Annotated in this window: 42 protein-coding genes and 10 tRNA genes; 6 read left to right on the top strand and 46 right to left on the bottom strand. The window is 38.6% G+C overall.

Annotated features, from left to right (window positions below; translation table 11 throughout):
* Positions 1-142: 142 nt before the first annotated feature.
* The 11 genes from PQ474_RS20650 to PQ474_RS20600 form a co-directional block, all read right to left on the bottom strand.
* Positions 143-219, bottom strand: a tRNA-Ile gene (locus PQ474_RS20650).
* Between the two features lie 41 nt (positions 220-260).
* Positions 261-334, bottom strand: a tRNA-Gly gene (locus PQ474_RS20645).
* Between the two features lie 12 nt (positions 335-346).
* Positions 347-423 (bottom strand) — tRNA-Pro (locus PQ474_RS20640).
* Positions 424-448: 25 nt separating this feature from the next.
* A tRNA-Leu gene (locus tag PQ474_RS20635) sits at positions 449-535 on the bottom strand.
* A 32-nt stretch (positions 536-567) separates the two neighbouring features.
* Positions 568-649 (bottom strand) — tRNA-Leu (locus tag PQ474_RS20630).
* A 9-nt stretch (positions 650-658) separates the two neighbouring features.
* Positions 659-735 (bottom strand) — tRNA-Asp (locus tag PQ474_RS20625).
* Positions 736-742: 7 nt separating this feature from the next.
* Positions 743-818, bottom strand: a tRNA-Val gene (locus tag PQ474_RS20620).
* Between the two features lie 40 nt (positions 819-858).
* Positions 859-933: transfer RNA gene (locus PQ474_RS20615), tRNA-Glu, on the bottom strand.
* A gap of 16 nt (positions 934-949) precedes the next feature.
* Positions 950-1,040 (bottom strand) — tRNA-Ser (locus PQ474_RS20610).
* A 1-nt stretch (position 1,041) separates the two neighbouring features.
* Positions 1,042-1,116: transfer RNA gene (locus PQ474_RS20605), tRNA-Asn, on the bottom strand.
* 122 nt (positions 1,117-1,238) lie between these two features.
* Positions 1,239-1,688: a SprT family protein gene (locus tag PQ474_RS20600; protein ID WP_273847380.1), complete on the bottom strand. Its 450-nt coding sequence runs from the start codon at positions 1,686-1,688 to the stop codon at positions 1,239-1,241.
* 105 nt (positions 1,689-1,793) lie between these two features.
* Here PQ474_RS20600 and cmpA point away from each other — a divergent pair, with 105 nt between their 5' ends.
* Positions 1,794-1,919 (top strand): cortex morphogenetic protein CmpA, encoded by a 126-nt coding sequence (cmpA, locus tag PQ474_RS20595; RefSeq protein WP_273847379.1) that lies wholly within the window; start codon positions 1,794-1,796, stop codon positions 1,917-1,919.
* A gap of 48 nt (positions 1,920-1,967) precedes the next feature.
* Here the strand turns inward: cmpA and PQ474_RS20590 are convergent, their stop codons facing one another.
* The 14 genes from PQ474_RS20590 to acpS all read right to left on the bottom strand — a co-directional run bounded on the left by PQ474_RS20590 (position 1,968) and on the right by acpS (position 13,055).
* Entirely contained in the window at positions 1,968-4,151 is a 2,184-nt protein-coding gene (locus tag PQ474_RS20590; RefSeq protein ID WP_273847377.1) for a Tex family protein, read from the bottom strand.
* 231 nt (positions 4,152-4,382) lie between these two features.
* The gene (locus PQ474_RS20585) at positions 4,383-4,982 is read right to left on the bottom strand and encodes a SpoIIE family protein phosphatase (RefSeq protein ID WP_273847375.1); all 600 of its coding nucleotides are present in this window, start codon (positions 4,980-4,982) and stop codon (positions 4,383-4,385) included.
* Positions 4,982-5,767: an RNA polymerase sigma factor SigB gene (gene sigB, locus PQ474_RS20580; protein WP_273847373.1), complete on the bottom strand. Its 786-nt coding sequence runs from the start codon at positions 5,765-5,767 to the stop codon at positions 4,982-4,984. The genes PQ474_RS20585 and sigB overlap by 1 nt, the downstream gene beginning before the upstream one ends.
* Positions 5,730-6,215 (bottom strand): anti-sigma B factor RsbW, encoded by a 486-nt coding sequence (gene rsbW / locus PQ474_RS20575; RefSeq protein ID WP_273847370.1) that lies wholly within the window; start codon positions 6,213-6,215, stop codon positions 5,730-5,732. The genes sigB and rsbW overlap by 38 nt, the downstream gene beginning before the upstream one ends.
* Positions 6,212-6,535, bottom strand: coding sequence for an STAS domain-containing protein (locus PQ474_RS20570; protein WP_273847367.1), 324 nt, complete (start codon positions 6,533-6,535; stop codon positions 6,212-6,214). Before PQ474_RS20570 ends, rsbW begins: the two co-directional genes overlap by 4 nt.
* Before the next feature lie 53 nt (positions 6,536-6,588).
* Positions 6,589-7,599 (bottom strand): PP2C family protein-serine/threonine phosphatase, encoded by a 1,011-nt coding sequence (locus PQ474_RS20565; protein ID WP_273847365.1) that lies wholly within the window; start codon positions 7,597-7,599, stop codon positions 6,589-6,591.
* A 29-nt stretch (positions 7,600-7,628) separates the two neighbouring features.
* The gene (locus PQ474_RS20560; RefSeq protein WP_273847363.1) at positions 7,629-8,042 is read right to left on the bottom strand and encodes an anti-sigma regulatory factor; all 414 of its coding nucleotides are present in this window, start codon (positions 8,040-8,042) and stop codon (positions 7,629-7,631) included.
* Between the two features lie 3 nt (positions 8,043-8,045).
* Positions 8,046-8,402 carry an STAS domain-containing protein gene (locus PQ474_RS20555; RefSeq protein WP_273847360.1) on the bottom strand — a complete coding sequence of 119 codons (357 nt, stop codon included), beginning with the start codon at positions 8,400-8,402 and terminating at the stop codon, positions 8,046-8,048.
* A gap of 14 nt (positions 8,403-8,416) precedes the next feature.
* The gene (locus tag PQ474_RS20550) at positions 8,417-9,235 is read right to left on the bottom strand and encodes an STAS domain-containing protein (protein WP_273847359.1); all 819 of its coding nucleotides are present in this window, start codon (positions 9,233-9,235) and stop codon (positions 8,417-8,419) included.
* Positions 9,236-9,378: 143 nt separating this feature from the next.
* Positions 9,379-9,729, bottom strand: a complete 351-nt coding sequence (locus PQ474_RS20545; RefSeq protein WP_034631315.1) for a type II toxin-antitoxin system PemK/MazF family toxin — start codon at positions 9,727-9,729, stop codon at positions 9,379-9,381.
* Positions 9,730-9,732: 3 nt separating this feature from the next.
* Complete coding sequence (locus tag PQ474_RS20540) at positions 9,733-10,017, bottom strand: CopG family ribbon-helix-helix protein (protein WP_273847353.1); 285 nt, start codon at positions 10,015-10,017, stop codon at positions 9,733-9,735.
* Positions 10,018-10,201: 184 nt separating this feature from the next.
* On the bottom strand, positions 10,202-11,338 hold the full coding sequence (gene alr, locus PQ474_RS20535; RefSeq protein WP_273847351.1) for an alanine racemase: 1,137 nt from the start codon (positions 11,336-11,338) through the stop codon (positions 10,202-10,204).
* Between the two features lie 120 nt (positions 11,339-11,458).
* Complete coding sequence (locus tag PQ474_RS20530) at positions 11,459-12,469, bottom strand: LolA family protein (protein ID WP_273847349.1); 1,011 nt, start codon at positions 12,467-12,469, stop codon at positions 11,459-11,461.
* Between the two features lie 223 nt (positions 12,470-12,692).
* Positions 12,693-13,055: a holo-ACP synthase gene (gene acpS, locus PQ474_RS20525; protein WP_273847346.1), complete on the bottom strand. Its 363-nt coding sequence runs from the start codon at positions 13,053-13,055 to the stop codon at positions 12,693-12,695.
* Between the two features lie 135 nt (positions 13,056-13,190).
* On the opposite strand from acpS, the gene PQ474_RS20520 reads away from it, so the two are divergent.
* Positions 13,191-13,934, top strand: coding sequence for a rhomboid family intramembrane serine protease (locus PQ474_RS20520; protein ID WP_273847345.1), 744 nt, complete (start codon positions 13,191-13,193; stop codon positions 13,932-13,934).
* Positions 13,935-14,037: 103 nt separating this feature from the next.
* On the opposite strand, the gene PQ474_RS20515 is transcribed toward PQ474_RS20520, so the two are convergent.
* From PQ474_RS20515 to PQ474_RS20505, 3 genes are all read right to left on the bottom strand, one after another.
* On the bottom strand, positions 14,038-14,940 hold the full coding sequence (locus PQ474_RS20515; RefSeq protein WP_273847344.1) for a metal ABC transporter substrate-binding protein: 903 nt from the start codon (positions 14,938-14,940) through the stop codon (positions 14,038-14,040).
* A gap of 450 nt (positions 14,941-15,390) precedes the next feature.
* Positions 15,391-15,912, bottom strand: a complete 522-nt coding sequence (locus tag PQ474_RS20510) for a hypothetical protein (RefSeq protein WP_273847342.1) — start codon at positions 15,910-15,912, stop codon at positions 15,391-15,393.
* Between the two features lie 5 nt (positions 15,913-15,917).
* Complete coding sequence (locus PQ474_RS20505) at positions 15,918-16,244, bottom strand: DUF2325 domain-containing protein (RefSeq protein WP_273847340.1); 327 nt, start codon at positions 16,242-16,244, stop codon at positions 15,918-15,920.
* A gap of 405 nt (positions 16,245-16,649) precedes the next feature.
* Between PQ474_RS20505 and mgtE the strand changes: the two genes are divergently transcribed.
* Complete coding sequence (gene mgtE / locus PQ474_RS20500) at positions 16,650-18,014, top strand: magnesium transporter (RefSeq protein WP_273847339.1); 1,365 nt, start codon at positions 16,650-16,652, stop codon at positions 18,012-18,014.
* Between the two features lie 359 nt (positions 18,015-18,373).
* Here the strand turns inward: mgtE and PQ474_RS20495 are convergent, their stop codons facing one another.
* Positions 18,374-18,514, bottom strand: a complete 141-nt coding sequence (locus PQ474_RS20495) for a BH0509 family protein (RefSeq protein WP_273847337.1) — start codon at positions 18,512-18,514, stop codon at positions 18,374-18,376.
* A 185-nt stretch (positions 18,515-18,699) separates the two neighbouring features.
* Positions 18,700-19,116, bottom strand: a complete 417-nt coding sequence (locus PQ474_RS20490; protein WP_273847335.1) for a universal stress protein — start codon at positions 19,114-19,116, stop codon at positions 18,700-18,702.
* A gap of 162 nt (positions 19,117-19,278) precedes the next feature.
* On the opposite strand from PQ474_RS20490, the gene PQ474_RS20485 reads away from it, so the two are divergent.
* Positions 19,279-19,587, top strand: coding sequence for a winged helix-turn-helix transcriptional regulator (locus PQ474_RS20485; RefSeq protein ID WP_273847333.1), 309 nt, complete (start codon positions 19,279-19,281; stop codon positions 19,585-19,587).
* Between the two features lie 229 nt (positions 19,588-19,816).
* Here the strand turns inward: PQ474_RS20485 and PQ474_RS20480 are convergent, their stop codons facing one another.
* The 12 genes from PQ474_RS20480 to cobA all read right to left on the bottom strand — a co-directional run bounded on the left by PQ474_RS20480 (position 19,817) and on the right by cobA (position 35,442).
* The gene (locus PQ474_RS20480) at positions 19,817-20,314 is read right to left on the bottom strand and encodes an RDD family protein (protein WP_273847331.1); all 498 of its coding nucleotides are present in this window, start codon (positions 20,312-20,314) and stop codon (positions 19,817-19,819) included.
* Between the two features lie 277 nt (positions 20,315-20,591).
* Positions 20,592-22,001 (bottom strand): alanine/glycine:cation symporter family protein, encoded by a 1,410-nt coding sequence (locus tag PQ474_RS20475; RefSeq protein WP_273847330.1) that lies wholly within the window; start codon positions 21,999-22,001, stop codon positions 20,592-20,594.
* A gap of 255 nt (positions 22,002-22,256) precedes the next feature.
* Entirely contained in the window at positions 22,257-22,775 is a 519-nt protein-coding gene (locus tag PQ474_RS20470) for a GNAT family N-acetyltransferase (protein ID WP_273847328.1), read from the bottom strand.
* Positions 22,776-22,909: 134 nt separating this feature from the next.
* Positions 22,910-23,515: a YitT family protein gene (locus PQ474_RS20465; protein ID WP_273847326.1), complete on the bottom strand. Its 606-nt coding sequence runs from the start codon at positions 23,513-23,515 to the stop codon at positions 22,910-22,912.
* A gap of 665 nt (positions 23,516-24,180) precedes the next feature.
* Entirely contained in the window at positions 24,181-24,987 is an 807-nt protein-coding gene (locus PQ474_RS20460) for a uroporphyrinogen-III synthase (RefSeq protein WP_273847324.1), read from the bottom strand.
* Between the two features lie 128 nt (positions 24,988-25,115).
* Positions 25,116-26,264 (bottom strand): mannitol-1-phosphate 5-dehydrogenase, encoded by a 1,149-nt coding sequence (locus tag PQ474_RS20455; RefSeq protein WP_273847322.1) that lies wholly within the window; start codon positions 26,262-26,264, stop codon positions 25,116-25,118.
* A gap of 1 nt (position 26,265) precedes the next feature.
* The gene (locus PQ474_RS20450; protein WP_273847320.1) at positions 26,266-26,703 is read right to left on the bottom strand and encodes a PTS mannitol transporter subunit IIA; all 438 of its coding nucleotides are present in this window, start codon (positions 26,701-26,703) and stop codon (positions 26,266-26,268) included.
* A gap of 2 nt (positions 26,704-26,705) precedes the next feature.
* Positions 26,706-28,835, bottom strand: a complete 2,130-nt coding sequence (locus PQ474_RS20445; RefSeq protein WP_273847318.1) for a BglG family transcription antiterminator — start codon at positions 28,833-28,835, stop codon at positions 26,706-26,708.
* 177 nt (positions 28,836-29,012) lie between these two features.
* Positions 29,013-30,446, bottom strand: a complete 1,434-nt coding sequence (locus PQ474_RS20440) for a PTS mannitol transporter subunit IIBC (RefSeq protein WP_273847316.1) — start codon at positions 30,444-30,446, stop codon at positions 29,013-29,015.
* A 690-nt stretch (positions 30,447-31,136) separates the two neighbouring features.
* Positions 31,137-31,463, bottom strand: a complete 327-nt coding sequence (nirD, locus tag PQ474_RS20435) for a nitrite reductase small subunit NirD (protein WP_273847314.1) — start codon at positions 31,461-31,463, stop codon at positions 31,137-31,139.
* Positions 31,464-31,481: 18 nt separating this feature from the next.
* Entirely contained in the window at positions 31,482-33,929 is a 2,448-nt protein-coding gene (gene nirB / locus PQ474_RS20430; protein ID WP_390186805.1) for a nitrite reductase large subunit NirB, read from the bottom strand.
* A gap of 31 nt (positions 33,930-33,960) precedes the next feature.
* Complete coding sequence (gene cobA / locus PQ474_RS20425; protein WP_273847308.1) at positions 33,961-35,442, bottom strand: uroporphyrinogen-III C-methyltransferase; 1,482 nt, start codon at positions 35,440-35,442, stop codon at positions 33,961-33,963.
* A 701-nt stretch (positions 35,443-36,143) separates the two neighbouring features.
* Between cobA and PQ474_RS20420 the strand changes: the two genes are divergently transcribed.
* Entirely contained in the window at positions 36,144-37,661 is a 1,518-nt protein-coding gene (locus PQ474_RS20420; protein ID WP_273847305.1) for a NarK family nitrate/nitrite MFS transporter, read from the top strand.
* 334 nt (positions 37,662-37,995) lie between these two features.
* Here PQ474_RS20420 and PQ474_RS26660 read toward each other — a convergent pair whose 3' ends face one another.
* The 4 genes from PQ474_RS26660 to PQ474_RS20405 form a co-directional block, all read right to left on the bottom strand.
* Positions 37,996-38,196 (bottom strand): beta-galactosidase small subunit-related protein, encoded by a 201-nt coding sequence (locus PQ474_RS26660; protein ID WP_390186803.1) that lies wholly within the window; start codon positions 38,194-38,196, stop codon positions 37,996-37,998.
* Between the two features lie 122 nt (positions 38,197-38,318).
* Positions 38,319-40,457, bottom strand: a complete 2,139-nt coding sequence (nasC, locus tag PQ474_RS20415; protein WP_273847303.1) for an assimilatory nitrate reductase catalytic subunit NasC — start codon at positions 40,455-40,457, stop codon at positions 38,319-38,321.
* 48 nt (positions 40,458-40,505) lie between these two features.
* Entirely contained in the window at positions 40,506-42,863 is a 2,358-nt protein-coding gene (gene nirB / locus PQ474_RS20410; protein ID WP_273847301.1) for a nitrite reductase large subunit NirB, read from the bottom strand.
* Between the two features lie 266 nt (positions 42,864-43,129).
* On the bottom strand, positions 43,130-43,981 hold the full coding sequence (locus tag PQ474_RS20405; protein WP_273847298.1) for an alpha/beta fold hydrolase: 852 nt from the start codon (positions 43,979-43,981) through the stop codon (positions 43,130-43,132).
* Between the two features lie 76 nt (positions 43,982-44,057).
* Between PQ474_RS20405 and PQ474_RS20400 the strand changes: the two genes are divergently transcribed.
* Positions 44,058-45,443, top strand: coding sequence for a tetratricopeptide repeat protein (locus PQ474_RS20400; protein WP_273847296.1), 1,386 nt, complete (start codon positions 44,058-44,060; stop codon positions 45,441-45,443).
* Positions 45,444-45,520 lie beyond the last annotated feature (77 nt).

Raw genomic sequence — 45,520 nt, 5'->3', positions numbered from 1 at the left:
TTACTAAATTGCTAAAAATTGACGAGAAAATCATGTTTTCTCTTTTCGCTTGGCTTTTGTTCAGTTTTCAAAGAACTCGTTGTCGCTTGTGGCGACCTTTTAAATATTACTATCAGTTGTTTCAAATGTCAACAACTTTTTTTGGTGGGCCTGAGTGGACTCGAACCACCGACCTCACGCTTATCAGGCGTGCGCTCTAACCAGCTGAGCTACAGGCCCAAAAAAGGCATAAAAAAAGAACCAAATCTCTTTTTTGAAATTGGAGCGGGTGATGAGAATCGAACTCACATCATCAGCTTGGAAGGCTGAGGTTTTACCACTAAACTACACCCGCATATAAAAACGATGGTCGGGAAGACAGGATTTGAACCTGCGACCCCCTGGTCCCAAACCAGGTGCTCTACCAAGCTGAGCCACTTCCCGTTCTAAAATAACACCTTATAAAAAATGGTGCGGTTGAGAGGACTCGAACCTCCACGGGGTTATCCCCCACTAGGCCCTCAACCTAGCGCGTCTGCCATTCCGCCACAACCGCGTTAACACCCTAAAATTAAAAGTAAAGATAAGTGCGGGTGAAGGGAGTCGAACCCCCACGTCATAAGACACTAGATCCTAAGTCTAGCGCGTCTGCCAATTCCGCCACACCCGCAAAGGTAAATGGCGGTCCGGACGGGACTCGAACCCGCGACCTCCTGCGTGACAGGCAGGCATTCTAACCAACTGAACTACCGGACCAATATAATGGTGGAGGATGACGGGATCGAACCGCCGACCCCCTGCTTGTAAGGCAGGTGCTCTCCCAGCTGAGCTAATCCTCCATATAATCTTACTTATTACTAGTTTCATAAAATAATAATTTGGTGACCCGTACGGGATTCGAACCCGTGTTACCGCCGTGAAAGGGCGGTGTCTTAACCGCTTGACCAACGGGCCACTTAAAAGAAAACAATGGCGGAGAAGGAGGGATTTGAACCCTCGCGCCGCGTAAACGACCTACACCCTTAGCAGGGGCGCCCCTTCAGCCACTTGGGTACTTCTCCATGGCTCCACAGGTAGGACTCGAACCTACGACCGATCGGTTAACAGCCGATTGCTCTACCACTGAGCTACTGTGGAATGTGATGCCGACTTGAACATTCTATAACAGAACAATTAAGTTGTCAACACTTTATTTGGTCGACTCGTTCAGCGACTCCTATAATATAGCATAGGATAACTTTAAAATGCAAGAGTGATTTTTATATTTTTTTAAGTTTTCCTTTACACGTTCCACAAACAAACTTTCGTACATCTATTCTACGCTTTCTTCTATATTCAAGAGCACACACTACACACTTATAAACATGAAGTGCCTGAATCGTTTTTTGTGTTCCCGGAATCATCTCACAAAATCTAGGAGCACCTACCTTCTTCATAAGTGCTTTAAAGTCATCATCTCGATGCTGGTAACCTCTCCGTTGCAAATGAAGATGATAATGGCAAAGTTCATGTTTAATAATACCAATCAAGGCTTCTTCTCCAAAGAAAGCGAGCTGCTTAGGATTAATTTCAATATTATGACTCCTAAGTAAATAGCGTCCACCTGTTGTTCGAAGTCGCTTATTAAACATCGCCCTGTGCTTAAACGGCCATTGAAAATAGTCTATAGAGACTTGTTCAACTAACTGTTGTAGCTGATCATCTGTCATTAACTTATTTTTTTCATCCATAAATTACACCAATCCTTCAACTATGACAAACCCTCTTACATATAATAATCTAAATCGATTAAGTTGTTAAGGAGATGGTTGCCTATGCCTATGTGGCTAAGACAACAATTAAAGCAGGCCTATTTGGAAAAAGACAGATATCAAATAAAAGTTTTAAACCAATGTTGGTTCTATTACAAGGAGAGAGAGACAGAAGAGGTTCAATCATAACAAAAAAAGGTGACTAACCCAAGAGGTTAAGTCACCTTTTTCATTAGTTTATGAATGAATTTGCGTTTCCGGCTTTTTCATCGTTAGAGAAACTCGCCCTTTTTGGGTATCAACTTGCTCTACCCAAACCGTAACAATATCACCGACCGTTACCACTTCTAGCGGATGTTTGATAAAACGATTTGTTAACTTGGAGATGTGAACCAAGCCGTCTTGTTTAACACCTATATCCACAAAGGCACCGAAATCGACAACATTTCGAACGGTCCCCTGTAATTCCATTCCAACTTGCAAATCTTCCATTTTCAAGACATCTTGCTTTAACAAAGGTTTCGCTATTTCATCACGTGGGTCTCTGGAAGGACGAATCAAATTGTCTACCATATCCTTCAATGTTGGAGTCCCCACTTCAAGCTCCGCTGCTAATTCTGAAAAGTTGATAGCTTGTAACTCCTCTCTCACTTTCTCCGTCCCAATATCCTTGACTGTCGCTCCTATATATTTCAGCAATTTTTCAGTTTCTTTATAACTCTCAGGGTGGATAGCCGTCGCATCAAGTGGCTGTTCCCCTTCCTGAATACGAAGAAATCCAATCGCTTGTTCATACGTCTTCGCCCCAAGACGAGGGATTTTCTTTAATTGCTTACGGTTTGTAAAACGCCCTTCTTCCTCACGGCGCTTTACAATATTTGTTGCCACTGCCTTGGATAGACCTGATACATATTGCAATAAGGAAATCGATGCGGTGTTCACATTAACTCCTACTTGGTTAACCCCCGTCTCAACTACAAACGTTAAAGATTCGTTCAAGCGTTTTTGCGATACATCATGCTGATATTGTCCAACCCCTACTGATTTAGGATCAATTTTTACAAGTTCCGCTAAAGGATCCTGAAGACGTCTAGCGATAGAGACTGCACTTCTTTCCTCAACCTTTAAATCAGGAAATTCCTCCCTCGCTAATTCCGATGCGGAATAAACACTTGCTCCTGCCTCATTGACAATTAAATAATAGACGGACTGATCTAATTGCTTGATCACATCTGCAATAAATTGCTCCGTCTCCCTAGAAGCTGTACCATTTCCAACCGCAATCATTTCAACCGAATGTTTTTTAATAAGCGCTTTTACCGTTTCCGTTGCTTTCTCGATCTCATTACGTGGTGGCGTTGGATAAATAACAGCAATATCAAGCACTTTACCAGTTGCATCAATTACAGCAAGTTTACAACCTGTCCGATAAGCAGGGTCGACACCTAATACAATCTTGTCCTTCATTGGTGGTTGTAAAAGCAATTGTCGTAAGTTCTCTGAGAAGATATGAATCGCCTGTTCTTCTGCTTTTTCTGTTAACTCATTTCGGATATCTCGTTCAATAGAAGGTTCGATTAAACGCTTATAACCATCTTCAATCGCTTCTGCGACAACAGCTGCAGTCGGGGCATGAGGATAACTGATTACTTTACGTTTAATATTTTCAATAATTCGATCTCCCGGAAACACTAATGAAACCCGGAGAATTCCCTCCTTTTCTCCACGATTCATCGCGAGAATTCGGTGAGGTACAATCGCTTTAATCGCCTCTTCGTATTCATAGTACATTTCAAAGATCGCTTTCTCATCCGCTTCTTGATCTTTTACCGCTGTTTTCATTTTCCCATCTTTAAAGCCTGCTAATCGGATCGCTTTCCGTAACTCAGCATCATCTGAAATCCATTCCGCAATGATATCTTGCGCTCCTTGGGTGACGTCTTCATTCGTTAATAACTCAAATTCTTCATTAATGTATTTAGCCGCTTCTTCTTCCACATTTCCCGTTTTTGGTAGAGAAAATAGCCACGTTGCAAATGGTTCAAGACCTTTCTCTTTGGCAACAGTCGCTCTCGTTCTGCGTTTTTGTTTGTACGGACGGTATAAATCTTCAATTTCTTGAAGCTTTTTTGCATTTTGGATTTTAACGCTTAATTCAACTGTTAATTTACCTTGTTCATCAATTAAACGGATAACTTCCTCTTGGCGATTGGCTAATTGATTCGCATACTCCCATTTTTCAACGATCGTTCGAATTTGAACTTCGTCAAGACCACCTGTCATTTCTTTGCGATACCTAGCTATAAAAGGGACCGTATTCCCTTCTTCTACTAGTTTAATTAGTTGCTCTATGTAGGTTTGCTTTACATTCAATTCTTTAGCGATCGTTAAAATCGTCTCGCCTTGTTTTGCCTCGTTCATTCCAACACCTCATTATCAGTTGATTATAGTCATCATAGCATAAGTTATCATTGAAAGAAGGACACACTAAAAAAAGGCAACTCTAAATAAATGAAATCCATTGTCTAAGGATCTATTTTAGAGCCACCTCTATAAGCATGTATAGAAAAAGGGTGAGATAGATGCTCAAGCAGCTATCCCTTCCCTTAAAACAAATTTAACAAGTGCCGACTCTTCAACAGTCGGCACTTGTTAAATTAATTTCCCTACAAGAATGGTTACATCGTCTGCAGCGTAGTTCCCACTTAAAAAGATAGATTCCCATTCGCTTTTAGGAGACTTCATCCGAAGCATCCTATTTTTATCAGGACGCTTTTTCAATCCGTCTGAGTACATGACAAAGGTGCTACCACTTACATACGGCAAAGAAGAGCTTTTAATTTGTTGTTTTTTCCCAGATAAGTACCCTCTTGTAGGTATCGGTTCTAAAGTTGTCCCATCCGTTAAATACATCACAAAACCAATATTTCCGTGATTACAATAGCTAATCTTCTTGGTATCGTACTCAATTTTTATAACCGTTAACACGGCGCCTCTTTTATTAAATAGAGCCTCATTGCACGCTTTAACAATCTGATGGACACTTAGCTCCTGGCGCGCCTTGATCATATCGACAGCTGCTTGAGAGGATTGAGATGCACCTCCACCACTCCCCAAACCATCAACTACTGCGCATATGGTGTACCTATCAGTTTGAATCACAACGTGGGCATCGCCTGAACAACTATTCCCCGGCTTTGCCCGTTCAAAGGCAGCTACTTCTAAATTCTCATCTTGATAATAAGTAACCACTATAAAATCTCCGAGGGCTCTATTTTGATTGAATCTCTTAATTTTTCGAGTGCCTTACGTTGTAAACGTGAAACGTGCATTTGGGAGATCCCGAGCTTGTCCCCTGTTTCTTTCTGGCTACAGTTGTTAAAATACGTATAGATCATGATTTGCTTTTCTCGTTCAGTTAATACATCGAATGCTTTCTCAAGCATAATTCTTTGATCGGTCTCTTCAAATCCTGAGTCTTCATTTCCAACTAGATCTAGCAAGGTCACCTCTCCACCTTCCTGATCCGCTTCAAGTGATCGATCAACTGAAAGAGCTTGATAGCTTTTGCTCATTTCCATCGTCTCCAACACTTCTTCTTCAGAAACCTGTAGGTAGTCAGCTAATTCATGGACTAAAGGAGAACGCTGCAATTCAATCGTTAATGCTTCTACGGCATGTTTAATCTTTGGCCCTAACTCTTTAATTCGCCTAGGTACATGAACGCTCCATGTCTTATCTCGGATGAACCTTTTAATTTCTCCCACAATGGTCGGAACAGCGAAAGACTCGAAGCTCCTCCCGAAACTAGCATCATACCTTTTGAGAGCCGCAAGGAGTCCTACCATACCCACTTGAAACATATCTTCTTCATAGTCTCGACCTTTAGAAAACTTCCTTGATAAAGAGCGAACTAACGCCTCATAATACCTAACCAGATTTAATTGCGCGTCGGAGTCATCAAACTTTTGATACTGCTCAATCCATACATACACTTCTTCATTGTTCTGGTTGTGTCTGTGAGATTCGTTCGACATCTCGTTCCACCTCATCTCCATGAAGGAACTTCGTCATAATAAGAACAATACCTGATTCATCGTTAATTTCCACTTTATCCATTAAGGTATTAATTAGGAACAAACCTAATCCACCTTCTTTTAAATCCACTACTGGTCGGTTTGGATCTACAGGTCCAAGTTTTTCACGAACACTTCCAATATCAAAGCTCTGTCCTCGATCCGCTACAACGATCTCCAACCGATCATCATATAAGAAATAGGAGACATTCATCACTCCCCCTTCCTCATAAGCGTGGTTTACGACGTTGGTACATGCTTCTGCAACCGCAATCTTCATATCTTCTATATCATCGTAAGAAAAGCCAACTCGATTGGCAATTCCAGAAACAGTCAAACGGACAACCCCAACATATTCCGGCTTTGCTGGAACACTCATTTGAATGTGGTCTGCCTCATGTTGTTTCATTTTGTCGCCTCCTCCTCTTCAATTGTAATAACTTCATTTAGACCTGTAATTGTAAAGAGACGGCGAATTCGCTCAGACATCCCCGCAAGGACTAAATCACCTTTATGAATATGAGTGGCCTTTAAGGCGCCAATAAAAATCCCTAAGCCTGTACTATCAATGTAATGGACGTCGGTTAAATCAACTTTTATGCTTTTTCCCAGTTCAGTAAGAGGCATTAATTCCTCACGCAGTTTCGGTGCTGTGTAGGCATCAATTTCCCCTGACAAGAATAGAATCGTCATATTAACCATGTTCTCTTGACGTATAGTTAAATTCAATGTATTTCCTCCTCACCTTTATCTATATACTCTATACCACAAAAAATAGATCGTTAAACTCTCTTTATGATAATTAAAGTAAAATCATCTCTTAATGTGAATTTTTGAAGGCTAGCAAGCTCTCGATATACGTTGTCAGCTAGCTCTTGAGCAGATAAATGCATATATTTCCGAATAAAAGTCACGATTTCCTCACGTTCAATAAACCGGTCTCCTACTTGACATTCCGTTACTCCGTCGGAAAGAAATACAATAAAATCTCCTACCTCAATCTTTTTTGAGTATTCTCGATACTGAGGTTTTTTAGAAACACCAAGGACTATCCCTTTTGCACAAAGCTCTTTAAACTGGTCTTCTGCAGCTCGGTACAAAAAGCCAGGTTCATGACCAGCACCAGAATAATGAAACTCATGGTTGATTGTGTTATATGATCCATACATCATCGTGATAAACATACTATCATGAACATTTTGTTCTACCACACGATTCACATTCTCTAGTAATGCTGCAGGTTGCAAAGGTTGTTCAGGCAAGCTATCCATTGCGTATTTAATCATCGACATACATAGAGCCGCTGGTACGCCCTTTCCAATAATATCTGCAATCGCAATCCCTACACAGCCCTGTTCATCTTTAATATAGTGATAATAATCCCCACTCATTTTATAAGCTGGTACGCTAATGACCCCGATATCAAGACAGTCTGTCTCGGGAATAGCCTTTGGCAGAAGTGTCTGCTGCATATCAGCTGCTACATCTATTTCAGATTCTAATTTAAGTTGTCGATCTCTTAAACTCTGATGCTCACGATAAGCTAGACCATATCCCATCATGACTTCGAGTAGCAAATCGAATGAATCTATTACTTCTTCAGGTACTGCAGGAAATAACTCTTCCAAAACAGCTCGGTGTACACTCACTAGTTCCTCAGGAGAAATCTGGTGTTCAAGCAAAACTTTACTGAACTGCTGAGCTTCATATAAACCTAGTTCACTTTTTCGATGTAAAAATGTTTTTACTATTTCCTTATAAGTGATTTCTAAATGTTGAACAGCCTGTTCCATAGAAGCCCTCCTTTACCTAAAAGTTACAATCACCGAAGCCATTTAGTTGCCGTAACAGTGGTACCTTCACTCTTTTGAGAATCAATTGCAAAATCATCCATTAATCGTTCAACCCCTGGTAATCCAGCCCCCATACCTCCAGATGTTGTAAAACCATCCACCATCACTTGTCTAATATCAGGGATTCCCGGACCATGATCTTTAGCAATAATCTTAATACCTTTTCGTAATCCTAGTTTGATAGGCTTCTCTACTAGTTCTAGACATATTTCTCCTCGTTTTGCATAGAGGTAGATATTTCGTGCGAGTTCAGAAATAGCTGTCGTGATTCGCGCTTGATCAACACTGCCAAATCCAATCTCCTTTGATAATGAACGGCCCGCTTGTCTAGCAGCGACAATCCCCCATTCATTTTTCACTTCCACACAGGATTGGGTTTCCATTGATTACCCCTCCAATTCCTGTTGCAACTTATCAAGACCTTGCTCTAAATCAAGAGCAGTTTGAACATCATTGAGTGTAATACCCATGTCAATAAGCGTTATCGCAACAGCTGGTTGTATACCAGTCAATACCACTTTTGCTCCCATTAAGTTGGACATATCGACTACATCACCAAGTACCTTGGCTATGAAAGAATCAATCATATCTACAGAAGTTAAATCAATGACAACTCCAAGTGAACCTTCTTGATGAATTTTATTAAGAAGATCTTCTTGAAATTGCAAAGCCGTTTGGTCATCTAGATCGACCTGAACACTAATTAATAAATAGTGGCGTAACTTTAATATTGGAATTCTCATTGCTATCCTCCAACTTACAAATCAATCAATTTTTTATTCGTTAATTCTAATGCCGTTTCAATCCCTTTTCTTAGCGTGCTTCTCGTCGGGAATTTACTTAAGTCTATTCCTAAATTCACAATGGTCTGAGCAATTTCTGGTCGTATTCCAACTAGAATACAACGAGCTCCCACTAAACGCACAGCTTCCGACGCTTGGATAATATGATGAGCGACCATTGTATCTACAACTGGCACCCCTGTAATATCAATCAAAACGACTTGCGACCGATGTTCAATGACCCCTTCAAGTAAATTCTCCATGACTAACTTAGCTCGAGCTGTATCAATCGTCCCAATTAAAGGCATGACCGTTACACCTTCTAATACAGGAATTAAAGGAGCCGATAATTCAAGTAAGGAAAGCTTTTGCATTTCAAAAATATCTTCCCAAGTCCCGGTGTAATCATTTACTAGATGATTAATGATTCCATCAATCCAGCTTTCTAGTTCACTAAAACTAGAAAGGACATCTGCAATGTTCGATTCAGTTTCTGATAACAAAGCTAAATTCACACGACGGAACGCTTGAAGTCCTTGTGTAAAGTAAGAAAGTGGCCAACCACTTTGAATGTATTCTTCCGCAAATGAACTTAACTTCATCTTCGCTTCTTTTTCATCCACATCTACCATTTCAATGATAAAATGCATAAATTGCTGATTTGTATTTTCATAAACCGTATCCGAAATGGAATGCAAATAATTTTCCTGTCTAATGATTCCTAGCTCTTTCTTCCATAGATCCATTAACATTTCTCTTTGATTACTAATTAACGAAACAATATAAGGTTGCATAGCTTGTCCTCCTGTAAATACTTATATTCTATTATTTCACGGTTGAAAAAGAGTTGCAAAGATAAAACTGTATAAATTTTTTCACATTTTTTCTAAATCCACGCAAAAAAACCCCATTTCACAATGAGGTTTTTATTTTTAAACTAGAAATCAATAAGTCCTAAACTTATGAAGAGAGCATCATTCACACGATTCATCATATCATCATCTAAGTGTGTAATCTTATCAGTTAGCCTTTGCTTATCAATCGTTCTAACTTGTTCAAGTAAGATAACGGAGTCACGATCAAATCCATACCGCTTGGCATTGATTTCAACGTGTGTGGGCAGCTTCGCCTTTTGGATTTGTGCTGTAATAGCAGCTACAATTACCGTTGGACTAAAACGATTCCCAATATCATTTTGTATGACGAGTACAGGACGAACTCCGCCTTGCTCTGAACCAACAACAGGTGAGAGATCTGCAAAGTATACGTCGCCTCTTTTAACAATCAAAAGCTACACCCCACTCACTAAGCGATCGAGGGTAATCTCTGCTTCCTCCTCGGCAAGAAAAGATTCTGATGCAATGTTTAGGTTGATTTTCGCCATTTCCATGTAGCCTTGCTGCATAGTCTCCCGAATTTGACGTTTCTTACGTTCGCGAAGATACATCTTTGTTGCTTGTGAAATAAATTCACTACGATTGACGTTTTCTTTTTTGATCACACCGTCCACCTCGTTCAACAAATGTTGTGGCAAATTGATTACAATGCGCTTTGTGCTTTGCTCTGACACAAACATCCACCCCCAGCATCCACCATTAACTTTATGCTAATTTATTTTTTCATTTTTAAACAGATGCTTCCTTTTTAATATCCATGTTTAATAATAGCACTAGCTATATTGAAATGCAAAGGCCGAATGGTCTATCTTTTTATTTTCTTATTTAGACCAACAAGAAATATATATTCATCCCTCGCTCGCTTTAGTCCAAATAAATTCTCGGCACTCTTTGACCAATCACACATGGAATTTCGTAATTGATGGTTCCTAGCCTGCTAGCAACTTCATCCATTGTTATTTTATCATTTCCATCTTCACCAATCAATGTTACAACCGCTCCCACTTCCATTTTTTCAGGTAAGCGAACCATACATTGATCCATACAAATACGTCCGACAAAAGGCGCTCGCTTCCCATTGATTAAAACTTCTCCACCATTCGTACTATGATACCTAAGCCAACCATCTGCATACCCAATTGGAATCGTCCCAATCCATTCCTTCTTTTCTGTTCGATATGTTGCACCGTAGCTTATCGCTTCACCTACCGGTAATTCTTTCACTTGTACCAAGCGACTTTTGAGAGAGAAGGCTTGTTTTAATTGAACAGGAAGCTCCTCGGTAATATCTGGTGACGGAGTCAGTCCGTACATGGAAATGCCTAGTCGAAATAAGTTGAAGTTTTTCTCTGGATAACGCATGCCCGCTGCGCTATTCCCACTATGAATCAATGGCACATCAAGCTGCCATTCCTTTAACCAACTTAACATACTAACGAATCGTTCATATTGCTTCGTAACATAAGAAGGATCTCGTTCATCGGCTGTTGCAAAATGGGTATACACTCCATTAACTTCAAATTGTTCTTTATTTTCAACTAGAAAATCGACCAAAGCAGCAGCCTCTTCTTTCGTTCTCAACCCGACCCTTCCCATGCCCGTATCGAACTTCAAATGAATTTGAATAGAATCCTCATGAGAAAGTTGCTTCTTTGCTTCTTCTAACCACTCAATTTGAAACACTGTAACCAAAACGTGATTTTTAACAGCTATCAGTACATCCTCTGGCCTGATTCGACCAAGAACGAGAATGGGTGCTTCGATATTAGCTTCACGCAAACGAATCGCTTCGTCTAAAAGCGCAACTGCTAAGTAACTCGCTCCAGATTTTAAAGCTGTTTTAGCTACCTCGACCGCACCATGGCCATATCCATTTGCCTTAACAACCGCCATCACACTTACGTCTTTATGTTCGTAAAGGTGACTGATTGCTGTCACATTTTTAGCAATTGCTGTTAAATCAATTTCCGCCCATGTATCCCGATAAAATACTTCACTCATTTTTCCCTCTCCTACCAACAACGGTTTCATTATTCTCTGTATTTTACCATAAGGCTCATCTAAATAGAAAAAGGAGGATAAGCAAAACGGGAACCCCCTTTCGCTCATCCTCTTTACTCCTTATTTTTCCTCTGTCCCATAAACAGAACTTGCAATAGACATCATCTCTTCTGCACTTAAATTCTCAGATGCAAGGAAGAAGTCAACGCCGTTGTACGACCACATTAAAGATTCCTCTGTCATAACCCCAATTGTAAAGCCAAGGTCAACAGGCTCTCCTGAACTCATATTCATTGGTGTTGAGGCTGGAACCACTTGACTTTGCTCCTGAATTAACGTAAATGGTTGTTCACCCATGTACTGAAGAACAACACGCTCTCCATTTTCTGATTCAATGTTTCTTGAAGAGTCAAACTGAGTACCATCCGGTGTGTACATTGGATAGTAAACCGTCATCGCCTCTAACGGTTCTGCCATAGCTGGCTCTTCCGTCATTTGCGCACCCGTCATGTTACGCTCCATATCGAAGTCACCCTCATTAAAGCTTGCATTCCACTCAAAGTTTGTAAAATCAAGCTGTACAAGCACTTCAAGATCTGCATTCATGATCTTCACTTGTGCAGGTGATAAGTCTTTTTTATTTAATTTAATTTCCTGTGTGCTTAAGTTTTTATTTTGGTAGTTTGTGTTCGTTTGGAAGATGTAATAATCTTCATCAGCTTGGAAAGAACGCTCTGGATCCATTAAAATATCTTGGATAAGAGATTCATACAAGTATACTTGACTGCTGTTTGTTGGCCAGTCACTTTGGAAACGGAAACTCTTGTTTAAAGCAGGTGTCAACACGAAAACTCCGTCATCATTACGAAGAATGATTTGACTTTGATCCTTGTTTTCATTTTGTAAAGCTACACGATAATAGCTTTTTACTTGATGCCAAACATCAACTTCATACGTTTGTTGATCCTTTCCTGTTTCTAACGTCATCGTAGACTTCGCTTTGTACCCAGTCATTTCCGAAAGCTTGTTGTCTAGATCAGTCATAATATCTTCCTGTGTTTTTTCGCCGCAACCTACGAGAATCATAGATAGTAGTAATCCTAGAGTAGCGAACCAGATTGCTTTTTTCATGCTTTCACCCCTTTGTCTCATTTGAATGAAGAGAGCGAACACATTCAAGAGACGGCTTCTCATGGTTGTGTGTTCCGCTTTAGCTATCAGTAAGAATGACTGGAATGCTTACTGGTATAAAACCGAAACGTCTTTGTAGAAATTAGACCTGACTCTGCCTGAATGACTTGATCTCTTCTATTCGCTCTACAACTATATGAGACAACCTTGAGCAATATGCAGACTAGCTTGACAAGCTTTCAATTAAAACTTGGGCAACGGCATATGTTTTACTATGGGAAATCGATAAATGCACCTTATTGCTAAGTCCCGTCACAACTAGGATTGGGCGTCCTGTCGGTTCTTTTTGAACCTCAATATCTTGCCAGCTATAACTAGCAGAAATTCCTGTACCAATCGCTTTAACAAAAGCTTCCTTTGCCGCAAATCTTCCTGCTAAAAACTCAATTTGTCTAGATTCGCTTAATTCTACGAAAAAATTTTTTTCAGATGTCGTTAAAATGCGATCTACAAATCGTGGTTGGCGCTCCATCACTTTTGAGATACGTTCTAGTTCAACAATGTCAATTCCAATCCCACTAATCATGTATGTAATCCCTCTTTCTTTATCACGCTTCCATTTCCATCCGTCAGAATCTTCTTTATCGTTATTTCATACCTTCATAATAAGGGTATTATTGTATTTTCTGTTATAATAGCAGATAGAAAAGGAGGCCGTATCATGTTTATTCGAAACGAAAGCTTCTACTCGTTTAGACGATCTTATCCCATTATTACGATTTTGGTAGCCATTCATCTCATATTATTTATTTGGATGAACTTCTTACCTGGAGGACGCTCCATCCTTGCCATCGGGATTGGTAACAATTTAGCCGTTGCATACGGTGAATATTGGCGCTTAATTACTCCAATCTTTATGCATATTGGCATTGGACACGTTATTTTTAATTCATTCTCACTAGTTATATTCGGTCCTGCTCTTGAGAGAATGCTTGGTAAGTTTAAATTTCTTCTCGTTTACTTGTTAACTGGCATTATAGCAAATATCGCCACTTTTTATCTAGGCAACCCTTACATGCAACATCTAGGTGCCTCTGGTGCCATTTTTGGTTTATTTGGCCTTTACGTGTATTTCGTTATTTACCGGAAAGACCTTATTGATTCTGCGAATTCTCAACTTGTTATCACGATTCTTTTAATTGGTTTAGTTATGACGTTCGTTAATTCTAATATTAATGTTTTAGCTCATTTATTCGGCTTAATTGCCGGTGCTGCGCTAGCTCCATTAATCCTAATTGGAGTAAAGCCCTATTACGCAAGTCGAGTTGTCGCTGATGATGGACCACCAACGTTTGACCCGGACCGTTGGCAAAAAAAACGAGTAACCAACAAACGAATCAAGAAAGGCTTATGGATTGGTTTTGCAATACTCGTAGCGGCTGGCATTCTAGCCCGACTCTTCTAAATCATATAAAAAGCTTCAGTGAACTTATACGACAAAACGCAATGGACCAAGTGAAGTCCATTGCGTTTTCGTTACTTATTTAATTGAAGTTGAGCCTTTTGCTTTATTGTTTTAGTCCTTCAACAAACGTACTTACATTATGTTCCATCATCTTAATATACGTTTCTGCCCCACTGCCGTCTAGACCTACTGCATCCGTGTATACCTCACCTGCAATATCAACACCCGCATCACGTGCTACAGTTTCCATATAGCGTTTATCGACCGTTGTTTCAACGAAAACAGCTGGGATTCCTTCATCCTTAATGGTATCAACAACACTGGCGATTTGACTATGAGTTCCTTCTTCATGAGAATTTAACTCCCAAATTCCCACCGTATGAAACCCATATTGTTCACCAAAATATTTAAATGCATTTTCACTTACGACAATCGTCCGTTTTGATTCGTCAACTTCATCAACTTTAGCTTGAATCCAAGCATGAAGATTTTCTAATTCAGCTATATAAGATTGCGCGTTTTCTTCATAAATTTGTGCACCTTCAGGGTCACGCTCCATTAAGTCATCCCTAATGTACTCTACATAAGTAATCACATTTACGACATCTAACCAAGCATGTGGATCCTCTTCATCTTTACCGGATATTGGTAAAGGTGTTACTCCCTCTGAAACAGTCACTATCGGAACATCACCTACATTTTGAACAAGGCGCTCTAACCATCCTTCAAGTCCAAATCCATTAACAAAGAACACATCCGCATCACTTACTTTTTGAAAATCACTTGGAATTGTTTCGTACTCATGTGGCTCCTCACCAATTGGAACTAAGTATTCTACTTGTGCACGATCACCGGCAACTTCCTGTGCTATGTCACCTAATATTGAGAAACTTGTTACGATCTTTAATCCTTCATCTGCAGTAGAAGGGTCATCAGTTCCTCCACACGCCGCTAATACTAGCGCACTCATCAATGTCATCCAAAAAAACATAAATCTCCTTCTCATTTTATTTCCTCCTCCTCATTAGTTCCTTACCAAAGAAATGCACACACGCAACTTTTCGTGATAATAAATGTTGCGTATAGGCAAAAAACACTTTAAAAAAAGCAGACTCTTGTTAAAGGACAACCTTTTTTGATAGAACTAACTAATTTTACCTTATGCAACTTATTTTTTCATATTCCAAATCTTTTGTCTAGTATTTTCAAAAAAATAAATGAAAAAGGTAGTAAATCAGAATTTACTACCTTTTTCATTTATTTCTTGTTGACGGACGCCTTTCGATATACTAACCTTCTCTTTTGGTGTTCAAGGGCTCCTTACTCTATCTTTTCTTGAGCTGAAGATGACACCCACAACACAAAAAACAAGTGTAAGTACTTTATGACTTAACACTTGTTCTACTATTGACATACATATATTTCATTATTTTCAAACTTACAAATACATTCTAACTTACGGAAAATGAACATATCTTTTGGCATTAAGAAGATCAACCACCTCTATTTGCTTTGGAGGCACATCGCAATTGCTTGAGCAATAGAGTTTAAAGATATCCCAATATGTACTTAGTTCCTTTTCATCTACCTCAATTAAAATTTTTTCAAAGATGAATCCTTCTTCTTCTATAAAACCACTATCACTAGGTATGCTCATTAATGAAGAGATCTCCATCTCGAAAATTGGTTCCTGCTCATTTTTAACTGACATTAAAACTTGAAGTAAATGATCCGTTACTTTAGCAGATGTAAGAATAAAATGTTGATAAGAATCAAATAAACTGCGATCTACTTGACTCCAATGGTCACTGATTAATTTAAGTGTTCCAAAGTGTGTTCTTACTGCATAAGGAGTCTTTAAAAAAGCTTTCACAATATCGTTTATCGTATTTTGCACAGCTTCCTTCCAGCAGCTGAACGATCGATCCGCATACTGATAAGGGCATTTAAGAAAAGAAGCATAAGAAACCATCGACATCTCTTTTAGCCTTCCTTTGACATTAGACAATTTTTAAGATTAGAGCAACCGTAATCACATTTCCCGATCGCTTGATAAATCGAACACCACGAGCGCTTTGCATAACAGACAGGGATAGATTGTTCCATCGCTTTCTTTTTTAAGACAGCTGTTAGATTATGATTAATAAAATCGGTTAACACAAGAATGAGATCAATATGAGAAGGTATTTCCTTCTTTACCATTTGAACTTTACGACCACTCATATGGATAATCTCATTAAAACCAAGTTCTTCTAATTTTTTTGGAATTGATCCAAGACGATCTGCGCCTACTATTAATAAAGAAGACATTTCTCCACCCCTAGCATTGATAATTGTTATCACTATAATAATTGAAATTGATTCTCATTGTCAATGATCAATTAGTGAATGATAAAAAGAAGTTCATTACATCACTCCTTTCCCCTCAAAAAACAGCGACAACTCCTGTGAATTTTATCTACTCTCTTTTCAATAAATAATACCTTTAATAATAAACGCAAATAAAAAACCTGTTATTAAATAAGACAAAATAAAATTTTTCTGCTATTTTTTAAATATCCACTACCCTTTTTCTTATAAAAGGGTTCATTACTTTATAAAGAGGGAATAACACAAATAGCTACTTTAGCGTAATTTTCTATTTTAATGTAAGAACCGTTTTACTTAAGCATTTTTTTTTTGTAAAGTAAGGAAATGAGGATTGGAGGGAACAAAATGGTAGCCAATATGACAGAAGATCAATTATTAGTACTGATTATTAAGTATATGAGAGAGGCTAAGCGCGGAGCTCTGCAAGAAATTCTTGATGAATTACACCCTTATGATTTTGCACAACTTTATAAAAGTTTGCCTGAGAAACACCATCATAAATTTCTTACGTTTTTGACTCCTTCACAAATAGCTGATTTAATTCAAGAATTAGAATATGAAATGCAAATTGAAATTTTACATAAGCTTGGAATTGAGCGCTCATCTAAAGTAATGGACTTGATGGACAATGATGATCTCGCCGATCTTTTAAATGAGCTATCCGTTGACAAGATCCAAGAATTTCTAGATGTCATGAAGAAAGAAGACTCTCAAAACATCCAATCTCTAATGAGTTACCCTGCTGATACAGCTGGGGGGATTATGACGAATCAATTCATTTGGATTCATGCAAATCAAACGGTAAGACAAGCTGTTGATAAACTGAAAGAGTATGCCAGTTTCTCTGAGAATATTTACTATTTGTATGTTATTAATGCAGAGAAAAAGTTGGTTGGTGTTGTTTCCTACCGTGACTTATTAATTGCCGATTTGAAAGATGTTATTGAGGACTTAATGTTTACAAGAGTAGTCGCTGTCCATGTCAATGATGATCAAGAAGAAGTTGCTCAAACGATTGAACGCTATGACTTCATAGCTGTACCTGTAGTTGATGACCAAAATGTATTAAAAGGGATCATCACCGTTGATGATGCCATTGATGTCATGATTCAAGAAGCAAACGAAGATATTGAAAAACTATCAGCGACTGGTAAAGCCATTGATTTTAATACGAAAGCTATAACAGCTTCCATGCGCCGCCTACCATGGCTCGTGCTCTTATTATTTATTGGTCTTGTATCAGGAAGTATTATTAGTGGATTTGAAGAGACGTTAGAACAAGCAGTTGCCCTTATTTTCTTCATGCCCATGATCGCTGGGATGACAGGGAATACAGGAACTCAATCACTAGCAGTCGTAGTGCGAGGGATTATTACGAGTGACACAGACCGCAAAACTGTAGTAAAACTAATATTCAGGGAATTAAGAGTTGGGATCATCATCGGAATTATTTGTAGTATCCTTATTTTCCTAATCGCTTACGTATGGTTAGGTAGTTTAATTTTAGGGTTTGTTGTCGGTAGTTCTTTATTGATTACGCTGATTGTGGGTACATTAGCTGGAACGATTATTCCACTAACATTGAACCGCTTTGGTGTCGATCCAGCTGTAGCTTCTGGCCCCCTAATTACAACATTAAATGATATCTTTTCCCTCATCATCTATTTCGGGATCGCCTCCGCATTTTTATCTCAATTACAGGGGTTATAATTGATTTGCAGGCTTAACCACTTCTACAAATATAAGATTCAACAAATTTCCTCGGAAATAGACAAATAGATACAAATATTCTAAAGCAATTCGTTTTAGATGTACAAAAAGCAACCCTGTGACAGAGTTGCTTTCCTTTTTCATCTTGTTAAAATGTCTCCTATTACCCAATAAGAAATGCCATAAATGGCGACGATAATAGAGATAATAATAAATAATTTCTTGTTCGACATTCTCATTTGCTACCACCTTTAATCAAATTCATATGGTTAGTATACTATATTTTGTCCTAGAACAAGATAAAAAGACTTACTCAAAGGTTCCATTTGAGTAAGTCTCTTTATCATTCCACCGTTCTATTAATTTTTTTCGTGTAAGCTATAGGCACGTGTATATAAGTGTTCAACATCTTCATCTGTCATCAACATTAACTTCCCTTCCGTTAATCCCTGTACCTTTGTTAGAAACTGAATCATATTCTCTCGTTCTTGTCTGCTCATCTTGAATCGCTCCTCCTCTGTTTTAATACAATATATTTTATTTGTTGTTATTATATAACAGTTAAAAAAGATTCGTCAACGAAATTTTCGAAATTGTAAGCCTAATTTTATTTTTGCGTTAAAAAGACCACTGACAAAGGACAAGTAGTCTCTTTGTCAGCGGCCTCAACCCCTTGTAAACTAGGTTATTTTACGATTAATACTGGACATGTAGCCTTCTTCACTACTTTATGACTCACGCTTCCTAATACTAGCTGTTGAAATTGACTCAAGCCTCTACTTCCAATCACAATTAAGTCAGCATCCATCTCTTCCGCGAAATTTATGATAGCGACAGCAGGCTCCCCCCTAATGAATTTCACCTCATAGCTTATCCTTCCGTTTTCAGCTGCTTTTTCTACGCGTTTGAACATTTTTCGTTTTTTTTCAGTGATTCCTAAAAAGTCCCATGTTTGCATAACTTCAGTTTTAGATATGCTACGATCAATTACATACACCACATACACATGTGCATCGCTCTTTTCGGCTAAAACAATCGCGTTTTCAGCGGCTCTCAACGATTGTTCTGACCCATCAATCGCAACTATCATTTTATTAAACATCAGACTCCTCCTATAATCGTTTTCCTCTTATTCTACTTTACACAGCATATGCAAGTTGCATTACAGGAGAAATAGAATTCCGCTCGTATTTTAAAGTTTATCGCCTAAATACTTATTTATCACAAGTCCATGTGGTAAACTAAATATAATCGAGGTGATTATATGGATTACAGTCAAATGTGTCCTAAGTACGAAACAGCAATTGATTTGTTAGGGAAAAAATGGACTGGACTAATTATACGTGTCCTATTAGACGGACCTAAACGATTCAAAGACATTAAAGCACAAATACCCGATATGAGTGATCGCATATTAACCGAACGGATGAAAGAGCTAGAACAGCAAAATATCATTGTTCGAAATGTTTTTCCAGAAAAACCAGTGCGAATTGAATATGTTTTATCGGAAAAAGGTCTTGCCCTTCGACCTGTTATTGAATCGATTCAATCATGGGGAGAACGATGGACTTAAAAAGACACGTGGTTATGATACCAACGTGTCTTTTTATGGCTTTGCTGAGCAGTAAGCAAATATTGCCCCTATTATGGGGGAAACCATCATTAAGATGATGATACTTGTATAGCCTCCTGGCAACCATAACCATTATCTAACCATAGAAAAAAGGAGGCTTGATCCATGTCGTTTCCGTTTTCATACTGAACCACCTCACATAAAAAAACACCTGTTTTTCAGGTGTTTTTTATTTCACTAAATACGTATTTGTTATTTTATCATATAGTGTCCGCCTTGATGAGGCGAAAGACGTAAGAAAAAAAGGGAATAGAAGATATTTTAACATCTCTCGAATAAAAAACTGAGCTGCACTTGGTTTCTCTGCTCTTTCATTATAAACATATAAATCCACGATAATCATACCTATCGTTCGCTTCTCCCGGACTGAATAAATAAGATGAACGGTAAAAAAAACAACGAGCAGGACAATCCAATTAATGATATATAAGTGAAATTCATTCTCCCATATGTAATGGCGAATATACTCAATATTATCAGACGGCGACTCTGATTGGACAAACATCCAAGACGTTGTGATCGCTGCTGTTATGATCATAATCAGCGCTAAAAAGATAAAATCAAAGAGCCCTGCCCATAAACGCATCCATCCACCTGCACGTTGATGTTTATCTAATAACCGTTTGACCCACTTCTCCTCCGTTTGTTCGTTTACTTCTTCATACATCCATTTATCAACCCCTAATTGATTCGTTCGCCTAACTAAATTTTACCATTTTTTAGTTCGAGTTTTCAAAATATTTTTAGTAAGTAAAACAAAGTAATCTAAGATACCTTGTTCAATGTGTCACTTTTTCAAGATGCTTCATAGAAGTTCTTTTGAGTAGTAAAATTTAGTTAGAGCTTACTTCTTGCGAAAAATCTAAATCAAACAACTACTCATTCTTTTTTAAACGAAAGAAAGCTCACTACATTTCCGTAGTAAGCTTTCTTTCGAACCATCCTTATCCGACCATTTTATCTGATTCTTCATCATCCCAAGCTTCTGTGTTTTCAATCCCTAATTTCTTAGGACTAAACACGGGATCAAGACCTTGAGCTCGTTGATCTTCATAATCTTTAAGTACTTTAAAAGCAATTTTACCTAATAGTAGGATACCAATGATATTAATGACTGTCATTAGTGCCATAAATACATCTGCTAAATCCCATACAAGACCTAAACTTGCTACTGAGCCAAAAAGCACAAATCCCATGGTAAGAAGTCGATAAACGTTAACAGCTGTTTTGCTTTTCTTGATAAACTCAATATTTGTCTCACCATAGTAGTAGCTACCAATAATAGAGCTAAATGCAAACATAAAAATTGCAGCTGCGATAAAGTAACTTGCCCAACCACCGATTTGTAAGCTGAGAGAATTTTGCAACAATTGAATTCCTTCTGCTTCACTTAGGTGATAGTCTGTATTCAACAAAATGATAAATGCCGTTGCAGAACAAACAACTAATGTATCTACATATACTCCTAAAGTTTGGACAAACCCTTGTTTAGCAGGGTGAGAAACACTCGCTGTTGCAGCAGCATTTGGGGCACTACCCATACCTGCTTCATTCGAAAAGAGACCACGGCGTACACCCATCATGATCGCTGCACCAATCCCCCCACCAAGTGCTTGTTCAAAACCAAATGCACTACGTACAATTAGTCCGAAAACAGCAGGAATTTCAGAAACATTCATCACAACAACTACTAAAGCAATAATGATATATAAAACTGCCATGACCGGAACAATGATACTAGAGAAGTTCGCGATACGATGAACTCCACCAAAAATGATTACACCAGCTAACACTGTCATAATAACGCCCATTACCCATGGGCTTACACCAAATGCATTATCAAAAGCTCCTGCAATCGTATTACTTTGAACAGAATTGAAAATGAGTCCAAATGTAATGGCAATTAAAACAGCAAAAATGACCCCTAACCATCTTTGTCCTAATCCTTTTTCAATGTAATAAGCAGGACCCCCGCGAAACGCTTCTTTATCTCGGATCTTATAAACTTGTGCAAGTGTAGACTCAATAAAGCTAGTTGCACCACCAAGTAAGGCTACAACCCACATCCAAAAAACTGCTCCAGGTCCACCTAGTACAATCGCAACTGTAACCCCTGCAAGGTTCCCTGTACCAATTCGTGTTGCAGCACCGATCGCGAACGATTTAAATGGACTAATACTTTTCATTCCTTTTACATCTTTTGATTTTTCCGTAACCACACGGAACATCTCTCCAATGGAACGAAACTGCATAAACTTTATTTTAAACGTAAAATACAAACCCGCACCAAGCAAACCACCAATAACTACATAAGTCCATAAAAAATTGTTAAGAAAATCAATAATTGCCTGCAAAAATGAACACCTCTCTTTAAAAGAAATTATCAGAATACTTTTTCAATATACACTTGTCACCTTCAGTTGTAAACTAAATTGTCAGAAGATTTAACAAGCCATTTATTTCTTTTCTATTGGCTGTGTCACTTTCTCTCAATATCCAGTCTAAAGACCCCGTTAAGTGCCGTCATTCCGCCTTACTTAGGTATAGTTAACTACTTATCTCGAAAATGAATGATAGATAAGGTTATCGGTCTCAGTTTTAAAATTGTCTTAATAATTCTTCCAATAATATTCTAAAAAATCAAAGAGGTGCCCATTCAGTTCAACTCCCTTTTCTTTAACTACTCGCCTAACAAATTGATGTTTTTCAAGAATTTTTTGAGAGCCGATATTATGACTGGTCGTTTTAGCTCGAATCTCAGCCTTTTTATGTTCAACTATCACTTTTCCAAGTAATAATTCAAGACTTATAGAAGCGATCCCTCTCCTTAGATATTTTTTTCCTACCCTGTAGCCTAAGTCTGCGGAAAAACTCGGATGTTTCCTAACATTAAATAAGTTAATACGACCAACGATCACTCCTACTTCATTAACAATTAAAAAATAATTCCCTTCCCCTCGTTCTTGTTCTACCAATAACTCATTTAAACTTTGTAAAAATCGATCATATTGATAGTAGTCTTCCCCCCTACTCGGCACCATCGTTTCAAAGAAAGTTCTATTTTCTTTTTCGAAAATAAACAGCTTCTTTGTACACTCAACCGATAAGGGCTCTAATTTAATATTCATCCCTCTACCACCACTTTCTATTTCAATATTTCTTTATTAATATTCACCCTAAGCGCTTGATACCCTCTATGCTGTGAAGGTTCCTCACAAACAAATAAAAAAACCTTGCGATAGCAAGGCTTTCAACATATATTCTAAGAGGCACTCGGTTGCGCTGATCCTCTAACCACTTTTGGTTTAACCACATTTTGAGCGGCAATCTTCCCTTTAAAGTAACTAATAATATAAGAGATCATAACGATTGATAAAACCGAGTAAAACCCATTTAATAGCCCAATTGAAAATAGGCCAATGACAATAACCATAAAATCAAACACGAAAATCGTTTTGCCTGGATCTAATTTAAACTTTTGCTGAAGATACAGACTTAGGATATTAGCTCCACCTAAAGATGAACCATTTAAGAATAAAATAGACAACCCAAATCCACAAACAATTCCTCCAACAATCGCTCCAATCCATGGTGAGATTGAAAAATCAGGCAGCAATTGAACCATTTCCGTTAATAACGATAACACCGTGACAGCGAAAAGCGTCGATAACGTAAATTTCCAACCCATCTTAAAAACGGCTAAAATATAAAACGGAATGTTAATTAAAAAGAACATGACGGAGAACGGCAAATGGATGGCATACGTTAAACTCAAAGCCAACCCAGCTGTCCCGCCCGTTGTTACTTGTGCGTTTTGTAGAATAAATATACCAAAACTCACAACTAAACAACCTAGAATTACATTCAATCATTTCATAGTAGCCACTCCCTCCCCTTCACAAAAAATTATTTTACAATCTTTTATACACATCTGCACACTTTCCATAAATAACAACTAAGGTTTTATATATTCCTTTTATTATAAGCAATGCCACCGCTACTCGCAAATGCATACGTAAACGCGATTAGCCTTTAAAGCGTTGTTCGACTAAAATAAAAACAGTTACTTCCTCTACTTATTATTATACTTACCTTTCACCTATTATTATTTCAAAAAAATAAATAGTGACTCTTACAAGTTACCTTGTAGAGTCACTTTCGCTAATAACTTACAATCGGTATAATATTACCTGTTCACTTTCTAATACTTTACCAAGTCAACAATGAAGGAATCCCCACCACCATGTACGCAAATGGTATCTGCTTGAATAGGAATAACCCGTTCCATCAATTGCTGTCACTCTATAGTTTTTGATATATCTATGACCTAGCTAACAGCATCATTGACATCGTAGATAAGTGTCTGTTCATGCCTTTTATAAAATATACATGTCATCATCCACTTAAAATGATTATCATAAACTTTACTAACACAACTCTCCCAAGCTTTGCTCTTTCCAAGTGACGTCTTAGCCGCTCTGTTCTAGCACCTAAAAAAAGCAAAAGAGGAATGCAATCCTCTTTTGCTTACTCCTATTCCTTCTCCTCATAATAACGGCTCAACTCAATGATCATAGCACCCATTCTCTCTAATTCAGGCGAAATGACACGTTCAATTCCTTCCTCATGTAAAGCTTCTGCGGTTACCTTCCCAACCGCGACCGCTAGAGTATTGGTTTTAAATGCCTCTTTGACCTCATTGACGATCCTACGCTCCTCTACATATTTAAAGAGCGAACGTACTTGAATGGCTGCTGTAAAGCAGACAGCATCGATTTTTGCTTGCAACAATTCATCACAAAATAGCTGAACTGTCTCAAGGTCAGGATCAACATGCTTGTAAGGGAGCACTTGCATCACTTTTGCGCCAGCTTCTTCTAAGAATCGAATAAGCGAAGGCGCATTTTCACCATGAAGTTGAACCATTACACGTTTCCCTTTAAAATCGAATGATTTCAGTGACTCAACCAGCCCATTAATCGTTCCATCCTCATCTTTAGCTAGTGGGTTAACTTCAATTTTTTTCAAAGAGGCAAACGTCTTATACCCCCTTGAACCAATTTTTGCTCCATGAATTTTAGTTAAAAATGAATCCTTTATGTTCATTTCTTCCGCTAAGTCTATTAGCCTATTTGTCCCAATCCCTGTCGTAAAAATCATCCAATCGAATTCTTCTTCCATGATCCTTTTAAGATCACCTCTCACTTGTTCATCATTTAAAAAGACAGTACCCTGCAAAGAGCGAACGAGAGGCGTCCCTTTTTGTTTTTCAATTAGTGTACTCATTTCATCCGTTTTCCTTGATGCTGCGAGAACAACACGTTTATTATGTAAGCTCATCAAATCATTCCCTTTCTTCTTTATCTACATTACATTATACCGTATCTTGTACGAATTCTCAGAAATTTACACGTTTTGCCACCAAAAACTAAAAGACCATCTCTATTATAGAGATAGCCTTAGATTTCTTAGCCTAAAGAATGGTATTGTTCAACAATTAGTTTAAATAAATCATGATCTTGACGCAACTCAGTTATTTCTGTAATAGCTTCATGTAAACCCTTATCTGATATCAGTTGTTGAATTTGAACAGCCTCTTCATCTGTTTTCACGTCATATTTTAATGCTGCAGCAATCGCCTTTGCCAAGTAAACTGGCTGTTGGCCAACGACTTCAATAAACTGCTTCGCTGGTCCAACGAGTCGGTCATTAGGACCCAGTTTCCGAAGGGGCCCTCTACCTACACGCGTCACATCATCAGCCAGATACGTATTTTCAAATCGTTTAATGATTTTTCTAATATAATGTCTGTGTTCTTCTTGCTTAAAGGAATGTTTTTGCGATAATAATAGGCCTGTTTCATTTAATGTTTTTTCTAAAAGCCCTTTGACTTCTTTATTTTCTAACGCTTGGTCAATCGATGGTATGCCATAGTGATAACCGAGATAAGCCGCTACGGCATGACCGGTATTGACGGTGAATAATTTCCTTTCAATATACGGATTCAACGCCTCAACAAACGTGATCCCCTTAATGATCGGCTGCTTTCCAACCAGCATCGACTGATCCACGACCCATTCATAATAAGGCTCCACCATCACTAATAATTTGTCGTCATTAACCTGATTCGGAACAATGCGATCAACCGCTGCATCTGGGAAGCCAATCACTTGATCCATAATTGACTTTTCCGTTTCATCGAGTTGATTATAGACATGTTTCTTCAAGAGTGTACTCCCACCAATTAAGTTCTCGCACGCAATCACATTAAGGGGCGTCTGGTTCGTTTTCACTCTCTCTTGCAGTCCTTCAGTTAACAACTTTGCAATAATCGGTAGAATATTAGGTCCGACAGCCGTTGTAATCAGATCCGCTTTACCGATCGCCTCAATGACCTTCTCTGCCTCAGTCATACTGTTAAGAGCAGAGACATGATTAACTGTGACTTCATCCTTAGATTCGGCCGCTAAGACAACGTTGTATTCATTTCTTTCGTTGAGCAAATCTACGATTTCTTTGTTCACATCTACAAATGTCGTATGATAACCCGCTTCGTTTAATAGCAAACCGATAAAGCCTCTGCCTATGTTTCCGGCACCAAAATGGACAGCTAACATATTAGTTCACTCCTTCGAATAACTCCAAAATCTCCTCAGCAGATGTTGCAGCAACAATTTTCTCTACGTTTTCTTCTTCCGAACAAACAATGGCAATCTGAGAAAGGATATCTAGATGCTCATCTTCTTTTCCTGCTATTCCAATAAGCAATTTCACAACATTACCTGTACCAAACTCGACCCCTTCAGGAACTTGGATAATCGCGATCCCTGATTCATTTACTGATTGTTTTCCTTCTTCTGTACCATGTGGGATGGCAACAAAATTGCCCATATACGTTGACGTTAATTCTTCTCTTTCTAACATTTTATCAATGTAAGATGGTTGAACGTATCCTCGAGCGACTAATAGTTCTCCTGTCATTTTAATGGCATTTTCTTTTGTTTCTACCTTTTGATTTAATTGAATGTTTTCTTTTGATAATACGGGTAATGTCATGATTACACACTCCTAAGTTCGATAGTTTTTTCTTCTATGAATTTCTCTAGTTTGGTTGCAAGATAGGAAGAAATTCTTCCTTCATCCTTTGATTCAAATCGTAATAGGCTAAATTCATCTTCAATGATTAACGCACTAATTTGACTTAGGATTTCTAGGGTGGCCGTAGATACCTCGTTCGGTGAGAGCATAAGTAAAATCGTTTCAACCAATAGATTCGATTGATCCATCGCCTTTATCGAAATTGGCTCGCTTAAGGCGATCACGGTAAACGATGGTTTTAAGACGGCCTGGCTACGTGCATGGTATAACGCCAGTTTCGTATCTGGAATTCCTAAACCACCTACTTGCTCTCTAGCCCTCAAATCAGCTATTACTGTCTTAACGTCCGCAATAATTTTCTGCTCATATAAACGAGCACAAGCTTGTGTCAAAATGGCATTCAAGCTCTTTTCTTCCTTAGATTGAACCACTGTAAAACCCTCTAAAAGAGTGACTACTGTATCAACATAGTCTTTATTTAGTTTTAAGCGATTGAGCGTGTGCTCCTTTTTTGAAAAGGATTCAACGATGAAATCTTCTTCGGTTGAGTCGGCATTGTTTTCTTCATCCTGTTTAGGGTGCTGGGTTAGATATCGTTTAATTTTGTCAACCTCTTCATCCGTTAAAATCGGATTGACGAGGATATACTCGTGCTCCAATTCCGGTATCCGAATGGTCGATAAAATGAGATCATAGTCCGCTTTGTTCATACGATACAACTCAAATAAGGAAACATTACGCACTTCTTTGATCGAAGGCAACTCTCGTTGTAACCTTGTGGCTAGCATTTTCGACGTTCCAATTCCACTGGAACAAACGACTAAGGCTTTAAGAGTGTTTTGCCGGCTCTTACCTAGAAGAACAGATCCAAAATGTAGAACTAAATATCCTATCTCTTCATCCGGCACTTCTAAATCCGTTAATATGACTTGCACCCCATCTTTGACAATGGAAAAAAGCTCTTCATAATCATTTTTAATTTTAGCTAATAAAGGATTCGTAATCCCCATATTTTGCTTGATGCGAAAAATCGCCGGACTTAAGTGTGCCACTAAGCCTTGGAGTAAAGATTGGTTTTCCCTGAGCGACTGACCTGTTCGTTTCTCTACATACTGGATAAGACTTTTAGCTTTTAGTGCAATTTGAAGACTTGTATCCTCTATTAAATATTCTTTGTCGTACCTTAATTTTGCTCCACGCAAATGCATGGTAATATATCCAATTTCAGCTTTAGGGATCTCCGTATGAAAAACCTTTTCTAACTTTCCAATGATCTTTTCTGCTATCTTAAATTCAGGTGTCACTTGAAGTTTTTCTAAATAGGCTTGATCAATAGCGATATTTTCTCCTTGTAATATCCGTTCCATCGCTAAGGCTAAATGCACAACTAAGCCCATATAGGCACTATCGGCAATGGAATAAGGGAGTTCTCTATTGATTTCTTCAATCACTTTTTCAACAATGTGTAAATTACGCTTTTCGACCAACCCTAGTAATCGTTCGGAAATGGAATCCATTTGCGTAGTCGATTTCTTTTGAATGTTTTCTCTAATCAGAGACAAGAGGTCAAATTCATCTACATTTTCAGAGATAATCGTACTCATCGCTTTGCGTTTTGCTGTTTCTTCTCCAGCGATCTCAACGCCATAGCCTCGTTTTCTAATCAAAGAGAGACTTTTATACTTCTGTAATTGCTCTTCTACTTTGTTCAAATCATTGCTGATCGTTGCAATTGTCACATTTAAGTCTTGAGCTAATGCGATCAATTTAACTGGTTCTCTTGCTTCAAGTAGTGTACAAGCAATAATCGTTTGTCTCTCTTCTGGAGAGTATTCATGATGGATTAGATTAAAAAGGAATAACTTTAAATGTTCAACCTGCTCTTTTCCTCCTACGATCTGAATACCTACACCAGACTTCTTAACTAAACTAAGTTGATAGCCTTTTAATATGTCTTCTACACCTTTTAAATCCCGATGAATCGTTCTGACACTTACGTCAATAAAGTCAGCCAGATCTTTCACGGTTATCTCTTCATTTGATGCCAGTAACTTATCGAGTATTTGTCTTTCACGCGCTGTAATATACATTTTTCACCTCAATCCAGTAAAGGATGATGACAAAATTAAACTAACACAGCTCTATTTTTATCATAATCCAAAATTTTTATTGATTCAATCAAACAAAAATGCCTTTTCGTCTATTTCATTGTTGCCATAATTAAATTACAAATGAGGATGACATCGGTTGTGCCATCCTCATTTGTATTATTTTAACTTTTCAATTAACTCATCGTACTTCGGACTATTCAAGAAATTCTCCACTGAGATATGCACGGCTGTTGGTACCTTCGCCATTGCACGATCCGTTAAGTCCTTATGGGTAATGACCACATCTACATCATTTGGAAGGTTATTAATCGATGTATTGGATACATCAATCGTTAAACCTGCTTTTTTTACTTTATTTTTTAGAATGGATGCACCCATTGCGCTTGATCCCATTCCTGCATCACAAGCAAAGATGATTTTGTTGACATTTTCTTTTTTGATTTCATTGTTAACTGCTTTCACTTCTTGATCTTTATTCACTAAAACAGAAGCCCTGCTTTCTTTCCCTTTTAAGGCAGAAGTTTGCTCCGTTGCTTTTGTTAAATCTTCATCACCTGTTAGCTTTGAACCTTTAAGAATAACAGAAGCAATTAAGAATGACACGACCGTTGCTACTACAACACCAGCAATCACTGCGAAGTATCCCCCTCTTGGAGTCATCGCTAGAATAGCAATGATACTTCCTGGTGATGGTGCTGCTACTAAACCACCGTTGAATAATAATAGAGTAAATACACCTGATGCTCCACCTGCAATGGCTGCAATGATAAGTGCAGGCTTCATTAAAATATACGGGAAGTAAATCTCATGAATCCCACCGAAGAAATGAATGATTGTCGCCCCAGGCGCTGTTTGTTTCGCCATTCCTTTACCGAATAACATAAAGGCTAATAGAATCCCTAGGCCTGGTCCTGGGTTTGATTCTAATAAAAATAAGATGGACATTCCTTCTCTAGCTGCTTGTTCAATTCCAATCGGACCTAGAATTCCGTGGTTGATCGCGTTATTTAAGAAAAGTACTTTTGCTGGTTCAATTAAAATACTAGCTAATGGCAATAAGTTGTTTTGAACAAGGAAATTAACTCCAGTAGCCAGTGTTTGGTTTAATGTGTAAACGATCGGCCCAACTCCAACATAAGCAATAAGGGTTAAAGCTCCCCCGATAATCCCTGCTGAAAAGTTGTTAATAAGCATCTCAAAACCAGATTTAACTTTGTTTTCAATCGCTTTATCAAACTTTTTGATAAGGTAACCACCAAGTGGACCCATGATCATAGCACCTAAGAACATTGGAATATCTGCTCCAACAATGACACCCATTGTCGCCGTTGCCCCAACAACCCCACCTCGTACATCGTAGACCATTTTACCACCTGTATAACCGATTAATAATGGTAAAAGGAAGGTAATCATTGGACCTACCAGTTCCGCTAGATTTTCATTTGGTATCCATCCAGTCGGAATAAATAATGCAGTAATAAGCCCCCATGCAATAAAAGCTCCGATATTGGGCATAATCATGCCACTTAAGAAACTACCAAAGCGTTGAATTTTCACTTTGATATTAGAATTAGATTGTTTTGTTTCCATCTTTCTATCTCCCTTCTTATGAGAAGTTCTTTTTGTATTTACTTCTTACATTTATAATAAAGCGGTTTCACCTCAGAATCTATTTATAGAAAAGGTCCTTTTGTCAATCTCATTGTTGCCACTTTTAAAGACTTACATTAAATTGTCCTTTTTTTGTCAAAAGTGGTGGGTAATAGGGGTCTACTGAAGCAATGAGCGGAACCATTGCTTAGTCTTAAGCCTTCTATGAGGGATTTCCTCATAGAAAGCACGCATCGTGTGGAGCCATTGCTACTTCCTCGAATCTGCTAAAAGAAACTTTTTCAGTGGCCTCGGTTACTAGATTTGTCCGTTTCATTAGATTGAATGACCTTCTGGCTGAGGCCCTTGGTTACGCGGACAGAGGATCCGCTATTTATTGAAAATCCTGCTATTTAGGTAATTATACGGACATCAGGTTCGTTATTTGCTAGTTTTCTGCAAAATAGACGGCCAAAAAGACGAAATAGCGGAACGTATGTCCGCCCATCTGCTCCGGGAAGGTTTTTTCAAGTAAATAGCGGAAGCATTGTCCGGCAAATTTTCTAATTCCTCGTTTAACAACTCGTATTTGCTATCACAACCAACTGATTTGACACTGCGTACTCAACATCAACAAAAAGACCAAATCACCTGATTTGGTCTTAAGTAAACGTTTAGTTCTTCCTTTTATCAATTCACTACAATATAAACCGTATCCTCCACCACTTCAACTTCATACTTTTTCACGCAACCAACGTCTGGCGCTTGCACTTGCCCATCCGTCGTACAAATCTTCCAATCGTGAAGGGGACAGAATACATGATCTCCACTTACAATCCCTTCTGAGAGCGGTCCTGCTTTATGTGGGCAACTATTCTCGATCGCAGTTACCTTTCCACTTTTCAATTTAAATAAAGCAATTTCCTCACCTGCTACACTCACTCTTTTTCCAATTCCGACTGTTAAACCTGATAAAGTGGCAACTTCAACTTTGTTTTTTTGATCTACTTTACTCATAATTTCTCTCCCCTCCTATTAAGACAACACTTCAACTTGCTTCTTTTTGAACTCTTGTTGTTTCTCTTCATTCTCAACAATTTCTTTCCAAGGATCTTTACCCGTTGAAAGTGCAAGGTCCATTCTTTCAATTAGCTCTTTTCGGCCAACTTCATCCCGAAGAACGACTTTCTTCATATGTTCTAACCCTACACGCTCTAAGAAGTGAGAAGTACGCTCTAGGTATCTAGCGTTTTCTCTGTAATATTGCATGAAGGCGCTGATTGTATCGATGATTTCTTCTTTTGTTTTCACTTTACAGAACAAGTCTCCACCACGTAGGTCGACCCCTCCGTTTCCACCAACGTAAAGCTCCCAACCTCCGTCTACACCGACAACCCCAAAGTCTTTAATTCCCGATTCTGCGCAGTTACGCGGACAAGCTGATACCGCCATTTTTACTTTATGCGGAGTATTAATGTACTCAAACTTTTTCTCAAGCTCAACCCCAAGTCCAATTGAATCTTGAGTCCCGAAACGGCAGAATTGCTCTCCCACACACGTTTTAACGGTACGTAATGCTTTGGCATAAGCTGAACCTGATCTCATGCCGAGATCACTCCAGACTTTTGGTAGATCTTCCTTTTCGACCCCGAACAAGTCAATCCGTTGTCCTCCTGTTACTTTTAAAAGAGGGACATTGTATTTATCAGCGACATCGGCAATTTTTCGTAATTGGTCGGCATTTGTTACACCACCATACATTCTTGGGACAACCGTGAAGGTGCCGTTATGGTTAATATTTGCGTGAACACGCTCATTAATAAAGCGAGATGTTGGATCATCTGCATTTTTAATCGGGTCAACCATTTTTAAATAATAGTTAATCGCCGGACGACACTTTGAACAGCCTTCGTCTGATTCCCAGCCAAGAACATTCATCACTTCACGCGGATGTGTAAGACCTAACTCACGAATTTCAGCGACAACTTCTTCGTGGGTATGTTCGGTACAGCCACACATTGGTTCTGGTGCATTTCCTACGTCTTCTCCTGTTGTTAACGTTAAGAGATCTGCAATAAGTGGTTTACATCCTCCGCATGAACGTCCAGCTGTCGTACATTGCTTCACTTGTTCAACAGTTGTCAGTCCATTCTCCGTTATCGCTGAGCAAATTGCTCCTTTGGAAATACCGTTACAGTCACAAATGTTATCACTGTCTGCCATTGCTACCACTGGGCTCACTTGCGCTTCTCCACTTTCTGAGGGAAGAAGGGCGACTTTACTCATTCCTGAAATGTCATCACCATTTCTCATCATGCTAAGAAGACGAGTTGAATCAGATGTATCACCAAACAAGACAGCTCCGATGACTTTATTGTCTTGAACGACTACTTTTTTATAAATACCTTCGAACTCATCATGAACGCGAATTGCTTTTGTTTGTTCGCCATCTGTGAACTGGCCCGCTGAAAATACGTTCACACCAGATACCTTTAATTGTGTATAGACAAGTGACCCCTCGTAGCCGTGCTCAAGTGCTTGATTTTCAGAACAGATATGTGCAGCCAATACTTTCCCTTGCTCATAAAGAGGAGCAACGAGTCCATAAGCAATTCCTCTATGCTGGGCACATTCTCCAACTGCGTAGACATTTGGCGCACTTGTTTGCATGAAATCATCTACAACAATCGCTCGTTCGGTTGTTAAACCTGTTTCTTGGGCAAGAGCGACATTAGGCTTAATTCCTACAGCCATCACGACAAGATCCGTTTCAAAACTTGTTCCATCCGTAAACTGGATGCCCTCCACTCGTTTTTTCCCTACAATTTCCTTCGTATTCTTCTGCAGATGGAACGTCATTCCTTGTGCTTCAAGCTCTTCTTTGAGCATCTTTCCTGCTTGCTCATCTAATTGTCTTTCCATGAGGAAATCAGCAATATGAATGACATCGACATGCATATTTAAATTTAATAGACCTCTTGCCGCCTCTAAGCCAAGCAAACCTCCACCTATAACAACAGCCTTTTTGTACTTCTTAGACGTTTCAATCATCGTCTCACAGTCTTTAATGTTACGGAATGCGATGACGCCCTCTTTATCAGCACCTGGAAGAGGCAGCATGAAAGGATTGGATCCTGTTGCAAAAATCAATTTATCATAAGATCGTTCGATCCCTTTTTGGCTATAAACAACTTGCTTATTTGTATCGACTTTAACGATTGGGTCCCCTGTTAGCAATTCAATATGGTTTTCTTCGTACCATTCATAGCTATTTAACACAATGTCATCCACCGTAGAGTCCCCTTGTAAAACAGACGATAACATGATGCGGTTGTAATTGGGATGAGGCTCTTCACCAAATACGGTTACATCAAAGCGCGTCGGATCTTTCTTCAAAATCTCCTCTATTGTACGAATACCAGCCATTCCATTTCCAATCAATACGAGTTTCTCTGCCACAAAAAATCTCTCCTTTTTATCCATCTTTGTATTTATGCTCAAACATCGCACGAGATTAACTTTCTTTTGCCAACACCGCGACTTCTTGATAATCTTCTATCAACTCTGTTACATTCGCTGTTTCTATATATCTATCAACCGGAATGTTATTTTCCTCTAATAAGAGACTTGCTTCTTTTCCTATACAAAATATAGTTACCTGTTCAACCACTTTCTCTTTTGAACTATTCGTTAATTCAAGAAATTTTAAAAACTGGCTAACGTCTTTTCGAGTTGTAAATAAGAGCGTGTTCACATGCTGTTCATCTAACAATCGATTAAAAGCTTCACTGTCTTTTTGCGCTACTTTCGAAAAGCTCAATATTAGCTCTTTAGCCGTTTGAGCACCATCAACTCTTACATTCTCAATTTCTAAATCCCCACCTACTAGCATTGGTTGATGCAACAAAACATCATCGACAAGACGAGATTGGATTCCTACCATCTGTAAAACGGATTGAACGGCTTCGTCTTTTGAAAGAATAGAAGAATGTATTTTGCGAAGATCCAAACCTTGTTCACCAAGGGCCTTTAAAAAGGTAAATACACTCCTTGGAGAAAGCAAGATAAGCTGCTGCCGTTTGCTAGAAACTAGTTTTAGTTGTTCAAATATCTCTTCTGGCAGAGGATCACGCTCTGTTAATAAGTTGTGTTCAAATACATCTGCACCATGCTTCTTTAAGCTTGTAACCAATTCTTTATTCGTGTCTTCTTTCGACGGAATTAAAAAACTCTTTCCTGATAATACTCGGTTATCAAACCAAGCTAACTTCTCTCGTAGTTTTACAACATCCCCAACTATGATGATCGCTGGGTTTGTTATGTTTGCCTGCTCAACTTTGTTAGCTATCGTTGCAAGAGACCCATCAACCGTCCTCTGTTTGCTGTATGTCCCCCATTGAACAACCAATACTGCGGTTTCTTTTGCTTTACCATTTTTCATTAACTCTGTCGTAATCGTCTTTAGGTGTTTGATCCCCATATAAAATACGATCGTTTCTACTCCCTTTGCTAAGTGGTTCCAGTTGATATTCGGTGTGCCATCATCTCGGCTCCCATGTCCCGTCACAACCGCAAATGACTTCGAATGTTTTCTGTGGGTAATCGGTACACCTGAGTACATGGTCGCCGCAATCCCTGCTGTAATTCCAGGGATGATTTCATAATCAATTTGGTGCTCTGCTAGTAACTCAGCTTCTTCTCCGACTCTGCCGAATACAGCTGGATCCCCACCTTTTAACCTTACAACTGTCTTTCCTTTTCTAGCATGAATGAGTATCTCTCTCTGTATATCCTCTTGTCTTAGCGTGTGCTTACATGGCTGTTTCCCACAATAGATTAACTTCGCGTCATCTTTTATATCTGTTAACAAAAAAGGATTAATTAATCGATCAAAAATGACTACATCGGCCTGCTGCAAAGCCCGTTTTCCCTTTATCGTAATTAAATCGACATCCCCCGGACCAGCCCCTACAAAGTAGACCATTCCACTACTCATTAATCACTCCCCCTTTGTTACTCAAATCTTAAAGAATTATTTGAATTATATGTTTTATCCTAAACCAACATATGAGATACATGTTATAAACTGTTAAGTTATCTAACATGGTTTTTCATTTAAGCTTCTGTAAATCCTTAAGTATCAGCATTTATCCTTTACGGTTATTCTTTCTAAGAAGTTCTAAATCTCTAGAAACATCAGGTATCATTATGAAGCGAAAGCGTGTATAGGGGGATAATCGTTTAAATTTGTATTCCTTTAATGAGAGTGGCAAATCTTTGTTCACTTATAGGATAGGAGACTAATGTTTCTTCAACTGAAATATTCCCTCTTATATGAAGTCACACTCTCATCTCCTATTCAAAATAAAAACACTGTTAAGTTTCCTTCCCTGTTTCATGACAATACGAGAAACTAGTGCAAATATATAAGGTGTATTAGAAATACCCTTTTGAGAACTCAGAAATGTTTTAGACTTTGTTCTTATTCCTCGTTGAGCTTGATGAATTTTACATTTTAAAAAAGCATGTCATATTTCTTATCATGAAGACAGACAATGATGAATCAATCATGTAAAAATGAAAACTGTATCTTAAATACCTGTTTTGAAGATCGCTAAGAAAGATCTACCTATCTACCCGAATATCAGAAAAATCAAATATTTAAAAATAGTCTCATATTAAAAAGGAGTGTTATTTATGACAGTGTCAGACATTTTCAAATTTAAAAATGAACGTATTAAGGTTTTGCATTTTACTTGGTTTGCCTTTTTTGTTTCTTTCTTTGCTTGGTATAGTATGGCTCCTCTAGCGACAACCATGATGGATGATATGGGTTGGTTAACACCTCAGCACATTGCTGCTCTTGGAATCTGTAACGTAGTTCTAACTATTCCTGCTCGAATTATCATCGGTTCGTTATTAGATAAATACGGTCCAAGAATTGTTTACTCTGGATTGTTAATCACGATGTCGATTCCCGCTATTACCTTTGCTTTCGGTGATACTTGGGCACAATTAATGGTTTCGCGTTTGATCCTGGGTAGTATTGGTGCTAGTTTTGTTATTGGGATTCGTATGGTTGCGGAATGGTTCCCTCCTAAAAATGTTGGGTTTGCAGAAGGAATTTATGGTGGTTGGGGAAATTTCGGTTCTGCTGCGGCTGCCATGTTATTACCTTGGTTTGCTCTTACTCTACTTGGTGGAGATAACGGATGGAGATATGCTCTTGCCTTTACAGGGGTAATCTGCTTTGTATACGGGATTATTTATTACATTTTTGTTAGAGATACTCCAGAAGGAAAGGCACTAGTGAAGCCGAAAAAAGCGTCAGCTCTTGAAGTTAGTAGCTGGGGTGACCTAGCTCAACTGATTGCTTGGACGATTCCTCTTGGCGGTGCGCTAGCTGTTAGTGCATGGAGGTTGGAAGGACTTGGGTTTATTTCAAATGAAATCTTGTACGTCGTCTATGCCACTATCATTCTAGTTGTTATTTATCAGATTTATAACATCTTAAAGGTTAATGTACCAAGGCTTAAAGACGGTGTTCCTGAAGAAGACAAATATAAGTTTAAGAATGTTGGAGCTTTAAATAGTACGTATTTTGCAAACTTTGGGGCTGAACTAGCCATCATCTCTATGTTGCCGATGTTCTTTCAGCTAACCTTTTCACTCTCAGCTGCTCAAGCTGGGCTGATTGCCTCTTCCTTCGCTTTTGTTAACTTAGTCGCTCGTCCATTAGGTGGCGTTCTATCAGACCGAATGGGCAGTCGTCGTAATGTGATGCTTGTGTATATGTTTGGTATTTCCATTGGTCTCGTTTTAATGGGCTTAATGAACTCTAGTTGGCCTTTAGTATTAGCTATTGCTATTACCGTTTTAACATCCATGTTTATCCAAGGTGCAGAAGGAGCCACTTTTGCTGTCATTCCTATGATCAAGAAACGGGTAACAGGCCAAATTGCTGGTATGTCTGGCGCTTACGGGAATGTGGGTGCAACGATTTATTTAACACTTTATACATTTGTTACACCACAGCAATTCTTCTTTATCTTAGCCGCAGGAGCATTCGCGAGCTTTGTTATCTGTTACTTTACTCTAGAAGAACCGAAAAACTCATTCGAAGATGAATACTATTTAACAGATGCTGAGCTAAAGCAACAAGCTGATGCCGATTTAGAGCTTGCGAGGCAAACACTTGAAAGAAAAGCTCAATAATAATTTTAAGAAACCTAGCTTAGATGAGCCTAAGCTAGGTTTCTAATATTAAGATATAAGTTGATCTCTATACATCTTTATTCGATTATTTTGCTAGTTGCTTCAATTAGAAAAATAAGCAACTTTGTTGAAGAAACCCAGTTAGCCAACCCGTTTATAATCTGTTCGAGCAGAAGGAAGGATTTCAGATACTGCGTACATTTTCATCTACTCTAAACGAAGTTGAATGCTCAATTCAACGATCTATCTACAAAATCGTTTTAGCCAATTGGATTGGTACTATTTCATTTTTTTACATATAGCGTTAACCTGACTTTAAAATTGAAATGTTCACTTAGCAGCTTATACTGAGCAAATACATCTGGTCCACAACTAGCGAACAAAGCCCAGGTTGTTTATACTCAATGGTTAACGTGATCTGATCTTCCTCATTAAAATCATAAGAATGTTTCGCCTGATCGAACTGTTTTGTAGAATAATAGTGAGCACTAAAATCAAAACTAAGACATTCCAGGCGCCAGTCCCCCTTCCCCATTTGCATTCGTAAACGATGCCCATCTCACTTTCGAAAATTCGATTTTCACCTTCAATCTATGAAGATTAAAAATCTAAATAGATGTAAAAAAGCCAACCCTAATGGTTGGCTTTATACATTATTCACTTAGCAACTGGACTAATCTTAACCGCACTTACCTTAAACCCTGGCATCCTACAGGTAGGATCTAGCTTCTTAGAAACGAGTCGATTAACATTTTGCGAATCCGCCCAGTGAAAAGGCACAAATACTGTGTCCTTTCGAATCGTTTGAGAACACTTGCTTCGAACGATGATACTGCCTCTTCGCGATTCAATTTTTACAAGGGTATGATCCTTAATCTGATATTTTTCTGCTGTTGAAGGGTGAATCTCCATATAAGATTCAAAATCCCTCGCTGCAAGAGTGGAGCTCTTTCTTGTTTGTACTCCCGTTAAATAATGAGACATGACTCGTCCTGTCGTTAAATACAGTGGAAAGTCCTGAGTTGGTTTTTCTTTAGGGATTTCTGGTGTGTTCGTAACGACAACCATCGCTGCTTTTTTATCAGCATGGGCAAATTCAGCCTCAAACAATCGCTTCGTTCCTGGATGATTCTCATCCGGACAAGGCCACAAGATTCCCTTTTCTTTTCTCAACCGATCATACGTAATTCCTGAATAGTCGGCTAATCCTCCTTTGGTTGCAACTCGCAACTCATTGAAAACCTCTTCTGGAGAAGAAAACGAAAAATACTCTCCTTTTCCTAGCACATTTGCAATCTCACAAATAATTTGCCAGTCATGCTTAGCTTCCCCCCGAACTGGAAAACTCGCTTCACGTAATGTTACACGCCCTTCCACATTCGTCATCGTCCCAGGAGTCTCGAGATAAGAAGTTGTTGGTAAAATGAGGTCTGCTAATCTCGCAGTCTCTGAAACAAACATATCGACAGCAACAAAAAAATCTAGTTTTTCAATCGCTTGTTTAACAAACTCCGCACTTGGATTGGAAACGACCGGGTTTGAACACATGAGAAATAACCCCTTAATTTCTCCTTCATCCATTTTTTCAATCATCTCAAAAGCAGAGACTCCCTTTCTCGGGAGGTCCGCTTCGTTGATTCCCCACACATCCGCAATATAGTTTCGGTGTCCCTCATTTTCAATTGAACGGTACCCCGGCAGTTGGTCTGCTTTTTGTCCGTGTTCCCTTGCCCCTTGACCATTTCCTTGCCCTGTCACTGCTCCAAAACCTGAATATTTCTTTCCTATTTTTCCAGTTACCAAAAGGATATTTAAGAAATTACGAACAGAAGTTGATCCATCTGTTTGTTGTTCGACTCCCCTTGCCGTGAAGATCATTCCTGATTCTTCTTTTCCAAATACCGTCGCTGCTTTAATGATGTGCTCGGCTGGAACCCCTGTTAACTCAGCGATCTCCTCTAAGTCTAGTGTTGATACATAGTCTCTGACTTCCTCAAATCCATTTACGCGCTCTTCAATAAAGGATAGGTCCGTTAACTCTTCTTCTATGATGACTTTTAATAACCCATTTGCTAATGCAGCATCCATACCTGGTTTTACTTTCAAGTGTAAATCAGCCATTTTAGTCGTTGCCGTTTCGCGCGGGTCAATCGCAATGATAAACGATCCGTTTTCTTTGGCCCTTTCAAAATAAGGCATAATGGTCGGCTGGCATTCGGCCACATTTGTTCCTGCTAATACAATGCACCTTGAGTGAGGAATCTCTTGAATCGTATTCGTAAATCCTCGGTCCATCCCAAAGGTCTGAGCAGCCGCTGAAGCCGCAGCAGACATACACAAGCGTCCGTTGTAATCAATGTATTTCGTTTCAAGAGCTACCCGAGCAAACTTGCCAAGTAAATAGGCTTCTTCATTCGTAATGGTCGCACTGCCGTAGACAGATAAGGCATGTTTTCCATGCTTCTCTTGAATGTCCGTAAATTTCTCTTTAATAAGTTGGTATGCTTCTTCCCACGAGATTTGCTTAAACTCACCATCCACTTTGAGTAACGGGTGCTTGATTCGCTCATTATGAACGGCATGCTGATGGGCATTTAACCCTTTTATACATAAGCGTCCTTCTGAAGTTGGATTGTCTTTACCAACAGTTAGGTACTTTTTTCTCGTTACAGTTGATTGTTCAATGAGCTGCATTTTGCACTGCATGCTACAAAAAGGGCACTGTGTCTCATAGATTTTCTCTGTTTGCGCTTCTTGTTGCTTCGTTCGGAAATATCTTAATAACATCTCTGTCATGAGGACCATCCTTTACTTGCTTATTTGGTTAGAATCCAAAGGGACTATTTACATATGATTAGCCAAGACTTTTTTATAAGAATGAGTATCAAGTTCTAATCGATTAATTAATTGCTGTCTCAATTCAAAATCAAATAAAACTTCTCTAATATGCAGTAAGTTGACGCGATCGATCCACTCCCAAGAACGTTCCGAGAATTTCGCAGTCTCACGGTAATATTGGATAAAGCCGATAATCATATCAAATACTTCTTGCTCTGAATCTGCCACTGAGAGCAACTGAGCTGGTCGTACATTTCGTCCACTGCTGCCGCCGACGTAGATTTCCCATCCACGATCAAATTGAATCACACCAATATCCTTGGTCGTAGAACCTGCTCCGTTATGCATACAAGCAGATACACCCATTTTAATTCGGTAAGGAGTTGTTAAATAATCCGTTTTCTTCTCTAGATCTATCGCTAGCTTAAGTGCTTGGTGTTTATCACATGTACATACGGTTTCTCCAATACATGTTTTAATATTCTGAACGGTGTTTCCATACGTACTGCTTAGAGGAAGATCAAGTTCTTTCCATATGGATTCAAGATCTTCTTTTTGAATGCCCATTAATGTGACTCTTTGTTCACTCGTTATGGCAACCTGTGGAAGTTGATATTGATCGACTATATTCGCAATCTTGCGAAGTTCTTCCGCATTTGTTAAGCCACCATACATTTGTGGGGTTAACGAGTACGTTCCATCACTTTGAAGAGTTGCGTTCATTCGTTCATTGATAAATAACGATGTTTGTTTCACTTCGTATTCTGGGTAAATCATTCCTAGATAATATTGCAGGGCCGGTTTACAGGTAGAGCATCCTTCTGCTTTAAGCCAACCGAGTTCTGTCATGACTTCTTGTACAGATCTTAAATTTCTTATTTGCATTTCAGCGACAATTTCTTCATCCGTTAATGTTGTACAGGAACAAAGGGTTTCCTTTTCAATGACCTCATCAAAATCCTCACTCTGAATATAAGCTAATAAATCGGTTACTAATGGCTTACACCCACCACAGGCACTTGAGGCCTTAGTACATTTTTTTACGTCCTCTACTGTTGATAGTCCTTGCATTTGGCAAGCTTCTATAATCGTTCCTTTCGTCACTCCATTACAGTTACAAATTAAGTCTGTGTGTTCCATCACCGCAACTTGAGAGCCATTCGGATCCGTTGGTTGCAAAATCAGTGCTTTTTCTTCATCTGTGATGACTTTTTGTTTACTAATGATATCTAGGAGCCTATTGCCTGACTTCGTGTCACCAAATAAAACCGATCCGATCACCTTTTCATCTTTTAGGACGATTTTTTTATAAATTCCAGCTAACTCGTCATAATGAGTAATCGTTTTCGTTGTTTCATCCCCTAAGAAATCTCCTACAGAAAAGACATCCACACCTGATATTTTTAATTGAGTGGAAAGAGTCGAACCGCTATATCTTTCTGACTCCATCTTACAAATATGTTTAGCTAGTACTCTTCCTTGTTCATATAATGGCTTAACAAGCCCATAAACGGTTCCACGATGTTCCACGCATTCCCCAACAGCATAAATATCTGGGACACTCGTTTGTAAAAAGTCATCGACTAAAATGGCCCGGTTTGTATCAATTCCACTGTCCTTGGCTACTTGAACATTCGGCCTTACACCAACGGCCATGATAACAGCATCTGCTTTGACGACCGTACCGTCTTTAAAACGTAAACCTTCTACCTGAGTTCCACCGATGATCTCATCCGTCGCTTTTTCTAATAAAAAGTTCATCCCTTGTTTTTCCAGTTCGAGTTGGAGCATTTTCGATGCCGTTGGGTCCAGTTGCCTTTCCATCAAATGTTCAGCAATATGAACAACATCTACTTCCATGCCGAGGTTAAGTAAACCCCTTGCAGCTTCCAACCCCAATAAACCTCCACCAATGACAACCGCTTTTTTATGATTTTGTGAAATTTCAATAATTTTCTGACAATCTTCTATCGTCCGAAAGTTAATAACCCCTTTTTTATCTGCTCCAGGTACTGGAAGAACGAACGGAACTGATCCTGTTGCAAAAATTAATTTGTCATAAGTGACCTTTCTATCTTGATCTGTCAAAATCACTTTGTTCATTGTATCTACTTTTATCACAGTTTCGCCCGTATACAACTGAATGTTATTTTCTTCATACCACGATCTGTCATTTATTGTGATATCTTCTACCTTTGTAGCTCCTTGTAAAACCGTAGACAGTAAAATACGATTATAGTTATAGTGCCGTTCACTTCCAAACACGGTGATATCAAAGGCGTTAGGCTGATTCTTTAAGATTTCTTCAATACAATTGATTCCTGCCATCCCGTTTCCAATTAAGACTAGTTTTTGCTTTTCCATTTTAGAACCCCCCCAGACCATCTTTAACAAACCATTTATATGACTGCGAATTCCGCACAGTTTTAAAAGCTATATACTATTTACCGCTTTTCAATAATTACATCAGTTTCATTCTATCGAACATTAGTTAAAAAAAACATTTCTATGTCAGATGTGATGACATAGAAATGTTTTTTTGTGACCCAGATTAGTGATTTTGTACAATACAAAAAGGCTAACCGTTCTTTTCTGGTTAACCGACTTTTTGTATTAATTAGAAAGATTTATTAAAGAAAGTCCGTTATTAACTGATTGATCAATTGTGGTCGTTCGATGTGAACCCAGTGAGTGGCATCTATCATAATCAATTGTACATTCCTACAAAGCTTGGAACTCTCTTCTGCGAGGTCAAGAGATAAAAAGGAATCACGATTTCCCCAAATAATTAACACCGGTGCTTCGATATTTGAATGAACCACTTGACCTAAAGTCCCTTTGCGCATAGCTCTATACCAATTAAGCATCGAACATAAGCCACCTGGTTGCTCCCATGAAGTTTGATAATGGTTTAACTCTTCTTTTGTAAATGCTCCAGTTTTACTCGTCAGTACTAACAGCTTTTTTACGAGTGTAAAATCATTTGCGCCAAACAAACGTTCCGGTAGGATTGGGATCTGAAAAAAAAGCATATATAAACTTTTAATCCACTGTAACGGTAAATAGTTGGCCCAGTTTTTCATGACAGCAGGATGTGGACAACTCATCACAACTAATTTCTCGACATATTGCGGCTGACTTGAAGCCAGATGCCATGCAACGATCCCGCCCCAGTCATGCCCAATAAGGACCGCTTTATCCCGCTCAAAGTATCTAATCAACCCAATTACATCATCTCTTAATAAGTCAAGTTGATAATTGGCTGCTCCCCTCGGCTTCTGGCTTAAATTGTAACCACGTTGATCAGGGATAACTACCCGGTATCCCGCTTCTACTAATGGTTCAACTTGATGCCTCCAACCATACCAAAACTCCGGAAAACCGTGCAGCAAAATAACAAGACGACCAGACTTTGGACCTACTACTGCTGTATGTAAAATAACGCCATTCGTTTGTATAAAAGTAAATTCAAAATTGCTCATTACGCTTCCTCCTACATATAGATAGGTTTCATCCGAAATTAAATTATGGTATAGTTTTAAAAAAGGAGGTCTTTCTATGAATCCGACCGAATGGAAATTAAGTACGAACAAGGGACAGGTTACCATACAAGGACAAAAACTTACTCTTTTTCAACAATGTAAAATCATTGAGTGCTGTGGATCAGACGATCAACAATACTTGCTTTTCTTTTATAAAAATCAATTTTTAGCTGTACAGCCTCTAGTTAAATATGCTCCTAAATCCTTTTTAGGACTTGTTGAAAAAAAGGGTTATCATTTGTCTGCATCCCATCTTCTCTTTTCTCAATTACTTCCCACTTCGTCCACATTAAAACTGACACCTATTCATCAAATACTAGCTAAAATTAAAAAATGCCGTTCACCTGAAGAGACCACTCTTATTTTCTCCTATTTCGATTCTTACATTCCCTCTGATCAACTTGAGGAGCTCCTTAAAGACGTTTTTTTTACTTATCGTCGTAACGGGAAATTACTAGCCGCTTTCCGACTTGCCAAGATTTTAATATCTAGAGGATACAAACAAAATTGGTTGATCTCGACGATCAAACACCCAGACTATGCAAATGTTTCTAAAACCTATCAAACCTCTCTCTCTAACCTTCTTACCACAGATCCAATCTATGTAGAACAACAATGTTTCCTTCAATTACCTACACATCACAACCTTTTAATGACTCTCTACTCTGAACAAAAGCGACCAACTGATGCCATTATCATCCTAACAAATCAGTGGCTCCAACACCAAAACGATGGAACTTACTCAGACCTAATCCAATTTGTATCGACTCAAATGGCTGATCGCGAAGTTTTATTATTCCTTCACTCCCTTCTTCCATATGCAACAACTCATTTTGGCTTTTTTCAAGACGTATATAAACGTCTGATTCATAAACATGATTATAAAAGTGCGACCAAGCTACTGTTTACTTACTCATTCCCACTTTCACATACAGAAACGGATCAGTTTTCGAATTTATTAGAACACGTCACACTCACTTCTTCAGACCTTACGTTAGAAAAGATGGCAAAGAGGTTATTTCCCTTACTAGATAAGCACCCTCTTATCGTAGACAAATTCCTTCAGGCAGCACTCCCAGAACTCCTAAACCATCACAGTCTGTCTGAGATTCATCTTTGGTTACAACCAATACAAACTCAAAAGGAGCTACCTATTGTAAAGAAAGTTAGTGAGATGGTTGATTTGATGAACGACTCTGACCACCAGTTCAATCTTGGGATCCATTACTATGATTTAAAACAATATGAACATGCCATTGATTGCTTTAATTGGGAAATGGAATTAAATCCGAACCAAATAGAACCGATTCAATGGCTCGCAAAAACGTATCGCAAGCTCGGAAAGCTAGAAGAAGTGGAAACTTACCATTCACTCCTGTCACAAATTCAGCGGTCTTCATAATGTTATTGACAATGTTTTTTGACTAGAAATTGACAGGCTTAGTTGTCCAAACTTTGCTTGATTTTCTGACCAAGAAA

The organism is Halalkalibacter alkalisediminis, assembly GCF_028610705.1.
GTDB classification, from domain to species: Bacteria; Bacillota; Bacilli; order Bacillales; family Bacillaceae_D; genus Halalkalibacter; species Halalkalibacter alkalisediminis.
Note: the sequence above shows the minus strand (reverse complement) of the source record. Positions and strands in the feature narration are given on the sequence as shown.

What these genes read in the sequence shown, in the direction of transcription:
- PQ474_RS20495 (WP_273847337.1), bottom strand. Translation starts at nt 18,514, where the DNA reads ATGAGCAGACAAGAACGAGAGAATATGATTCAGTTTCTAACAAAGGTA.
- alr (WP_273847351.1), bottom strand. Translation starts at nt 11,338, where the DNA reads ATGAGTGAAGTATTTTATCGGGATACATGGGCGGAAATTGATTTAACA.
- PQ474_RS20405 (WP_273847298.1), bottom strand. Translation starts at nt 43,981, where the DNA reads ATGAGCAATTTTGAATTTACTTTTATACAAACGAATGGCGTTATTTTA.
- PQ474_RS20590 (WP_273847377.1), bottom strand. Translation starts at nt 4,151, where the DNA reads ATGAACGAGGCAAAACAAGGCGAGACGATTTTAACGATCGCTAAAGAA.
- PQ474_RS20420 (WP_273847305.1), top strand. Translation starts at nt 36,144, where the DNA reads ATGACAGTGTCAGACATTTTCAAATTTAAAAATGAACGTATTAAGGTT.
- cmpA (WP_273847379.1), top strand. Translation starts at nt 1,794, where the DNA reads ATGCCTATGTGGCTAAGACAACAATTAAAGCAGGCCTATTTGGAAAAA.
- nirB (WP_390186805.1), bottom strand. Translation starts at nt 33,929, where the DNA reads ATGGATAAAAAGGAGAGATTTTTTGTGGCAGAGAAACTCGTATTGATT.
- PQ474_RS20450 (WP_273847320.1), bottom strand. Translation starts at nt 26,703, where the DNA reads ATGACATTACCCGTATTATCAAAAGAAAACATTCAATTAAATCAAAAG.
- rsbW (WP_273847370.1), bottom strand. Translation starts at nt 6,215, where the DNA reads ATGAAACAACATGAGGCAGACCACATTCAAATGAGTGTTCCAGCAAAG.
- PQ474_RS20445 (WP_273847318.1), bottom strand. Translation starts at nt 28,835, where the DNA reads ATGTATATTACAGCGCGTGAAAGACAAATACTCGATAAGTTACTGGCA.
- PQ474_RS26660 (WP_390186803.1), bottom strand. Translation starts at nt 38,196, where the DNA reads ATGGGGAAGGGGGACTGGCGCCTGGAATGTCTTAGTTTTGATTTTAGT.
- nasC (WP_273847303.1), bottom strand. Translation starts at nt 40,457, where the DNA reads ATGACAGAGATGTTATTAAGATATTTCCGAACGAAGCAACAAGAAGCG.
- mgtE (WP_273847339.1), top strand. Translation starts at nt 16,650, where the DNA reads ATGGTAGCCAATATGACAGAAGATCAATTATTAGTACTGATTATTAAG.
- PQ474_RS20470 (WP_273847328.1), bottom strand. Translation starts at nt 22,775, where the DNA reads ATGAATATTAAATTAGAGCCCTTATCGGTTGAGTGTACAAAGAAGCTG.
- PQ474_RS20490 (WP_273847335.1), bottom strand. Translation starts at nt 19,116, where the DNA reads ATGTTTAATAAAATGATAGTTGCGATTGATGGGTCAGAACAATCGTTG.
- PQ474_RS20460 (WP_273847324.1), bottom strand. Translation starts at nt 24,987, where the DNA reads ATGAGCTTACATAATAAACGTGTTGTTCTCGCAGCATCAAGGAAAACG.
- PQ474_RS20555 (WP_273847360.1), bottom strand. Translation starts at nt 8,402, where the DNA reads ATGAGAATTCCAATATTAAAGTTACGCCACTATTTATTAATTAGTGTT.
- acpS (WP_273847346.1), bottom strand. Translation starts at nt 13,055, where the DNA reads ATGATTAGTGGGATTGGAATTGACATTGTTGAACTAGAACGTATCTCA.
- PQ474_RS20505 (WP_273847340.1), bottom strand. Translation starts at nt 16,244, where the DNA reads ATGTCTTCTTTATTAATAGTAGGCGCAGATCGTCTTGGATCAATTCCA.
- PQ474_RS20480 (WP_273847331.1), bottom strand. Translation starts at nt 20,314, where the DNA reads ATGTATGAAGAAGTAAACGAACAAACGGAGGAGAAGTGGGTCAAACGG.
- PQ474_RS20510 (WP_273847342.1), bottom strand. Translation starts at nt 15,912, where the DNA reads ATGTCGATGGTTTCTTATGCTTCTTTTCTTAAATGCCCTTATCAGTAT.
- cobA (WP_273847308.1), bottom strand. Translation starts at nt 35,442, where the DNA reads ATGAGTAGTGGAATGGTCTACTTTGTAGGGGCTGGTCCGGGGGATGTC.
- PQ474_RS20485 (WP_273847333.1), top strand. Translation starts at nt 19,279, where the DNA reads ATGGATTACAGTCAAATGTGTCCTAAGTACGAAACAGCAATTGATTTG.
- PQ474_RS20565 (WP_273847365.1), bottom strand. Translation starts at nt 7,599, where the DNA reads ATGGAACAGGCTGTTCAACATTTAGAAATCACTTATAAGGAAATAGTA.
- PQ474_RS20550 (WP_273847359.1), bottom strand. Translation starts at nt 9,235, where the DNA reads ATGCAACCTTATATTGTTTCGTTAATTAGTAATCAAAGAGAAATGTTA.
- PQ474_RS20530 (WP_273847349.1), bottom strand. Translation starts at nt 12,469, where the DNA reads ATGAAAAAAGCAATCTGGTTCGCTACTCTAGGATTACTACTATCTATG.
- PQ474_RS20600 (WP_273847380.1), bottom strand. Translation starts at nt 1,688, where the DNA reads ATGACAGATGATCAGCTACAACAGTTAGTTGAACAAGTCTCTATAGAC.
- nirD (WP_273847314.1), bottom strand. Translation starts at nt 31,463, where the DNA reads ATGAGTAAAGTAGATCAAAAAAACAAAGTTGAAGTTGCCACTTTATCA.
- sigB (WP_273847373.1), bottom strand. Translation starts at nt 5,767, where the DNA reads ATGTCGAACGAATCTCACAGACACAACCAGAACAATGAAGAAGTGTAT.
- nirB (WP_273847301.1), bottom strand. Translation starts at nt 42,863, where the DNA reads ATGGAAAAGCAAAAACTAGTCTTAATTGGAAACGGGATGGCAGGAATC.
- PQ474_RS20515 (WP_273847344.1), bottom strand. Translation starts at nt 14,940, where the DNA reads ATGAGAAGGAGATTTATGTTTTTTTGGATGACATTGATGAGTGCGCTA.
- PQ474_RS20400 (WP_273847296.1), top strand. Translation starts at nt 44,058, where the DNA reads ATGAATCCGACCGAATGGAAATTAAGTACGAACAAGGGACAGGTTACC.
- PQ474_RS20455 (WP_273847322.1), bottom strand. Translation starts at nt 26,264, where the DNA reads ATGTTAGCTGTCCATTTTGGTGCCGGAAACATAGGCAGAGGCTTTATC.
- PQ474_RS20440 (WP_273847316.1), bottom strand. Translation starts at nt 30,446, where the DNA reads ATGGAAACAAAACAATCTAATTCTAATATCAAAGTGAAAATTCAACGC.
- PQ474_RS20540 (WP_273847353.1), bottom strand. Translation starts at nt 10,017, where the DNA reads ATGTTTGTGTCAGAGCAAAGCACAAAGCGCATTGTAATCAATTTGCCA.
- PQ474_RS20520 (WP_273847345.1), top strand. Translation starts at nt 13,191, where the DNA reads ATGTTTATTCGAAACGAAAGCTTCTACTCGTTTAGACGATCTTATCCC.
- PQ474_RS20560 (WP_273847363.1), bottom strand. Translation starts at nt 8,042, where the DNA reads ATGGAAACCCAATCCTGTGTGGAAGTGAAAAATGAATGGGGGATTGTC.